The 56,329-nt window shown below is 60.6% G+C and carries 53 protein-coding genes and 1 pseudogene (2 of these 54 running past the window's edge); 28 read left to right on the plus strand and 26 right to left on the minus strand.

Annotated elements, in window-relative coordinates:
• The 4 genes from ACO07N_RS16215 to ACO07N_RS16230 form a co-directional block, all read right to left on the minus strand.
• Window positions 1-249, minus strand: the 5' portion of a protein-coding gene (locus ACO07N_RS16215) for a putative quinol monooxygenase (RefSeq protein ID WP_421982012.1). It extends 42 nt beyond the left edge of the window; only the first 249 of its 291 coding nucleotides appear in the window; the start codon lies at window positions 247-249; its stop codon lies beyond the left edge, outside the window.
• Between the two features lie 13 nt (window positions 250-262).
• The gene (locus tag ACO07N_RS16220; protein ID WP_319386462.1) at window positions 263-1,546 is read right to left on the minus strand and encodes a TRAP transporter large permease; all 1,284 of its coding nucleotides are present in this window, start codon (window positions 1,544-1,546) and stop codon (window positions 263-265) included.
• Window positions 1,543-2,073 (minus strand): TRAP transporter small permease, encoded by a 531-nt coding sequence (locus ACO07N_RS16225; protein ID WP_421982013.1) that lies wholly within the window; start codon window positions 2,071-2,073, stop codon window positions 1,543-1,545. Before ACO07N_RS16225 ends, ACO07N_RS16220 begins: the two co-directional genes overlap by 4 nt.
• Before the next feature lie 116 nt (window positions 2,074-2,189).
• Window positions 2,190-3,203: a TRAP transporter substrate-binding protein gene (locus ACO07N_RS16230; RefSeq protein ID WP_421982014.1), complete on the minus strand. Its 1,014-nt coding sequence runs from the start codon at window positions 3,201-3,203 to the stop codon at window positions 2,190-2,192.
• A gap of 186 nt (window positions 3,204-3,389) precedes the next feature.
• On the opposite strand from ACO07N_RS16230, the gene ACO07N_RS16235 reads away from it, so the two are divergent.
• The 3 genes from ACO07N_RS16235 (at window position 3,390) to ACO07N_RS16245 (ending at window position 7,004) form a co-directional block, all read left to right on the plus strand.
• The gene (locus tag ACO07N_RS16235) at window positions 3,390-4,427 is read left to right on the plus strand and encodes a Gfo/Idh/MocA family protein (RefSeq protein ID WP_421982015.1); all 1,038 of its coding nucleotides are present in this window, start codon (window positions 3,390-3,392) and stop codon (window positions 4,425-4,427) included.
• Window positions 4,420-5,094 carry a GntR family transcriptional regulator gene (locus tag ACO07N_RS16240; RefSeq protein WP_421982016.1) on the plus strand — a complete coding sequence of 225 codons (675 nt, stop codon included), beginning with the start codon at window positions 4,420-4,422 and terminating at the stop codon, window positions 5,092-5,094. The genes ACO07N_RS16235 and ACO07N_RS16240 overlap by 8 nt, the downstream gene beginning before the upstream one ends.
• 344 nt (window positions 5,095-5,438) lie before the next feature.
• Window positions 5,439-7,004 carry a di-heme oxidoredictase family protein gene (locus ACO07N_RS16245; protein WP_421982017.1) on the plus strand — a complete coding sequence of 522 codons (1,566 nt, stop codon included), beginning with the start codon at window positions 5,439-5,441 and terminating at the stop codon, window positions 7,002-7,004.
• Window positions 7,005-7,953: 949 nt separating this feature from the next.
• Here ACO07N_RS16245 and ACO07N_RS16250 read toward each other — a convergent pair.
• Window positions 7,954-8,508, minus strand: coding sequence for a DUF2585 domain-containing protein (locus ACO07N_RS16250; protein WP_421982018.1), 555 nt, complete (start codon window positions 8,506-8,508; stop codon window positions 7,954-7,956).
• Between the two features lie 22 nt (window positions 8,509-8,530).
• Entirely contained in the window at window positions 8,531-9,058 is a 528-nt protein-coding gene (locus ACO07N_RS16255) for a hypothetical protein (RefSeq protein WP_421982019.1), read from the minus strand.
• A gap of 206 nt (window positions 9,059-9,264) precedes the next feature.
• Here ACO07N_RS16255 and ACO07N_RS16260 point away from each other — a divergent pair, with 206 nt between their 5' ends.
• The 4 genes from ACO07N_RS16260 to ACO07N_RS16275 all read left to right on the plus strand — a co-directional run bounded on the left by ACO07N_RS16260 (window position 9,265) and on the right by ACO07N_RS16275 (window position 14,414).
• Complete coding sequence (locus ACO07N_RS16260) at window positions 9,265-10,866, plus strand: peptide chain release factor 3 (RefSeq protein ID WP_421982020.1); 1,602 nt, start codon at window positions 9,265-9,267, stop codon at window positions 10,864-10,866.
• Window positions 10,867-10,882: 16 nt separating this feature from the next.
• Entirely contained in the window at window positions 10,883-11,350 is a 468-nt protein-coding gene (locus tag ACO07N_RS16265) for a GNAT family N-acetyltransferase (RefSeq protein WP_421982021.1), read from the plus strand.
• A gap of 732 nt (window positions 11,351-12,082) precedes the next feature.
• The gene (locus ACO07N_RS16270; protein WP_421982022.1) at window positions 12,083-12,823 is read left to right on the plus strand and encodes a class I SAM-dependent methyltransferase; all 741 of its coding nucleotides are present in this window, start codon (window positions 12,083-12,085) and stop codon (window positions 12,821-12,823) included.
• Between the two features lie 295 nt (window positions 12,824-13,118).
• Entirely contained in the window at window positions 13,119-14,414 is a 1,296-nt protein-coding gene (locus ACO07N_RS16275) for an MFS transporter (RefSeq protein WP_421982023.1), read from the plus strand.
• A 9-nt stretch (window positions 14,415-14,423) separates the two neighbouring features.
• Here the strand turns inward: ACO07N_RS16275 and ACO07N_RS16280 are convergent, their stop codons facing one another.
• Window positions 14,424-14,954, minus strand: a complete 531-nt coding sequence (locus tag ACO07N_RS16280) for a hypothetical protein (RefSeq protein ID WP_421982024.1) — start codon at window positions 14,952-14,954, stop codon at window positions 14,424-14,426.
• Between the two features lie 336 nt (window positions 14,955-15,290).
• Between ACO07N_RS16280 and ACO07N_RS16285 the strand changes: the two genes are divergently transcribed.
• Window positions 15,291-15,548, plus strand: coding sequence for a hypothetical protein (locus ACO07N_RS16285; RefSeq protein ID WP_421982025.1), 258 nt, complete (start codon window positions 15,291-15,293; stop codon window positions 15,546-15,548).
• 75 nt (window positions 15,549-15,623) lie between these two features.
• Here ACO07N_RS16285 and minE read toward each other — a convergent pair whose 3' ends face one another.
• From minE to minC, 3 genes are read right to left on the minus strand one after another with little or no spacing between them, the layout of a single operon-like run.
• Complete coding sequence (gene minE, locus ACO07N_RS16290) at window positions 15,624-15,884, minus strand: cell division topological specificity factor MinE (protein ID WP_305986260.1); 261 nt, start codon at window positions 15,882-15,884, stop codon at window positions 15,624-15,626.
• Entirely contained in the window at window positions 15,881-16,702 is an 822-nt protein-coding gene (minD, locus tag ACO07N_RS16295; RefSeq protein ID WP_421982026.1) for a septum site-determining protein MinD, read from the minus strand. Before minD ends, minE begins: the two co-directional genes overlap by 4 nt.
• Window positions 16,703-16,751: 49 nt before the next feature.
• The gene (minC, locus tag ACO07N_RS16300; protein WP_421982027.1) at window positions 16,752-17,552 is read right to left on the minus strand and encodes a septum site-determining protein MinC; all 801 of its coding nucleotides are present in this window, start codon (window positions 17,550-17,552) and stop codon (window positions 16,752-16,754) included.
• Window positions 17,553-17,930: 378 nt separating this feature from the next.
• Between minC and ACO07N_RS16305 the strand changes: the two genes are divergently transcribed.
• The gene (locus ACO07N_RS16305) at window positions 17,931-18,227 is read left to right on the plus strand and encodes a hypothetical protein (RefSeq protein WP_421982028.1); all 297 of its coding nucleotides are present in this window, start codon (window positions 17,931-17,933) and stop codon (window positions 18,225-18,227) included.
• Between the two features lie 220 nt (window positions 18,228-18,447).
• Window positions 18,448-19,368 carry a DMT family transporter gene (locus ACO07N_RS16310; RefSeq protein WP_421982029.1) on the plus strand — a complete coding sequence of 307 codons (921 nt, stop codon included), beginning with the start codon at window positions 18,448-18,450 and terminating at the stop codon, window positions 19,366-19,368.
• A 456-nt stretch (window positions 19,369-19,824) separates the two neighbouring features.
• On the opposite strand, the gene ACO07N_RS16315 is transcribed toward ACO07N_RS16310, so the two are convergent.
• The 4 genes from ACO07N_RS16315 to ACO07N_RS16330 all read right to left on the minus strand — a co-directional run bounded on the left by ACO07N_RS16315 (window position 19,825) and on the right by ACO07N_RS16330 (window position 23,732).
• Window positions 19,825-20,970 (minus strand): ABC transporter permease, encoded by a 1,146-nt coding sequence (locus ACO07N_RS16315; RefSeq protein WP_421982030.1) that lies wholly within the window; start codon window positions 20,968-20,970, stop codon window positions 19,825-19,827.
• Window positions 20,967-21,905, minus strand: coding sequence for an ABC transporter ATP-binding protein (locus ACO07N_RS16320; protein WP_421982031.1), 939 nt, complete (start codon window positions 21,903-21,905; stop codon window positions 20,967-20,969). The genes ACO07N_RS16315 and ACO07N_RS16320 overlap by 4 nt, the downstream gene beginning before the upstream one ends.
• Entirely contained in the window at window positions 21,902-22,858 is a 957-nt protein-coding gene (locus ACO07N_RS16325; protein ID WP_421982032.1) for an HlyD family secretion protein, read from the minus strand. Before ACO07N_RS16325 ends, ACO07N_RS16320 begins: the two co-directional genes overlap by 4 nt.
• Before the next feature lie 169 nt (window positions 22,859-23,027).
• Entirely contained in the window at window positions 23,028-23,732 is a 705-nt protein-coding gene (locus ACO07N_RS16330; protein WP_319386479.1) for a ParA family protein, read from the minus strand.
• A gap of 462 nt (window positions 23,733-24,194) precedes the next feature.
• Between ACO07N_RS16330 and ACO07N_RS16335 the strand changes: the two genes are divergently transcribed.
• From ACO07N_RS16335 to grxB, 3 genes are all read left to right on the plus strand, one after another.
• Complete coding sequence (locus ACO07N_RS16335) at window positions 24,195-25,094, plus strand: alpha/beta hydrolase (RefSeq protein WP_421982033.1); 900 nt, start codon at window positions 24,195-24,197, stop codon at window positions 25,092-25,094.
• A gap of 47 nt (window positions 25,095-25,141) precedes the next feature.
• The gene (locus ACO07N_RS16340; protein ID WP_421982034.1) at window positions 25,142-25,810 is read left to right on the plus strand and encodes an immunity protein Imm33 domain-containing protein; all 669 of its coding nucleotides are present in this window, start codon (window positions 25,142-25,144) and stop codon (window positions 25,808-25,810) included.
• 72 nt (window positions 25,811-25,882) lie between these two features.
• A complete protein-coding gene (gene grxB / locus ACO07N_RS16345) occupies window positions 25,883-26,521 on the plus strand; it encodes a glutaredoxin 2 (protein WP_421982035.1) in 639 nt (212 codons plus the stop codon).
• Window positions 26,522-26,527: 6 nt separating this feature from the next.
• Here grxB and ACO07N_RS16350 read toward each other — a convergent pair whose 3' ends face one another.
• A complete protein-coding gene (locus tag ACO07N_RS16350) occupies window positions 26,528-27,139 on the minus strand; it encodes a LysR family transcriptional regulator (protein ID WP_421982036.1) in 612 nt (203 codons plus the stop codon).
• A 122-nt stretch (window positions 27,140-27,261) separates the two neighbouring features.
• Between ACO07N_RS16350 and ACO07N_RS16355 the strand changes: the two genes are divergently transcribed.
• Window positions 27,262-27,717 (plus strand): VOC family protein, encoded by a 456-nt coding sequence (locus ACO07N_RS16355; protein ID WP_421982037.1) that lies wholly within the window; start codon window positions 27,262-27,264, stop codon window positions 27,715-27,717.
• 4 nt (window positions 27,718-27,721) lie between these two features.
• On the opposite strand, the gene ACO07N_RS16360 is transcribed toward ACO07N_RS16355, so the two are convergent.
• On the minus strand, window positions 27,722-28,639 hold the full coding sequence (locus tag ACO07N_RS16360) for a LysR family transcriptional regulator (protein ID WP_421982038.1): 918 nt from the start codon (window positions 28,637-28,639) through the stop codon (window positions 27,722-27,724).
• Between the two features lie 84 nt (window positions 28,640-28,723).
• On the opposite strand from ACO07N_RS16360, the gene ACO07N_RS16365 reads away from it, so the two are divergent.
• From ACO07N_RS16365 to ACO07N_RS16375, 3 genes are read left to right on the plus strand one after another with little or no spacing between them, the layout of a single operon-like run.
• Window positions 28,724-28,864: a hypothetical protein gene (locus tag ACO07N_RS16365; protein WP_421982039.1), complete on the plus strand. Its 141-nt coding sequence runs from the start codon at window positions 28,724-28,726 to the stop codon at window positions 28,862-28,864.
• A 2-nt stretch (window positions 28,865-28,866) separates the two neighbouring features.
• The gene (locus ACO07N_RS16370) at window positions 28,867-29,631 is read left to right on the plus strand and encodes a class I SAM-dependent methyltransferase (RefSeq protein WP_421982040.1); all 765 of its coding nucleotides are present in this window, start codon (window positions 28,867-28,869) and stop codon (window positions 29,629-29,631) included.
• Between the two features lie 27 nt (window positions 29,632-29,658).
• Window positions 29,659-30,321 carry a class I SAM-dependent methyltransferase gene (locus tag ACO07N_RS16375; protein WP_421982041.1) on the plus strand — a complete coding sequence of 221 codons (663 nt, stop codon included), beginning with the start codon at window positions 29,659-29,661 and terminating at the stop codon, window positions 30,319-30,321.
• Between the two features lie 258 nt (window positions 30,322-30,579).
• Here ACO07N_RS16375 and ACO07N_RS16380 read toward each other — a convergent pair whose 3' ends face one another.
• Window positions 30,580-31,464: a LysR substrate-binding domain-containing protein gene (locus ACO07N_RS16380; RefSeq protein ID WP_421982042.1), complete on the minus strand. Its 885-nt coding sequence runs from the start codon at window positions 31,462-31,464 to the stop codon at window positions 30,580-30,582.
• Window positions 31,465-31,736: 272 nt separating this feature from the next.
• Here ACO07N_RS16380 and katG point away from each other — a divergent pair, with 272 nt between their 5' ends.
• Window positions 31,737-33,908 (plus strand): catalase/peroxidase HPI, encoded by a 2,172-nt coding sequence (gene katG / locus ACO07N_RS16385; protein WP_421982043.1) that lies wholly within the window; start codon window positions 31,737-31,739, stop codon window positions 33,906-33,908.
• A 60-nt stretch (window positions 33,909-33,968) separates the two neighbouring features.
• Here katG and ACO07N_RS16390 read toward each other — a convergent pair whose 3' ends face one another.
• Both ACO07N_RS16390 and ACO07N_RS16395 read right to left on the minus strand, forming a co-directional pair.
• Entirely contained in the window at window positions 33,969-35,285 is a 1,317-nt protein-coding gene (locus ACO07N_RS16390; protein WP_421982044.1) for a hypothetical protein, read from the minus strand.
• Window positions 35,282-37,324, minus strand: a complete 2,043-nt coding sequence (locus ACO07N_RS16395; protein ID WP_421982045.1) for a hypothetical protein — start codon at window positions 37,322-37,324, stop codon at window positions 35,282-35,284. The genes ACO07N_RS16390 and ACO07N_RS16395 overlap by 4 nt, the downstream gene beginning before the upstream one ends.
• 472 nt (window positions 37,325-37,796) lie before the next feature.
• Here ACO07N_RS16395 and fabI point away from each other — a divergent pair, with 472 nt between their 5' ends.
• Window positions 37,797-38,561 carry an enoyl-ACP reductase FabI gene (gene fabI / locus ACO07N_RS16400; RefSeq protein ID WP_421982046.1) on the plus strand — a complete coding sequence of 255 codons (765 nt, stop codon included), beginning with the start codon at window positions 37,797-37,799 and terminating at the stop codon, window positions 38,559-38,561.
• Window positions 38,562-38,570: 9 nt separating this feature from the next.
• Window positions 38,571-41,186, plus strand: coding sequence for a DUF3141 domain-containing protein (locus tag ACO07N_RS16405; protein ID WP_421982047.1), 2,616 nt, complete (start codon window positions 38,571-38,573; stop codon window positions 41,184-41,186).
• Between the two features lie 102 nt (window positions 41,187-41,288).
• Here ACO07N_RS16405 and ACO07N_RS16410 read toward each other — a convergent pair whose 3' ends face one another.
• From ACO07N_RS16410 to ACO07N_RS16420, 3 genes are all read right to left on the minus strand, one after another.
• Window positions 41,289-42,053, minus strand: a complete 765-nt coding sequence (locus ACO07N_RS16410) for an ABC transporter permease (protein ID WP_421982048.1) — start codon at window positions 42,051-42,053, stop codon at window positions 41,289-41,291.
• Window positions 42,050-42,841 carry an ABC transporter ATP-binding protein gene (locus ACO07N_RS16415; protein WP_421982049.1) on the minus strand — a complete coding sequence of 264 codons (792 nt, stop codon included), beginning with the start codon at window positions 42,839-42,841 and terminating at the stop codon, window positions 42,050-42,052. Before ACO07N_RS16415 ends, ACO07N_RS16410 begins: the two co-directional genes overlap by 4 nt.
• A gap of 76 nt (window positions 42,842-42,917) precedes the next feature.
• Complete coding sequence (locus ACO07N_RS16420) at window positions 42,918-43,928, minus strand: ABC transporter substrate-binding protein (RefSeq protein ID WP_421982050.1); 1,011 nt, start codon at window positions 43,926-43,928, stop codon at window positions 42,918-42,920.
• A 384-nt stretch (window positions 43,929-44,312) separates the two neighbouring features.
• Between ACO07N_RS16420 and ACO07N_RS16425 the strand changes: the two genes are divergently transcribed.
• Genes ACO07N_RS16425 through ACO07N_RS16440 form a run of 4 tightly spaced genes read left to right on the plus strand, consistent with a single transcriptional unit; the run spans window position 44,313 to window position 48,053 of the window.
• On the plus strand, window positions 44,313-45,674 hold the full coding sequence (locus tag ACO07N_RS16425; protein WP_421982051.1) for a DUF2157 domain-containing protein: 1,362 nt from the start codon (window positions 44,313-44,315) through the stop codon (window positions 45,672-45,674).
• A complete protein-coding gene (locus ACO07N_RS16430; RefSeq protein ID WP_421982052.1) occupies window positions 45,671-46,249 on the plus strand; it encodes a GDYXXLXY domain-containing protein in 579 nt (192 codons plus the stop codon). The genes ACO07N_RS16425 and ACO07N_RS16430 overlap by 4 nt, the downstream gene beginning before the upstream one ends.
• 60 nt (window positions 46,250-46,309) lie before the next feature.
• Window positions 46,310-47,353, plus strand: coding sequence for a class I SAM-dependent methyltransferase (locus ACO07N_RS16435; protein ID WP_421982053.1), 1,044 nt, complete (start codon window positions 46,310-46,312; stop codon window positions 47,351-47,353).
• A gap of 1 nt (window position 47,354) precedes the next feature.
• Window positions 47,355-48,053, plus strand: a complete 699-nt coding sequence (locus tag ACO07N_RS16440) for a pseudouridine synthase (protein ID WP_421982054.1) — start codon at window positions 47,355-47,357, stop codon at window positions 48,051-48,053.
• A 447-nt stretch (window positions 48,054-48,500) separates the two neighbouring features.
• Here ACO07N_RS16440 and ACO07N_RS16445 read toward each other — a convergent pair whose 3' ends face one another.
• Both ACO07N_RS16445 and ACO07N_RS16450 read right to left on the minus strand, forming a co-directional pair.
• A complete protein-coding gene (locus ACO07N_RS16445) occupies window positions 48,501-49,619 on the minus strand; it encodes a TauD/TfdA family dioxygenase (protein WP_421982055.1) in 1,119 nt (372 codons plus the stop codon).
• A 255-nt stretch (window positions 49,620-49,874) separates the two neighbouring features.
• Window positions 49,875-50,438, minus strand: coding sequence for an HdeD family acid-resistance protein (locus tag ACO07N_RS16450; RefSeq protein WP_319386506.1), 564 nt, complete (start codon window positions 50,436-50,438; stop codon window positions 49,875-49,877).
• Between the two features lie 138 nt (window positions 50,439-50,576).
• Between ACO07N_RS16450 and ACO07N_RS16455 the strand changes: the two genes are divergently transcribed.
• The 4 genes from ACO07N_RS16455 to ACO07N_RS16470 all read left to right on the plus strand — a co-directional run bounded on the left by ACO07N_RS16455 (window position 50,577) and on the right by ACO07N_RS16470 (window position 54,645).
• Window positions 50,577-50,996: a MarR family winged helix-turn-helix transcriptional regulator gene (locus ACO07N_RS16455; RefSeq protein WP_421982056.1), complete on the plus strand. Its 420-nt coding sequence runs from the start codon at window positions 50,577-50,579 to the stop codon at window positions 50,994-50,996.
• Window positions 50,997-51,092: 96 nt separating this feature from the next.
• Window positions 51,093-52,355, plus strand: coding sequence for a beta-ketoacyl-ACP synthase II (gene fabF / locus ACO07N_RS16460; RefSeq protein ID WP_421982057.1), 1,263 nt, complete (start codon window positions 51,093-51,095; stop codon window positions 52,353-52,355).
• 1,199 nt (window positions 52,356-53,554) lie between these two features.
• Window positions 53,555-54,112, plus strand: a complete 558-nt coding sequence (locus tag ACO07N_RS16465; protein ID WP_421982058.1) for a helix-turn-helix domain-containing protein — start codon at window positions 53,555-53,557, stop codon at window positions 54,110-54,112.
• A complete protein-coding gene (locus ACO07N_RS16470; RefSeq protein WP_421982059.1) occupies window positions 54,109-54,645 on the plus strand; it encodes a GNAT family N-acetyltransferase in 537 nt (178 codons plus the stop codon). Before ACO07N_RS16465 ends, ACO07N_RS16470 begins: the two co-directional genes overlap by 4 nt.
• Window positions 54,646-55,638: 993 nt before the next feature.
• Here ACO07N_RS16470 and ACO07N_RS16475 read toward each other — a convergent pair.
• Complete coding sequence (locus tag ACO07N_RS16475) at window positions 55,639-56,172, minus strand: hypothetical protein (RefSeq protein ID WP_421984440.1); 534 nt, start codon at window positions 56,170-56,172, stop codon at window positions 55,639-55,641.
• Window positions 56,158-56,329 (minus strand): annotated as a pseudogene (locus ACO07N_RS16480) (ATP-binding cassette domain-containing protein) (its annotated part continues 527 nt past the right edge of the window); the annotation flags it as partial. The pseudogene ACO07N_RS16480 and the gene ACO07N_RS16475, both read right to left, overlap by 15 nt.

Below are 56,329 nucleotides of genomic sequence, written 5' to 3' on the forward strand. Positions count from 1 at the left end.
GATCATCGTTGAAACCTGCGCATCGAAGGCAAGAAAATGCGGCGTCTTCAGATGGACCTGAAAGGCTTCGGCGTCATTGTAGATCTCGTAGAGAAAAACCTCGCCGGGCCTGCCCGGGTCGGTGCAGACATCGAACTGGTGGCAACCGGGCTCTTCCTGGAGAGACGCTTTGGCGTTGTCGAGCATCAGGGGCATGAACGTCTCGAACATCCCGTCCCTGATTTCAAATCGGACTGTGACTGCAAACACCTATCTTTCCTCCCTATCGGAACAAGTAGACCATACCCATCGACACGAAGGGAAGGTAGGTGACAGCGAGAAGGGCAGCGATCGCCGCTAGGTAAAGATGCGCCATGTTGCGGGCGATCGACAGGACGCCGACCCCGGAGATCCTCGAGGCGACATAAAGCGTCGCGCCGACAGGCGGGGTAAACAGGCCGACGGCCACGTTGCAGGTCATGATCACACCGAGATGGACCGGATCGACCCCGAACGCCTTGGCTGTCGGCAGGAACAGCGGAGCCGTCAGCAGGATGGCGGGCACCGGATCCAGCACCAGCCCGAGAACCAAGAGGACAATGTTGACCAGGAGCAGGAACATCCACGGGCCGCTTGAAAAGTCCTGAACGAATCCCACCAGGATCTGCGGCATCTGTTCCAGCGTGATCAGCCAGCCGAGGACGGTCGTCGCGCCGATCACGACCATGACGACGGAACTGGTCACGAAGGAATCGACCAGCAGCCTTGGCAAATCCTTCAGCTTGAAGTCCCGGTAGACGACGGTGGTGACAAACAGGCCGTAGACAACGGCCAGGGCCGCGGCCTCGGTCGGTGTCACCCATCCGGTGAAAATGCCGCCGAGGATCAGCACCGGCATGAAAAGGGCCGGGGCCGTGCCGATGAACGAGCTTGTCAGCTCCTGCAAGGTGGTGGTGCGTCCGCCCGGATCGCATTTGCTGGTCTTGCCGACATAGTAGCAGACCGCCATGAACATGGCGCCGAACAGGATGCCGGGGACCATGCCGGCCAGAAACAGGTCCGCGACCGAGACATTTCCGACAAAACCGTAGATCAGCATCGGGATCGAGGGTGGGATAATGATACCGATGGTGCCGGCTGCCGCGACAAGCCCGGCCGCGAATGCGGTGTTGTAGCCTTCCCGCGACATGTTCTTGATCATGACCGATCCGATCGCGGCGCTGTCCGCGATTGCCGATCCTGAAATGCCGCCGAAGATCATCGATGCGCCGACGACGACCATTCCGAGCCCGCCTGCCATGAAGCCGAAGGCGGCACGGGCGAAGCCGATGATGCGCAGTCCGACACCGCCCCGGCTCATCATTTCACCCGCGACGATGAACAGCGGGATGGCGAGGAAGTGGTTGGGTTCGACACCGCCGATGAAGTTCAGGAACAGCGCCTGCAGCGGATAGCCGAGGTCGAACACGATGATGGGAAGAACGGCCGTGATCAGGATGGCCCAGACCAGGGGAATGCCGAGAAAAACCGTCGTCAGGAAAACGGCAACGACAAAAAGCAGGATCATAGCAGTGCCTCGCCACCGTCTGAATGGGTCGCATGGGGAACGACGGGATTGCGAATGTCGAACACCATGTTGAAAAGATGGAAAATCAGCGTGAGGGCCATGCCGACCGGCATGGACGCGTACAGGAGCCCGACCGGCCAATAGAGGACCGTCGTCTTCTGCGCCCAAGTATGAACCGAGATGTTGTATCCGGTGTAGATCAGGCTCATCAGCAGGACGGCGATGATGACGTCGATGGCGATCGAAAGCACGCGTTGGCCGCGATAAGGCATCAACCGTTCGACGATTTCGGTCACGCGCATATGCGCACCTCTTGCGACGGCAGCGGCGCAGCCGATGAACGTGCTCCAGAGCAGCAGGAAGCTGGTGACCTCAAGCGACCAGGCCAGATCGAAGCCGGCAAAACCGCGCAGCGATGCATTGCAGAAAACCAGCGTGACGATGGAAAACCCGCCCAGCATGAGGCAAACGTCCACCAGATGGCTGAGCCAGCGCAGCACAGCCGGATAATGATCTCGGTAATCCAAGGGACTTCTCTTTTTTGAAAAGAGCCGGAACCGATCCGGTTCCGGCCAGTCAATCCGTCAGGTCATGCCTGCACGCCGTTGCAGCCCGGCGTGCAGGGGATGACCTTCCTGCCCGGTCAGTTCTGAGCCGGAAGCGCTTCCCTGATGGCCGCGGCATCGGAAAGGATGTTGTCGACGGCTTCTGCGCCATAGACGTCCTTCGCCTTTGCATAGACCGGCTGAACGGCTTCGCGGAACGGACCGATTTCCGGCACGCTGACCTTGGCGCCTTCCTCGGTCATCTGCGTCAGCTGGCTGTCGACCGAGCTTTTGACGAGGTCACGGCTGAAGGTTGCCGATTCCGCGGCCGCCTTCAGGACGGCTTCCTTGTCTTCATCGGAAAAGGACTGCCAGGTCTTCTCCGCGATGGTCAGCGGCAGCGGGCTGTAGACGTGCCGGGTCAGCGTGATGTGCGGCGCGACTTCGTAGAACCTCAGGGAGTTGATCGTGTCGACCGGGTTTTCCTGACCGTTCACGATGCCCTGCTGGATGGAGAGATAAACGTCGGTGATCGGCATCACCACCGTCTGGAAGCCGATTGCCTCCATGGACCAGCGGATCATGTCATTCGGGAAAACGCGCATTTTCATCGATTCCGCATCGGTCGGCGACGCGAGCGGCTCATTGGTGGTGAAGCTGCGGAAGCCGGCTTCCCAGGTCGACAGGACGCGGAACCCTTTTTCCGGCAGCTTTTCGAATTCGCCCTGCAGCCAGGCCGAGTTGTCATAGAGTTCCCAGCCCTGCTCGTAGGTGTCGACGAGGAACGGCATGGCGGTGAGGTTCAGGGACGGCAGATGCGTTGCATAGCTGCCTGTTGCGGACACAGTGAAGTCGATGCCGCCAAGCTGCAGAAGTTCGATTGCCTTCGGGTCGTTGGCGAGCTGTCCGGACGGGAAGATCTGCACTTCGTAGCGGCCGTCCGTGTACTCGGCGACCTTCTCGGCGAACAGTTCCGCAGCCGCCTGGCGCGAGCCGCCGGGGTTGTCGGTGTGGCTGAACCGAAGCGTTTCAACGGCAAGGGCACTGCCGGCACCTGCGACGACGAGCGCCGCGCTCAAAAACAGGCGGCTCAGGGATTTCTTGTCAAGCATTGGGTCTCCTCCCACGATCGGATTTGAGATCGTATCAATTTACACATTTGTTTGCGTATACGTAATTCAATCCCTTGTCAACTCGGCCCGGCTCCCGTATCACGAAAGGCAACAGGCCGGCGCCGGAACAGCGGGCAAGGGCCCAAAAGAACTGCTAGAAAGACTCGTCTGAAGGGGAGTGAATCGATGGTGGAAGGCAAGGACACCTTGCGCGTCGCCTGCTTGGGAGCCGGCTATTTTGCCCGGTTCCACTACGAAGCCTGGCGGAAACTGCAAAGGGTCAGACTTGTCGGTGCGTGCGACCGCGATCCGGAAAAGGCAAGGGCAACGGGACAATCCGCCTTTGACGACCTGGACACCATGCTCAGGATGACCAGTCCCGACCTGCTGGACATCATCACGCCGCCGCCAACCCACCTGCCTGCAATCACGGCCGCGATTTCAAGGGGTGTCAGGGCGATCATCTGCCAGAAACCGTTTTGCACGTCGCTGACCGAAGCGCGCGAGGCGGCCGATCTTGCGGCAAAGGCGGGCGTCGTGCTGGTGGTCCACGAAAACTTCCGCTTCCAGCCCTGGTATCGTGCCATCAAACAGGCGCTGGACGAAAACCTGATCGGAGATCTTCTCCAGCTCACGTTCCGGCTCCGCACGGGAGACGGGCAGGGGCCGGAGGCTTACCTCGACCGGCAGCCCTATTTTCAGACGATGCCGAAGCTTCTGATCCACGAAACCGGTGTGCACTGGGTCGACACCTTCCGCTACCTCCTCGGGGAGCCCGAAGCCGTATATGCCGACCTTCGCAAACTCAATCCGGTCATCGCCGGAGAGGATGCCGGTTATTTCATCTTCGACTATGCCAATGGCGTGCGGGCGCTTTTCGACGGCAATCGTCTGCTCGACCATGCCGCTGAAAACTGCCGGACAACGCTCGGCGAAGCGCTCGCTGAAGGGACGCGGGGCACCTTGACCCTTGCCGGAGACGGGTCCGTTCATCTGCGCCATTTCGGATCGCTCGAAGACAGCGTCTTGCTTGCCGCAAGGGAATGGGAGGGGTTCGGCGGCGACTGTGTCAGGAACCTCATCAGCCACGTGGTTGACGGGATGCTGGACGGTAAACCATTGGAAAATGAGGCAAGTGACTATCTGAAGGTAATTGCGATAGAACAGGCAATCTATGAGTCCGACCGGTTGGGTCAGAAAATCCGGGAGTTTGCCGTTGCTTGAAGCACCGAAGCCGAAGACGATCACGACACAGGCGATGGAGCAGATCCGTCAGCTGATCTTCGATGGTGAACTTGCGGCCGGATCCGATCACCTGGAAAGCGAGCTTGCCGACCGTCTGGGGATGTCGCGCACACCTGTCAGGGAGGCGACGCTGATGCTCGCCCAGCAGGGGCTCCTTGAAGTCCGTCCGAGAAAGGGCGTTCGCATTTCCTCCCTGTCCCTGACGGACATGGAAGAAATCTATGCCGTCCTGACCGAACTGGAGAGCCTCGCCGCGGAACAGGCGGCGGAAAAGGATTATTCCGAAGACGCTCTGGGTGCGTTGAAGCAGTCGATCGAGGCCATGGAAACCGCGCTGGAGAAACAGGATCGTGAGGCCTGGGCCGTCGCGGACAACGCCTTCCACGAGGAACTTGTGAGGCTGGGCGGCAATTCCAGGGTGGAGACCATCGTGGCGATGATGGCGAACCAGGTCCGGCGTGCGCGCGCCATGACCCTGTTCATCCGCCCCTTGCCGGTCAAGTCGAACGAAGACCACCGCGCTGTCTATGACGCGATCCGGCAGGGCAACCCGGCGCTAGCGCGCGAACGCCACCGCAACCACCGCCGCGATGCGCGCGAGGTTCTGATAGACCTTCTCAAGAAGCACAAGCTGTTTCAGCTCTAGATCCATGGAGCGACATGGCCCGGTTCGTGTCAAAGACCGGCCAGTCAAACGCGGCAGCACGATCCGGTGCAAGAAATCGGCTAGATAAAGTTCCGAAGCGGAAAATATCTAACCTTTGATTTTAAATAAGAAAAATACTCTCTGTTTCGCTACACCTGAAGCCATATTTTATTCCAAAAATTTAATGTAATAATTTTTGAGGGAATACTTTTTTGCGCCTTATTCTCACGCAAACGTGATCGGTGATTGTTGAAAAGCCGAAAATAAGGGCAGTAATCATGGTCGTATCACCTGCACGTCAAACGGGCATTCTCTGGATATTGCTAACGATCGGGACACCCGGCATGAGCCTGGCCGACGCCCCTGAAAAACTCGACCAGGCCGTTCTGAACGAGAAGGTGAAGGAGGATCCCGGCAAGGCCTTCATCGATGCTTTCGATGCGGGAGATGAGCTGACGGAGGCGTCCTTCACGCTGGAGCGTGGTGTCGGCGCCAAGGTCTCTCAGGACGGCCGCCGTTTCACGCGCATGCCCCGGGCGGATCTCGATGCCTTCGGCGAGTGGACCAACCATCTTCCGAAGAGAGAGGCCGGACCGGTCGCCCAGTCCTGCATTTCGTGCCACTCCGCGCCCTATGCCAACGGGGCCGGCCCGAACCCGCTCAACGCCATTGTCGATCCATTACATTCGGGCGACCCTGCAAAGTATCTCCATCGCAACACGCCGCACCTGTTTGCGCTGGGTGCAGTCCAGCGCATTGCGGAGGAAATGACGGCCGAACTGAAAGCCGCCGAGGCGAAGCTTGAAGCGGACGCATGCAAGCTCAACGAGCGGGTGTCAGTGCGGCTTGTCGCCAAGAGCGTTGAATTCGGTACGCTCTCGGCAAAGCCGATGCTCAGTCCGGAAACCGGAACATGTGTTGCGGACTATGATCGCAGCGGCGTCGAGGGCGTTGACGAGGACCTTATCGTCAGGATGTTCGGCTGGAAGGGATCACACGCAACCTTGCGCGCCTTCACGCGCCACGCGGCGCATAACGAACTCGGCATGCAGGCGGAAGAACTCGTGGGAAGTCATGACGGTGATCATGATGGCGTGACCAACGAATTGTCCGTCGGAGACCTCACGGCATTGACCGTCTACATGGCGGCACTGGAACGCCCGGTGTCCAGGCTGGAACTTCATCGCCGCGGAATTCTGCAGCTTGAGCCGGAGGAAAGGGCGCAAATTGAACGGGGCGAGGAAAAGCTCGCCGAAGCGAAATGCACAACTTGCCACATGCCCGTCATGAGCGTGTCCACGCCGATTTTCAGCGAGCCGAGCTTGCAGGAGGGGTTTCAGGAGACCGTGTTCCCGTCCGGCCAGAAAACCGCAGATGCGGGGCTTGCTGCCGACACTGCGATCTGGTTCGACTTGACGAGCGATTCACCGAACAACCACGTTGAGCTTCCTGGCGGCGAGGTCGTCAATCTGGGCGCGTTCCCGAAGGCGGAAGACGGGTCTGCCCTCGTCGCCTGGTATTCCGATTTCAAGCGTCATGACATGGGCGAAAAGCTCGCCGACCCCGTCGACGTGCACGGGTTTGGAGCCTCGGTGTGGCCGACGGCATCACTTGCTGGTGTCGGCTCGACCGGTCCCTGGCTGCACGATGGCAATGCAACGACGCTGGAAGACGCCATCCTGGCCCATGGCGGCGAGGCCGAGGAAAGCCGTCTGGCCTACGAGGCCCTGCCCGAGGAAGACCGTGCGGCTCTGATCGCCTTCCTGGAAAATCTGATCCTGATCGATCTCGACCCGGAAGAAGAAGAGGAAGAACACGCCGCGCGGGACGCTGCACCGGGCGTCGTCCGCAAAGCTGCGCTGGAGGTGAACGCCATTCCGCCCGTCAAACCGGCCGCGCAGTTGCGCTGAGGCGAGAGGTGGCCAAGCCTGAATGCCTGGCCACCATTTTGCGCCGTCATCGATCACAGACACCCTGGGCTGAAAGGGCCAAGTAGCTTCCCGCAACGCCTCCGCATCCTGAGGAAGGCCGCAGGCCTGTCTCGAAGGATGGGCGGCAGTCTCCGAGCAAGTATCCCATCCTTCGAGACGAACCTTTCGGTTCTCCTCAGGATGAGGAGAAGGGAACGGCAAGCTTTAGGGCCAATGTATACGCGCGGCATCAACGAGTTCACGGCAGTCGCGTAGACAAGTCGTCAGGCGATTGGACCCAGAATCTGCGCTCTTGCTTGTCCGGGGTGACGCCCGTACGGCAAACCGGGATGATGAGATAGAAGTGTCTCACTTCGTATCTGTGCGCTGTTCAAGACTTCCACCCTCATCCTGAGGAAGGCCGCAGTCCTGTCTCGAAGGATGGGCGGCAGTCTCCGAGCAAACAGCCCATCCTTCGAGACAGCGCGTTGCGCTTCCTCAGGATGAGGCAGGGGGTCAAATACCCGGACGAGGGAAGTGACACGTCCCTGCATTCATGTCGTTCCATCGTCATCCCGGACGAGCGGAGCAAGATCCGGGACCCACTCCTTTCCGGAGCAGTTCATGGGCTGACAGCAACCGGCTGCAAAAGTCCGTCATTCCGGACAAGTGCAGCGCCAGCTGCATGCAGATCCGGAATCCAGATGTAATTCGCGCCGAAGGCGTGACTGTTTACGGTCATATCGGCATGAGTGTTCGCTTCGCTCACGCAGATTTCTGGATTCCAGATCCGCGTTCAGCATCGCCTCACTTGTCTGGAATGACGGCTAGGGGAACGCTGTACCCCTCATCGTCATCCCGGACGAGCGGAGCGAGGCTGCGCGCTGATCCGGAACAAGTGCCCGGCTTGACACGGTAACCAGACGTCCTTCGCACCGAAAGCGCGGCTTCATCCCCCCTGCCAGGTCCTGATCGCTTCGATGGGATAGACAAGCATGATGACATTGAGGGTCAGGTTGTCGCGGATCACCCAGAGCGCCAGCAGCTCGAAGATGACGGCGACGAGGATCGTCACCCAGACCGGCACGCGCCAGGCGAAGAAGAACCCGGCCAGCATCCAGAGGATGTCGAAGACAGAGTTGAGCACGCTGTCACCTGTGTAGCCGACGGCAATGGTCGCCTCGCGGTACCGGTCGATGATCCAGGGGCTGTTTTCGGCAACTTCCCAGGCTGCTTCGAGGAAGATCGCCCCGAGCGCGCGCTCGCAAACCGTGCTGCGGCGGAACAGGAGCCAGAGCACCCAGTAGAATATGAAGCCGTGAATGATATGGGAGAACGTGTACCAGTCGGCGATATGCTGGGACGAGCCGGCAAGATCGTCCGCCGGTGTCCAGAAGAGAACATAGCCGCAGTCACAGATCGGAATGCGGCCCATCGCCAGCAGGATGACAGCCGTCGCGACGATCATCAGGAGGCCGATGATCAGGCATTTTTTCTGGCTCATAGGATCACTCTTCTTGCTGAAATCACTCTGGAGAAGAGTGTTTTGACGAATGTGGCTGCGCTTTCTCGCTCAAAGATCGAAGATAGATTTCGAGCCTGCCGGCGCATGGGTCGCTGTAAAGTTCGGCTGCATCATAGGGAAGATTGAACATGTATTGGACTGAGGACCGTTCGTCGGGATACGAACCGTAGTCGCAGTAACCTGTTTCCGTTCCAGGCCTGTCCAGCCTGTTTTGTGCCATTGCTTGCGCCAGTGATTTTTTAAAGAACCTTATCTGTTCGAGATCTTGGTCAGGAATAGCCTCATCGAGGCAGTTGTACACTTCGCCATCGGGTCCGGAGAAGAGCACGACATTTTTCCCAGCCGGAAGTTTGCTTCGGACCGAGGCCACTTTTTCTACAATGCTCAGCCACGAGACCGGACAAGTGGAACTATGGATCGTCTGACCGGCAGAAACGCTGGAATCCAAGATACCCAAGATCAGAATGGAACTTCGAAACCAATTGTTCGACGCATACTTTATCAATCTGGAACGCAATGGCTTAGCCAACTTGAACCTTCCTCCGCTTCGGCAAACCAGCAGTCCTTCGCTTGAGGTGTCTTTTCACATTCGCGCTGGATATTGGACCGGTTTCCCTCTATGACCTTGCGCCAACGAAACATCAATCCGTCCGGCCACCAAGAGTGTTGTTGCGCACCGGTTTCAACCGTCGCGATTGCGCAGCCGCTGCCGGCTCAACGGACCAGGAGACCTTCATGTCTGGCCTCAACGGTACAGCGCCGTTTCAAGCACGGCGTACGTTTGCAATCATTTCCCACCCGGATGCCGGCAAGACCACCTTGACCGAAAAGCTGCTTCTGTCGGGTGGCGCGATCCGGGCCGCCGGGCAGGTGCGGGCGCGCGGCGAGCGCCGCCGGGCGCGCTCAGACTGGATGAAGATCGAGCAGGAACGCGGCATCTCCGTCTCGTCCTCGGTCATGACCTTCGAGCGCAAGGGCATCGTCTACAATCTGCTCGATACGCCGGGCCACGAGGACTTTTCCGAAGACACCTACCGCACGCTGACCGCCGTGGACGCGGCGATCATGGTGATCGACGCCGCCAAGGGCATCGAGACGCAGACCCGCAAGCTGTTCGAGGTCTGCCGCCTGCGCGACATTCCGATCATCACCTTCGTCAACAAGATCGACCGGGAAGGCCGCCACGCGCTGGAGATCCTGGACGAGGTGCAGGAAGCGCTCGCGCTTGACGTCTCGCCCCAGACCTGGCCGGTCGGTATGGGCTCCGACTTCTTCGGCGTCTATGACTGGCAGCAGAAGAAGTTCCACACCTCGGAGGGCGAGCGCGGCGGACCATACGCCGAAACAAAAGACGTCACCGGTCTTGAGGACGAGGTGCTGACGTGCACCGTGTTCGACCGGATCATGGAGGAGCTCACCGAGAACGTGGAACTCGGCGCGGAAGGCTATGCCGAATTCGACAAGGAGAGCTTTCTCGAGGGCCACCTGACCCCGGTCTTCTTCGGCTCTGCTCTGCGCGACTACGGCATCGAGGAAGTGCTCGACTTCATCGCCGACAATGCCCCGGCACCGCATTCCCAGCCGGCAACCGGCGGACGCACGATCATGCCGGAAGAGGACAAGGTCACCGGCTTCGTCTTCAAGGTACAGGCCAACATGGATCCGAAGCACCGCGACCGCATCGCCTTCGTGCGCCTGTGTTCGGGCACCTTCAAGCGCGGCATGAAGCTGAAACACGTACGCGCGAACAAGCAGATCGCCGTCTCCGCTCCGATCTTCTTCTTTGCCGAGGAACGCGAAATCGCCGACCTGGCCTATCCGGGCGACGTCATCGGTGTGCCCAACCACGGCCAGCTTCGTGTCGGCGACACGCTGACCGAGGGCGAGAACATCCACGTCACCGGCCTTCCGGCCTTCGCGCCGGAAATCCTGCGCCGCGTGCGCCTGTCCGACACCATGCGTGTCAAGCAGATGCGCCAGGGCCTGCAGGACCTCGCCGAGGAGGGCCTTGTCCAGATCTTCAAGCCGGATCTCGGCTCCAACTGGATCGTCGGCGTGGTCGGTGCCCTGCAGCTCGACGTCGTTGTCGACCGGCTGAAGGCCGAATACGGCACCGAGATCGGTTTTGAAGCGGTGCCCTACAACACCGCCCGCTGGATCGAGACCGATAGCCAGACGCTGCAGAAGATCATCGAGGGTCACCGCATGTCGGTTGCCAACGACCGCGATGACAAGCCGGTGTTCCTGTTCAAGAACGCCTGGGAAGTCGGTCATATCACTGAGAAATTCCCCGATGTGACTTTCCGCGAAACCCGCGAGATCGTCTACGAGGCGTAACACTCCCGATCCGCCAATGACCTGCAACCTCAGACCCCTGACGCCACACGACCTGGACCTGATCTGCCGACAGCGCAACGACATGTTCCGCTCGATGGACCTTGGCGAAGACCTGATTGCCCGGATGGACCCCGCCTTCCGCGCATGGCTTCGGGACCGGCTTGCCGACAGGGTCTATTTCGGGTTTGTCGCCGACCTGGACAATCGTCCCGTTGGCGGCATCGGTTTGATGGAGATCGAGTTTCCGCCGCATCCGGCCCATCCCGAAACCACCAGACGGGGCCGTATTCTGAACCTTTTCGTGGAGCCCGAGGCGCGCGGGCAGGGCGTTGCCCGGCAACTGATGCAGGCTGCCGAGAGCGAATTCAGAAAGCGCGGTCTGACCTATGCCGTTCTCCACGCTACGGACATGTCCCGTCCGCTCTACGAACAGGACGGCTGGCGGAGGACGGCTGAAATGGAAAAGGTTCTGGCGCCGGATTGATGTCTCTCCGGCTCCAGAGCCAAGAGAACCTCCGCCCTGGCGCGAACTGGAATCACGGGTTTCCAGTTTCTTGTCATCCCTGCGAAGGCAGGGATCCAGTAATCACGTGCTCGACCGACTGGTCCGGTTCTTCGCACACGGACGATTGATTCCCGGTCTTCTCGCTTGTGCTGCAATCCGGGACGGCTATTTGGGAATGACAATCTCATTCTGAGGAGGGCCGTAGGGTACATCCCGAAGGATGGGCACTCTGCAGATGCCAAGTGGCTCATCCTTCGAGACAGCGCTGCCGCGCTTCCTCAGGATGAGGTTTTTCACACTCAACTGTCATGCCGATCCGGCGGGGTGTGATTGACGCGTTTTCCAGGTCATGCCATGGCTCGACCATGGCATCCATGCCGATCCGGTGCCGCTCGACGAACTTCCCGATTCGAGCGCAAACGGCATGGATTGCAGCGTCAGGCCCTGCAATGACGATCGGAAGGGCGCGCGATTTTGGCTTCCTATCGCAGGCACTTCCCCCTAAGGACGAGCACGCAGGCGGAACCAGTCGACATGGGTCAGCTGCCGGCGGCATGGCATACCAAGATCGAAATTGATTTCGTGCGCCATTCGCAGGAAACTTACGGGAAGCGTCCAAAAGCCTGTTGAGGTTTGCGGACACGGAACAACAAGAGCCCGTGCCACGATGCGTGACAGGATGGGCCGTGCCGCAATCGACGGGGAGCTTCCATGGCAGATTATGACAAGAATCCCTCGCCGTATCTGCAGCAGTCGGTTGCCGACAACCCCTACCGGTTGCTTGAATGGACGACCTTCCTGAACGTGCTTGGCTCCGTCGACGGCAGGAGGATTCTGGATCTTGCCTGCGGTGATGGCCGTCTGACGCGTGTCCTGGCTCATGGCGGCGCAGCGGAGGTTCTCGGGCTCGACGTCTCGGAAGAAATGCTGGACCGCGCCCGCGCGCAGAACGCGGAAGGGCAGCCTGAAGCCTTCGCCGACAGGGTCACCTACGCCGAAATCAGCGCGGCGGACGAGACGTTTCAGATGACACCGCCGGCGGACATCGTCACGGCGATGTATCTCTTCCATTATGCGCATAGTGGTGAAGAACTCGACCGGATGGCAGACCTGATCGGCCGCAACCTGGCGCCCGGAGGAAGGTTCGTCACCTACACCATCAATCCGGACTATGACTTCACCAGCGCGCCGGACGACATGGAGACCCGCATCGGTTTCCGCTACCGCATCATCGAACCACCGGCGCACGCGCTCGTGATCGGGGACTTCGAAGTGCCGATCTGGCAGTGGAGCCGGGAGCAGCATGAACAGGCCCTGCACCGCGCCGGGCTCAAAAATGTCCGCTGGCATCCCTTGAAATTTCCGCCGGATCAGGAACATCACCTTGTCGGCTGGGCCTGGTATCTCGACAACCCGAGCTGTATCGTGCTCTCGGCGGAAAAGGCCGGTTAGGCATTACCAATTCGCTGCACAAGATCACGGCTTCAAGGCCGCTTTTCGAGTAGTCCGGTTTGCGCCTCGCGTGACGGCAAATTGCCGCGGCGCGTTCGCGGGCGCGGCTTTTTCTCGTTTTCGTATTGATTCAGGAAATGATTCAACTTCGGAACGAAACGCTCTAAACTCCTACAAAGACTCATCTAATCCGGCCGCAGCCGCTCTTCATCCAGAACTTTAACGCCGCCACGATTACCCGCCTGTTGCCGATGCGTGGGTGAAACGCGTTAGGATCCTTGTCCAAAGGGATGCAATGTCCGAACAGAAAACGAAACTGACACCGAGGGCAATCGTCGCCGCATCCAGTGGCAACGTCCTGGAGTGGTATGACTTCACCGTTTACGGCTTTCTCGCCCCGACGCTGGCAACCCTGTTTTTCCCCTCCGAGGACAAGCTGGCCTCGCTCTTGTCCGCATTCGCGGTCCTCGCGGTCGGTTACGCGGCGCGGCCTGTCGGCAGCGTCATATTCGGACATATCGGCGACCGGGTCGGCCGCAAGGCAGCGCTGATGATTTCCGTGCTCCTGATGGGCGGCGGATCGTTTTCGATCGCCGCGCTGCCAACTTATGAGCAGGTCGGACTGACGGCCGCGTTCCTGCTCGTGGCGATCCGGATCGTTCAGGGCATATCCGTCGCCGGGGAATATACGGCGTCCGGCGTGCTGCTGGTCGAACAGGCGGGCGAAGGGCGCAAGGCGATGACCGGCGCCTGGGTTGCCTTTGCCATGATGTGGGGCTGTGTCCTCGGCTCGGCCGTTCCGGCCGGGCTCAGTTCCATCCTGAGTTCGGAACAGATGACAGACTGGGGCTGGCGGATACCGTTTGCGCTTGGCGGCCTGGTCGCGATCTTCAGCGCGATCCTGCGTTTGAACCTGACCGAAAGCGAACGATCAGCAGACGCGGGTGACGGCACGTCTCCGGTCATCCAGAGCCTGCGGGATCATTCGGCACTCATCGGACAGATGGTCCTGTTGCTGATCCCGACGGCGGTCATCTACTTTGTCATCTACGTCTATGCGGTGTCCTATCTGGGCTCCGAAGCCGGGTTTTCCTCTGCGGCAGCGCTGGACATCACCACGATCAACCTCATCGTCATGGCGCTCTTCGTGCCGGTCTGCGGCCTGGCGGCGGACCGGTTCGGCTTGCGCCCTGTCTTCATGGCCGGGGCCGTTGCGACGCTGGTTCTGGCCGGGCCGAGCTGGTGGCTGATGCACCGGACGGACGTGTTTTCCGTGTTTGCGGGCCAGTTGGGCCTGACGCTCAGCAGCACGGCGGGCTGGGCACTGTCGGTAACGGCTCTGACGCTGACGGCCCCGGCACACCTGCGCTGCAGCGTGGTTGCCCTCGGCTACAACATCTGCATGGCCGTCTTCGGCGGAACGACTCCGATGATCGCAACCTATCTGGTCAACAGGACGGGCGACGACTATGCACCGGTCTACTATGCGCTCGCCGCAACGCTTGTTGCCATCCCCGTCATCTGGCGCTTGCCGAAGCTTATAGGCAGGGCAGGGCAGTTTGCGACGCCCGGTACCGCGAACGCGGCATGAATGCGGCCGTCAGTCTTTCAGGACCAGCCTGACGCCCTTGAAATCATATGAGACCGGCGGCCGGACCGTCTTGGTGCTGTCTGGCGCTGCATCGATTGCCAGAAACTCGACCACGGAGGTGCCGCTGATGACATTGGCCACGGGGTCCGCAATCGCCTCGACGGTTACGCGTGCGATGTAGCGATCGGTCTCCGCGTTCGGTGTTGTCGTGAAATCAAAGGTCATGATTTTCAACTTGTCTTTGCCGCCCTCTTTTCCGAGACAGCGCCAGACACCGCTTCCGTTCGAAAAGGGCTGATAGCCTTCAAGCCCTCCCTGGGCGGAGTCCGTCACAAAGGCATGACCTCCGTTCGTCAGGGCAATAAGGCCCCGATCGATCCTCGATTTTCCGTCCAGCTGCGATGTGCGTTCGGTCATGTAGGTTCCGACCGCATCAAGACAGCCACCAATGTTCGGCCCGCTTTCCTGGCTGAAAGAGGGTTCTGGCGCGCCAGCCAGCACAAACAGGCAAACGCAGGCGAGAAATCTGGTTGTGGACATGATCGGTTCCCCAGTCTGAATTGGCTGTCTTGGCGAGTGTAACAACAAAATGCACGCAGTCTGAAATTTGGTTCCGGCGCAAGGTGTTTCTCGTGCTCGCGTAGAAAAGTTGGAGCATTGTTGAAAATCACAGTGTTATTTCTAGTTCTGGTTTTGATAAAGATTGAACATAATCAAGGGTATATTGTTGAATTTATTTACGTGAATGCATGAATTTGCTCTAAAGTCGCTAAGGACGGTTGTATTCGCCACATGAAATCGTGGGGGTTCTGGTGGTTGAGTGTGTCTAGGAATGTCGAATTGGGCCACGACAGGCCTTCGAAAATCCTTCACAGAGTGAAGGCTGACGCGCAGGCGGCGGAGATCCGCCATCTGTCAAAACCCTTTTGGGCAACCCTTCTGATTGGCGCGTTCAGCCTTCTCGCGCTTGTTGTTCTGCTCGCGCGCTCGTTGGACAGCAATGCGATCGCGACCTTCGAACTGCTCAGGCAGGCCGATGTCGCACTTTATTCAGCAAAACGTCAGGGTAGGGGACAGCTTGCCATCTATTCGTCAAAGCTGCTCGATCCGGGCAAGGCGGCGTTGAACCCGTGACAGCCCATTTTAACGAAAGGGCTTGGACCCAAGTTTTCCAAAGGCGAACCGGCCTTGGGGGCCGGTTCGTGGATTTCAGGAGGCCTTTGCCGCCGGCAGCTCGATATCGATGCCGAGCGTGGTGACATCGCCGGACCGGTCCATCTCGAGGCGTACGGAGTCCGGGTCGATTTCGACGCGTTTGGCAACCACCGCCAGGATATCCTCCCGGAGGCTTGAAATCAGGACGGCGTCCGAGCCGTCGTCGGCGCGTTCATGCGCCAGCAGAATTTGAAGCCGGTTCTTGGCGACCGAGGCGCTTTCGCCTCTTTTGCCAAAGAGGCTCAGGATGTTCATGCCGCCCTCCCTCTGAAGAGTTTGCCGAACAGGCTCTTCTTTTCTTCCGGGATCGTTACGGGGATGTTTTCCCCCAGCAGCCGGCGCGTTGCTTCCATGTAGGCCTTTGCCGGTGGCGAGTTCTCGTCCGAAAGCGTCACGGGCAGCCCGACGTTCGAAGCTTTCAGGACATCCTTGCTTTCCGGCACGACACCGATCAGCGGAACGGACAGGATATCGACGACATCGTCGGTTGCCAGCATGTCGCCCGTCTTCGCCCGGTCCGTGTCGTACCGCGTGATCATCAGGTGTTTCGGCATCCGGCCGCCGTCTTCGGCGATTTTCGTCTTGGCATCGAGCAGACCGATGATCCGGTCGCAGTCACGCACCGAAGACACTTCCGGATTGGAGACGATGATGGCTTCGTCCGCATGGCGCATGGCCAGCGTCGCGCCGCGCTCGATCCCGGCCGGGCTGTCGCAGATCACATAGTCGAAATAGCCGCGCAATTCGTTGATGACGGTCTCGACGCCTTCTTCGGTGAGGGCATCCTTGTCGCGGGTCTGCGAGGCGGGCAGCAGGTAGAGATTGCTGAGCTTCTTGTCGCGGACCAGCGCCTGCTTGATGGATGCCTCGCCGCGAACAACATTCACCAGGTCGAAGACGACCCGGCGTTCGGCACCCATGATCAGGTCGAGATTGCGCAGGCCGACGTCGAAATCGATCGCGCAGACCTGGTAGCCTTCCTTGGCAAGCGCCGAGGCAATTGCAGCGGTTGTTGTCGTCTTGCCGACGCCGCCCTTGCCCGACGTGACCACAACGACAGTGGCGTTGCTCATGGTGTCCGTCCTGTGTGTTCCGGGCCGGCTGACCTCCAGCCGGTCCCTGTTAGCTCAGTCCTTCAAAGACCAGCGTTTCGTTCTCGAACCGGATTTGCGCAGGCGAATTGCGCAAGGTTCCGTCGAAGTCGTCCGCGACCTTGTAAAGTCCGTTGATGGAAACAAGCTCGGCGTCGAGCTTGGTGCAGAAGATCCTGGCATTGTCCTTGCCCGCAACGCCCGCCAGCGCGCGGCCGCGCAAGGCGCCGTAGATGTGTATCGAGCCGCCGGCAATGATCTCGGCACCGGAGCTGACGGACCCGATCACGGTAACATCGCCGTCGGGATGAAGAATGCTCTGCCCGGAGCGAACGTGGTCGGAAATGACGATGGACGAATCTCCCTGTCTGGCGCTTTCGCGCTCAAGCTCGTCCAGAGACTTGGCAAAAGAATGGCCGTTCGCCTCGGATGCGCCCGGGGCATCGCCGGAGGGGCCGTTCTTTTCCTTGACCTGTGGATTGTTTCGTTCGGCGGCTTCGTCAGCCTTGCCGGCCTGCGCAGCGGGCTCGGGCACGTCCACGTCCGTGGTCAGCCGCCCGCCGCCAAAACTTGGCGGCATGCCTTCCTTCAGCCGCGTCCCGGAAATCCCGTCAATGCCCATGACACGTATCGACCGCTCTGCGAGACCGGCCAGGACCTGTTCGAGATCTTCGATCGGAATGTTGCTGCCGCGCACATCGAGAATGATCGGCCGGTCAATAAAGAAGCCGGGCGAACGTTCGATGATCCGGTCAAGCTCCGCGAACCAGCTGTCGAACGGCTGCTCCGGGGCGAGCACGATGGCAATAAAGGATTTTCCCTTGAACTTCATTTAAGAGGTCCGGCGGCATTGTCTGGTCAGGTGATTTGGTCGAATAAACCTAGCATTATCCGAAGCTTGCATCCCGGGAGCGGTCTGTTTTCCACCGATATCGATTTTTTCGAACAATTTCAGACAATTGACTGTTCAGCCTATCCTGATCGCGAATTGACGCGGCAAGGGCTCGCCAGATCTACCGAGCCCGGCCGGCAGAATCAGAGCTGAAACCCGGCGCAAAATTCCTTAGCCCGAACAGGACTTAACGAAAATCTGGTAAAGTGCTGGATTTTCGCCATATTGCAGCGCACTATAAGGTCTAAGTATTTTTCCGGCGTGCAGCGCTTGGGGTGAAAAATGAGTAATTTCAGTGATATAGTTCGATATATTGGCTTGACGGCCGACGAGGCTGCAGCGGCCCTCGATGTGTCGAAAGATGAAATTGTTCGCTGGTGCGAAACAAGCGAGGCGCCGCCGCTGCACATCTGGCAGGGGCTCCTGCGCATGCTTGACGAGATCCGTCTGTCCGCGGAAGCAGCGGCAAAGTCCGCCGATCTCGATCATCTGGAAGCTGATGACCTCAACAGTATCCGTCTGACCGTGCCTGGGCAGGCAGCCGCCGAATTCGATGGCCCGAAACGCGCGGCGACCGCGCTTGCCGTGGCAACCCTGGCGCGGGTGTTCGTCTGAGCGGGCAGCGCGGCGACGTCTTTTTCAATGTCTCCGGTGAAAATTCCCGAACGGCCGGCACGCGATCTGTTGCAGGTGCCCATTTTCTGGTATTGATGACTTTCTGAGCGTTTTTCCCGAAGCACCCTGCGGCCTCGATTCACGGCTGCGCAGGCGAATCCCAGTCTCCGGGGCTGCGCAACAAGCAACATGATCAGCACGAACCGACAGGGCTCTGGCAATGACAGCTACGCTCAAGGGACTTTTTGCCGCGCTCGGGGCATTCGCCCTGTTCTCGACGCATGATGCGGTGATCAAGTCGCTCGGCGCGACCTATGAAGTCTTCCAGATCATCTTCTTCTCGATGCTGTTCGCCTTCGTGCCCATGTCGATCATTATGCTGGCCGACAAGGCCATCGACAATTTTCGCCCGCATTATCCTGTTCTGGTCCTGTGCCGCGCCGGCCTTTCGATCGTTGCCATGTCCTGCGCGTTCTACGCCTTCACGGTGTTGCCGCTCGCCGAGGTCTATTCGCTGCTTTTCGCGACGCCGCTCCTGGTCACCGCCTTGTCCGTTCCGCTTCTCGGCGAAACGGTCCGCATGCAGCGCTGGGGCGCGGTCGTCGTCGGCCTCATCGGCGTCCTGATTGTCCTGCGGCCGGGGCTGACCGAGCTGACCGCCGGTCATGCCGCCGGTCTCATTGCCGCTGCGGCGAGCGCGATGTCGTCCATTCTCGCCCGCAAGCTCGGCGGCAAGGAGCGGCCGGCGGTCCTGATCCTGTTTCCGATGCTCCTGTCGATGCTCGTGATGTCGATGACCCTGCCGGTTGTCTATGTGCCCGTGACGCTGCCGGACCTGGGCTTGATGGCAATTGTCGGGTTCCTGTCGGTTCTTGCCCAGCTCTGCATCCTGGGTGCCTACCGGGCCGCGCCCGCCGCCTTCGTGGCCCCCCTGCAATACAGCCAGATCCTGTGGGCGACCCTCTTCGGCGCGCTGTTCTTTGCCGAAACGCCTGACCGCTACGTCGCCATCGGTTCGTCGGTGATCATCCTGTCGGGCATGTTCGTCGTCTGGCGCGAAAGCCGCGAAAACGTCTCGGAAAAGACACCGGTTCTGCGCACCGCCAACCCCCGCGTCGACACCGGCCCGCAACCGAAATAGGCACGCTGCGTCAGTACGGAAGGGCCCGCAGCGGCCAGTTCGGACTGTCTTGGCCTCACCCTTTGTGTCATCTCCGACTAGATCGGGGATCCATGACGTTCCGCTTCACAAACGGCTGGGCCCATCCGCTGCAAGCGAAACGGAATGGATGCCATGGTCGAGCCATGGCATGACCACACTGGGCAGGTTTTTTCTCCGCAACGCGCCACCTTCCCCGGTCATTGCAGGGCTCGACCCTGCAATCCATGCCGTTCCGTTTCACAAACGGCGAAGTCCATCCTGCGGAAACCAACCGGAATGGATGCCGTGGTCAAGCCATGGCATGACCCGGAGAAGGGAAGTCTGCCATAGAGCGGTCAGTCTGCCATGCGTCATCCCGGCCAAGCGCAGCGCAGAGCCGGGACCGGGGAGCCACTGGCCCGGCGGTCCGTACCGCCGCGGTTGGGATGGAAACCCTCAATCCAGCCTTTTCTTGAACCGCAGGGCGGCGATGATCATGCCGAGGACGAAGAAGCCGCACATCCAGAGCACGTCGCGGTGCAGGTCGATCAGGTCGGCGTCTCGCAGAACGAAGCCGCGGATCATGCGCATGAAGTGGGTCGCGGGGAAGGCTTCGGCGATATACTGCGCAATCACCGGCATGCCCTCGTAGGGGAACATGAATCCGGACAGCAGGATCGACGGCAGCAGCACGAAAACGGTCATCTGCGTTGCCTGAAGCTGGCTTTGCGCGATGGTCGACAGGACCAGTCCGAGCGACAGGCTCGCGCCTATGAAGAGCAGCGTTCCGATGAAGAGATCGAAGGTCCTATCGCCGAACGGCACGTTGAAGAGCACATGCCCGAGCCCGAGAATGATCACCGTCTGCAGAAGGCCGATGAAGATATAGGGGATGATCTTTCCGATCATCAGTTCGATCGGGCGCACCGGCGTGTTGATCAGCATTTCCATGTTGCCGCGCTCGCGTTCCCTGACGATCGCGGCGGATGTGAACATGATCATCGTCATGGTGAGAATGATCCCGACAAGGCCCGGAACGATGTTGATGGCCGTTCTCTGTTCCGGGTTGAAGAAGAGGGCGACTTCAAAGGTCGGTGTGGACCGGTTGGGTGCCTGCCGGTTGAGCTCGGAGAGCGGCATTGCCCGGAGCGCCTTGATCGCACCTGCGATCATCGTGTCGGAGCCGTCGACGATCCACTGTGCGACCGGGCGGCTGGTTTCTTCATCCGTTGATGGCGGCGTTCCGAGACCGACGGCAGGGGAGCGCGCGATGCGCTGGGGGAGATCGTCTGGCAGGATGAACGCGGCGCGCACCCGCGCGGCCTTGATCGCCGCCTCCGCCTCTTCCGGCGTTGCCAGCCGCTCGGTCACCTTGACCACCCTGGTCGCCTCGACCATCTGGATCAGGATACGGCTGAGGCCGGTCTGGCTCTGGTCGACAACGGCAACCGGGATGTCGCGGATATTCGTGTTGATGGCATAGCCGAACAGGATCAGCTGGATCAGCGGGATCATGATCACCATGCCGAAAGTCATGCGGTCCCGTCTGAGCTGGGCCAGTTCCTTGAAGAAGATCGCGGAGATGCGGGAAAGCGGTCTCATTGCCGGCCCTCTCCGGTTGCCGTCACGAAGACGTCTTCAAGATTGGGGCGGACACGCTCGATCAGGGTGGCCCCGTCGGTCTCCGGTTTGTCCTTCAGGAACGTTTCGGGCTCGGGTACGTCGTCCCTGACCAGGACACGCAACCGGGCACCCAGCTGGGCCGCGGCCATGATGCCCTCCGATCCGAGCAGCTTTCGCCGGATGTCGCGCAAGTTCGGTCCCTCGATCTCCACGACATTCGCACCCATCGCCGCCATCAGGTCCTTCGGCGCGCCGTCCGCCCGTTTCTGGCCGGCTTCCAGAATGGCGATCTTGTGGCAGCGCTCGGCTTCGTCCATGAAATGGGTCGTCACGATGATCGACGTGCCGCCTTCCACGAGGTCGAACAGCTGTTCCCAGAAATGCCGCCGGGATTCCGGATCGACCGCCGAGGTCGGCTCATCCAAGAACAGGAGCTGCGGCCGGTGCAGCACGGCAGTTGCAAGCGCCAGGCGCTGGCGCTGGCCGCCGGACATCTTTCCGGCGAAGCGCCCCTTGAGATCGGTGAGATCGTAGCGCTCCATGACCTCGTCGACCCGCTGCGTCCGCTGCGCTCCGGTGAGGCCGTAGATCGTCGCCATGAAGTTGAGGTTCTCCTGCACCGTCAGATCGCCGTAGAGCGAGAAGGTCTGGGTCATGTAGCCGATCTTGTATTTCAGCGTTTCGGCGTCCTTCGGCACCGACAGCCCAAGCACTTCAACCGTGCCTTCCGTCGGTGTGAGAAGGCCGGTCAGCATGCGCATCGCCGTCGTCTTGCCGCAGCCGTTCGGGCCCAGAAACCCGTAGATCATGCCACGCTCGATCACCAGGTCGAGCCCGTCGACAGCCCGGAAATCCTTGAACTTCTTCACGAGTCCCGTCGCTCTGACGACGATGTCGCTGTCCGGATCGCTCACGGCAGCACAACCTGCGCCGGAACGCCGTTGGGAAGATCCGACGCACTGTCCGGCAACTGGATTTCGGCGACATACATCAGCCGCGCGCGCTCCGACTGGTTGAGCGCGTAATAGGGCGTGAACGACGGGTCCGAACTGATCCACCGGACTTCACCCTCAATTGAGGTGTCGAGGCCGTCGATCCGGACCTCGAGACTGTCACCTTCCTTGACCTTCACCCGGTAGGGCTCAGGCACATAGACGCGGGCATAGGGGGCAGAACCTGCCAGCATGACGGCGACCGGGCTGCCGACCGTGACCCGTTCGCCAAGGTTCCAGGGAAGACTGTCGAGCACACCATTCCTTGACGCGGTAATGGTCAGGTCGGACAGGATCGTCTCCTGGGTTTCGAGATTGGCCGCCGCGGCGGCAAGCTCGGCCCGTGCAATCTGGATGTCTTCCTCCCGCGAGCCGATCTCGAGCTCCTTGAGATTCTCTCTTGCCCCGTCGAGGCTGGCGGCCGCCGCGTCCCGGCTGGCGCGGGCGCTGTCCAGCTGGGCCTGGCTGGTGGTGCCCCGCGTGGTCAGGTCGTCATAGCGCTCGAACGAGGCTTCCGCGTTCAGAAGGTTCGCCCGCGCGCTGGCGACGCTGGCGCGGGCCTGGGCGATTTCCTCCGGCCGGGATCCGTTGATGAGCTTGTCCAGATTGGCCTTGCTCTTTTGCATTTCGGCCCGCGCCTGATTGACAACGGCCTGCTGCTGGGTCGGGTCCAGCTGGGCAAGGATGGTGCCGGCCTCGACGAATGTTCCCTGCGCGACAGGCAGGTCCACCAATATCTCGTTGGCAGTGGCCGTCAGCGCGACCCTGTCTCTCTCGATGGTCCCGAGTGCAACATTGCCGTCTTCACCGAAGCAGCCGGCAAGCAGGAAGCCGGCGGCGAAGAGGGGAGCGGCACGAAAGGGCAACGGAAACATGAGGTCCTCCAGTTCATTCACCTGCACGCGGTCCGTACCCTAGCGTGGCGTCCGGCCGGGAACCAAGCGAAGAAAATCGCGCGGGTTTTGCAGGGGTGTGAGCGGATGGGTTTCCCAAAAGAAAAAGCCGGGTCAAAACCCGGCCTCTACCCGTCATGATGGCGCAGCGTCAACTGGCGCGCTTGAAGATGTTGTACCACCGTTTCTGGGGAACCTTGATGGCCCGTTCCAGGATCTCGGCGGCATAAAGAGCCGCGTTTTCCCTGGCCTTCGCGACGCCTGAGACGACTTTCGGGTCGAGACCGGCAAGCCCGCCGCCGAATTCGAAGAGATCCCGGAACGCGGCCCGCTCCACGATCGGTGTCATCAGAACGTCGATGTTCTGGGCCGCCAGGAAGTCCTGCACCGCCTTCATGGCGCGGGTGGTCACGGCCGCGTTGGTGCGCGTCAGCACCACGCAATGGTTGATGTCCTGCCGGACGATCTTCTCCAGCTTCTTGATCAGCGTCAGGATCTTGGCGCCGCCGCGCGCATCCATCGAAGACCCCTGGATCGGAACGACAACAAGGTCTGAAACCGACAGGGCGTTGGCCACGATCAGGTTTTCGGTGCCTTCGAGATCGACGATCACGTAGTCGGACGTCTCGCTGGCATGGGTGATCTGTTCGGTGATCGAGGCCGGTGACATTTCACTGACCACCGAGATGCCGGGGCAGTGCTCGGGCAGGTCGTGCCACTTGGAGATCCATTTCTGCGGGTCGGCGTCGAAGATGGTCACGCGCTTGCCCCGCGCCGCGACTTCTGTCGCAAGCAGCAAGGCGGCCGTGGTCTTACCTGCGCCGCCTTTTGCATTTGCAAAGGAAATGACTGGCATCTGGGTTCTCCTGAACTAGTCACCTGGATCTGAAGTTCGACTCATTTTTGCAGCGGGCTTCGAACGAACTTCAAATTCACCGCACTAACCGTGCATTGTCTTGCGGTCGGGCCTCTTGCGGACCTTTGTGTCCTGCAGTCTTGGATTTTTATGGTTACCAATTCCTTAAATTCGCAATTTGCGAGCAAGTTATTCAAAACACGCTCTAAGGTGTGGATAACTTTAAGGAATTCCTCGGTAATAATCGCAGTGACAGATTGTGAAAGCCGGTTTTTCGAGTTGATTTTCGCGTGATTGGATCCGTTCCAGGTTTTCGCGCCGGAGATACCCGCTGCAGGATATTTGACTTCTTCGGCGGGGATGACCGCCCGCTTTTGCATCCTCCGCAATTGCGCTGATCCGGGGCGGCGCGTAGTCTGACCTGCAAATCGAACGAATGCGCGCCCGAATGAAGGACCCAGAATGCTGCACCGGTTGAAGTCAGTCGTCCCGGCCCGATTGGCCGGGGCCATTGTTCTGGGAACGCTCGTCGCCTGGGCGGGGAGCGCACAGGCAGACGCCTTGAAGCCCTACAAGGATCGCCTTTTCAAATACAAGAAGGTCACCGAAACGCTTTACGACGGTGATTTCATCGTCGTTGAATATTCCAAGCAGCGCGACCTGCGCGACCGTGACGAGGTCGACGAGCGCAAGGTGTTCGGCAACTACGTGTCCTACAAGCCCAAGCGGGGCAGGGGTAGCGCGGAGCTCCAGGCCAACGGGCGCACCGTCACCTATATGGGGACCGGCAAGTGGAAGGGCGGCGCACGCATGGTCGTGATCTATATTCACGGCCAGGGCGGCAACCGCTTCCAGGGCATGAACGACGTGTCCTTCGGCGGCAACTTCAACCGGATCCAGAACCTGATGGTGCGCAACGGCGGTGCCTATCTGACCGTGGACATCAAGAATTTCGACAAGCGCGGCACGGCGGATGTCGCGGCGCTGATCCAGTACCAGAAACAGGTATCGCCGGGTGCGAAGGTGGTTGTCGCCTGCGGTTCGATGGGCGGCATCATCTGCTGGAACCTCCTGCGCAATGCCAATTACGCGAAGCTCCTCAGCGGCATCATGCTGCTCGGCTCGCCCAAGGACCCCAACATCTTCGGCTCCGGCGCACTGTCGCGCAACGTCCCCATCTATATGGGCCAGGGCACGCTGGACCGGGTCTACAATTGGGAAACCCAGGCGAACTTCTTCAAGCAGATCAAGTCGCGCGCGCCGAACTATCCCATCAAGTTCACGCTGTTCGACACCGGCACCCACGGCACCCCGATCCGCATGACCGACTGGCGGCTGGTGCTCAACTGGATGCTGCGGTGACGGTGAAACGGGTTTGAAGGCAACGTTTGCAGGCAGCGGACGAAACGATGAGTGATGCCGGTTACGAATTGGACGATCCACGCCCCATCAGGCGGGAAGCGCCCTATACGTTTTATCTGCCCGGAAACGAACAGCTGGAGGAAGTCGCTGCCGGGGTTCTCGTGCAGCTGATCTTCAGGGCTGTTCCGCCGACGGAGACCTATGGTGCCGAACGCATGTGGGTGGAAGTCGACCACCGTGACGGTGAGGTCCTGTCAGGGGTTCTCGACAACGAGCCCGTCGACATCCCTGGCCTCGCACGCGGAGACAGGGTTGCGTTCCGCCTGCATCATATCATCGACATCGATTGGGACGATCCTGCGCAGAAGGAACGCTTCAGGACCGACTTCAACAACTGGTTTGCACGCTGTTTTGTCGACAAGGCGGTTCTTGAGGGGCGTGCGCGCGCCGGTTTCCTGTATCGTGAGCAGCCGGAGCACAAGGAGAGCGATCGTTACCCCGACACGGGCTGGCGCATCCGGGCGGATGTCGACGAACTCAGTGACGAGGAATACAACGAAAACCCAAGCCCGTCCTACGTCGCCATCGGGGCGGTTCTGAACAGGGATGACAGTTTTGTCGATCTGTTGTCAGCACCGGTAGGCAGCGCGTTTCTCCGCGGGGAGGGCAACAACTACGAGCCGACCGATCTGGAGTTGGATGAAGACGAGGGCTGAACCGCTCATTGCACAGCGTTGGCGCAGACCCCACGCGATCTGGGATGGGACGAACCTGCAGACGAGGTAGCCGTGAAACTTCTCATGTTCGAGCACTGTTCGCTCTGCTTTCGCGTGCGCATGATTGCAGCGCTCAAGGGTATTCCGCTGGAAGAGCAGGTGGTGCTTGATGACGACAGCGAGGCGATGATCTCTCTTGTCGGCAGACGCGTTATCCCGATCCTGGTCTTGGACGACGGATCGCCCATGCTGGAGAGCATGGACATGGTCGATCACATCGAGGCAATCGGCGCTCCGCTTCTGACGGGAACGGAGCGTTCCGAAATCGCGGACCTGTGCGATCGCATTCTGAAGATCACCCCCTATCTCACCATGCCCCGTTATCCGCTGCTCGGGCTTCCGGAAATGGCAACGATCGCAGCGCATGACCACTACATGGTCCGCAAGCTCAAGGTCTATGAGGATTTTGTCGCGCTCAGAGCCAGAACGCGGAAGTTTATCGGTGACCTGACCCCCGTGCTGGAGGAGCTGGATGGACAGATCAGAAGTCCGGAGGCCGTGAACGGCACGTTGTCAAGGGACGACATTCGCCTGCTGCCGTTGTTGCGATCCGCCGCCGTGGTCAGGGGATTGGAATTTCCGGCGAACGTGCGCGCTTATTTCGAAACACTGATGGCCCGGACAGGTTTTTCGCCGCTGCCTGCGATTTGAATTGTTTCAGGCGTCCGCAGCCCGGTCCCGCGGCGCGGTCAGGTGCCGGGCCAGATCCTTCAATATGGCCTTCGACTGCGCGCATTCTGCCGTTCCGGGTTTGCAGACAAAATGCAGGTCGGGCCCGCTCTGTGTGTTCGCTATGACCACAAGAGTAAGGTCCCGGTAGGGTCCGCTCTCGGCTCTGATAAGGCAATCGAGCTCGTTGTTCAAAAGCAGATTGATATCCGTGGTTTCGATGCATTCGCGCACGTGGTTGTTCAACGCTTCACCCCGGTGAGGCCAGCTTTCCGGCAGCAGGGACCGGACGGACGGGGAAACACCGATCACGAATTTTCTGCTGTTGATGTCCGGCGCGATCTGTTCGGTCGCGCGGGTCAGGTCGTCGAAAATCCTCGTGATGGCCGGCAAATACGTTTCCCCTGCGTCCGTAAGCAGAAGTCCGTTGGGCAAGCGGCGAAACAGGATGACGCCGAGCGATGCTTCAAGCTTCTTGATCTGCTGGCTGACCGCGCCTGCGGTGACACCCAGTTCACTTGCTGCAGTCTTGAAACTGAGGTGCCGCGCGGCGGCCTCGAAGGCGCGCAGGGTGTTCAAGGACGGAAGTCGGTAGGTCATGTCGTTTGATCCGTGACGGTCTGTGAGACAGAGAAATTCTATCCCTGTGCGTTAGCACATCTGAGTTGAAGGATTGCATCGTCGGCAGCTAATCCAATCCGGGCAACAAAGGAGGTTGGAACATGAATGAACTCAGTGGACTTCGCGCAATCCGAAGCGTTGGTTACGTGATCATCCTGTGTGATGATCTGAACAGAATGAAAGCCTTCTACAAGGATATTTTCAACTTCGAGATCGAAGAACAGGAGGAAGGTCACTGGATCGCGTTCAGGGTGGGAAGCCAGTTCCTGGGGCTCCGGCCGCGCGGTCGATCCTATGACGGTCCGCCGGTTCCGGCTGGGTCCGCCAGCGTGCAGGTCAGTTTCAGGGTGCCGCCGGCGGACGTGGATATTGCCTTTCAGACGTTGCAGGAAAAGGGCGTCGATATCATTGAGCCGCCAACCAATCAGGACTTTCCGCATCGCACCTTGTTCTTCCGGGATCCGGAGAACAACGCGATCGAGATCTTTGCCGACATCCATCCGCGTGAATCAGCAGCTGAATCCTCGGGTGTGCATCGCGTGGTCGCCAGCCACTGAAGTCCTATGGACAATTTGCCTGGCTCTCATGCCGCGCCGCAAGCAGTCCTTCCGCAAGATGGTCGAATACCGTGCGGATCCTGAGGCTGGTGTGCAGCTCGCGATGGGTCACCAGCCAGATCGGGAAACTGACCGCAGGCGCATCTTCAAATGCCGGTACGATTTCCGGGCACCGTGCGGCAATCTCGTCACCGCCGACACCAAGTCCGAACCCGAGACGCACATATTCCCAGGCAACGAGCAGGTTCGGTGAACTGATCTTGATGTTGGCCTGGGTGACGTCTAGCCCAAGCGCGCGCAGGTAGCCGATCAGCTGCTCATTGTCCTCATAGCCCAGGAAATCGAGATCCGGTGCGTCGGCTATCGTCAGCTTGCGCCCGAACCGTTCGAGATAGGAGCGGGCGGCGAAGATCCGCCCGTTCGCATCGCGCAGTTTGCGGGCGTACAGCTCCGGGTGATCCGGCGCGACATGGCGGATGGCAATGTCGGCCTCGCGGCGGCGGAGGTCACTAAGGCTGTTCGTGGATATGACCCTGATCTCGATGCCGGGCGCCTTGCGCCGCAGATCCTTGAAAATGTCCGGCAGGACATAGGCGGCCATGACGTCGGTCGTGGAAATGGTGACCAGCCCCTCGATCTGCTGGGATTGTCCTGACGCGGCTAGGGACACCCGGCTCGCCGCTTCGCCCATGGCACGCACGTGTTCGGCGAGCTCAACTCCCGCTTCCGTCAATATCAGGCTTTTGTTGACCCGCTCGAACAGCGTCACGCCGAGTGTCTCTTCTAGGGCGGCCACCTGCCTACTTAGGGTCGGCTGGGTCAGACCGAGCGCCCGGGCCGCTGCTGAGAGCGAGCCTTCTTCGGCGGTCACGAGAAAAGCGCGCGCCTGGTTCCAGTCAAATGTGATGCTCTGCCAGTTCATGCAAATTTGTATATCACCTAACGAGATTTCGGCAATTTCTATTCAGATGCGTTGGGGGTAACAAGCGCTCGAAAGGAGTTCCCCATGTGTCCGCATTCGTTCGCCGTGGTGCTGTTGAAAATCTGTCTTGCCTGTCTCGACTTCGTGGCCTCGCCCGGCGGTGGCCGCGCGATCGGCCGCGACATTCTCAGTCGGATCGGTCTGCGCGGCGGCCGTGGGGAGTGACCATGACACTTGAACATCACACACCGCAGATCCCGGTTTTCGAGCGCCGGCTCGGTTCCTGGCAGATTGCCGTCAGCCGGGACAGTTTCGGGACCGACCAGTTGCGCGCGGCCTATGACGCCTGTGCGCCGTGCTGGGACCGCAAGATCGGACGGCTCGGCTTTCCCTCCGCATACCGCGACCTGATGGGTCAGGTGGCAGCCGGTTTGAATGAAGGCGACGAGGTACCGGTGAAGGTGCTCGATTGCGGCGTCGGCACCGGCGCCATGTCGCTGGCGCTGGCAAGGGAAATGCCGCGCGCGCTCGACCTGACGGCAGTCGACATTTCGCCGGTCATGCTGCAGGAGGCATCCGCCAACCTCCGGGATGCCGGCATCGGCTGCTGCGCGGATCTCGCCGACATTTCCGCGCTGCCCTACGACAATGACAGCTTTGATTTCGTGATGTGCGCGCACGCGCTTGAACATCTCGCAAAGCCCGAAACGGCGCTTGCGGAAATGTGCCGGGTTCTGAAACCCGGCGGCAGGCTTCTGCTGGTGACAACCCGCAAATCGCTCCTTGGAACCTTCGTCCAGTTGAAGTGGCGGACGCACCGGTTCGACGCGGCGATGGTGCAGCGGCAGCTGCGGCAGCGCGGCCTGGATCAATTGATGACGCTGCAGGTTGGTGCGGGACGCTGGACCCGTTTCTGGAGCACGGCCGTCGTCGGCCGCAAGCCTGCCGATAGAGAAAATAGCGCGCCCGGCATCGCGATGGCCGCAGCCTGACGCCCGACATGATAGGAAAGAAAGACCATGACCATCACCTGGACCAATGACATGACACCCTCGACCCGGTTCTGGGACAAGATCTCCGACAAATATGCAGCCTCGCCGATCAAGGATCAGGGGGCCTACGAAAAGACGCTCGCGCGTACCGTGGAGCATCTGGGGCCAACGGACGACGTTCTCGAACTCGGCTGCGGAACCGGCTCGACGGCGCTTCTTCTGGCCGGCAACGTGTCGTCGTATCTGGCAACGGACTTCGCGCCTGGCATGATCCGCATCGCCGACGACAAGCTTGCCGCGGCAACAGAGGAAAACAAAGTTCCGGCCGGGCTCCGCTTTGCGGTTGCCGACGCCTTCAGTGAAGCGGTCGACAACGGCAAGGGCTATGACGCCATCCTCGGCTTCAACTTTCTGCACCTGGTGGAAAATCCCGAAGACCTGCTTGCCCGCGTCCATGGCCTCCTGAAGCCGGGCGGCCTCTTTATTTCAAAAACCGTCTGCCTCGGCGACAAGGCCTGGCTGTTCGTGCCGATGATCAAGGTGATGCAACTTTTCGGCAAGGCCCCGTTCGTGCGCTCCTATACCTTTGCCGCGGTCGAGGACATGATCGGCAGCGCCGGTTTCGACATCATTGAAACCGGCACCTATCCGGAACCGCGCAGCCGCTTTGTCGTTGCCAGGAAGATCTAGGCGACGGTATCTCGCCCGGATGGCGGCCGCGATGCCTCCAACCACCATCGTCACCCCGGGCGAACAGCGTGAGACGCGGAGCCGGGGAAGCTTCGGCCTGGGGGACGGCACGTTCAATAATCGCTAACGCTTGTGGCTCCCCGATCCCGGCTCGCGCTGCGCTTGGCCGGGATGACGGTGGAGGGGCAGGCGCACATCTGCAGGAAATCGTCCGGTTTCCAAAGATTTGCAACGACGTTGTCGGGCAAATTCACCGCATTAGCAGCAGGTCCGGACGATCTCCGCGATTTCGCCAAGCTGACTCGCCAGCGGGCTGGATTTGCGCCAGACCATGCCGACGGTCCTTGTCGGTTCGGGGTTTTCGAAACGGCACACGGAGACGGATGCCGAACGGGTTTCGACCGGAACGGCCATTTCCGGAATGAGCGTCACCCCCATCCCGGCGCTGACCATCTGGACCAGCGTGGACAGGGAACTGGCATCCAGCACTTCACGCGGCGGGCCGGACGGAAGATTGCAGAAGGACAGGGCCTGGTCGCGAAAGCAATGACCTTCCTCAAGCAGCAGAAGCCGCATTTCCCGCAGCCTGTCGGCGCTGGGCATGGGCGCGTCCGCATCGCTGGCCGAGCGGACCAGCATGAAGGCTTCGCTGAACAGGGGGATCTCCGCGAGAGATCCTTCGGAAACGGGCAGGGCGACGATTGCCGTGTCCAGCTTGCTCTCGCCGAGTTCCTGAATGAGCTTGGGGGTCACGGTTTCACGGACGTGGATCTCAAGCTCGGGATGCTGATCGGACAAGGCCCCGATGACGCGCGGAAGCAGGTAGGGCGCGATCGTCGGGATCACGCCAATGCGCAGCCGCCCGACAAGCCGGTCGCGCGAGGCCCGGGCCAGATCGCCGAGTTCTTCCGCGGCGCGCAGGATGTCGCGGGCGCGCTCGACCGCGACTTCACCGAAATGCGTCAGCCTGACCTGCCGGGGGCCGCGTTCGATCAGGGGCGCACCGAGCGCTTCCTCCATTTCCTTGATCTGCATCGACAGGGCCGGTTGCGAAATCGCGCAGGCATCCGCCGCTTTGCCGAAGTGCCCGTGACGGGCCAGGGCTTCAAAATAACGGAGTTGTTTCAGCGTGATATTTATCATAAGAAAATCCTATCAAAGCGATCAGTAAATTCAACTTCTTCTGATCGATAGGCTCTGCTAGTTTAGAATCACACCAGACTGGAAACGCGTGATCTGCACCTTAAATGTAGTCACACGGAACGGCCTGGTAACAGATCACGGAGTTCTCCGGCCACCTGCAAGCATCTGGATAGTCAGCGCGCTCAAAGAAGCGCGAACTGTCAAAATGCTGTCACCGGATCGGAGTTGTGTAAGCGCGGTGCGTCGCACCGGGACTCGAATTGGAGAGGAATATGGACGCAAAAGTCGACAAAGCGGGTGGATGCCCGGTCATGCACGGCGGTAACACGTCGATGGACAAGCCGGTTACGAAATGGTGGCCGAATGCGCTCAACCTCGACATTCTGCACCAGCACGGTGCCCGGACCAACCCGATGGATCCGGACTTCAACTTCCGCGAAGCCGCGAAGGGCCTGGATCATGAAGCGGTCAAGGCCGACGTCCGCGCCCTGATGACCGACAGTCAGGACTGGTGGCCGGCTGACTGGGGTCACTACGGCGGGCTCATGATTCGCCTGGCATGGCACTCGGCGGGCTCCTACCGGATGCAGGACGGCCGTGGTGGCGCCGGCTCCGGCAACATCCGCTTCGCGCCGCTCAACTCCTGGCCGGACAATGCCAGCCTCGACAAGGCACGCCGTCTGCTCTGGCCGGTGAAGAAGAAATACGGCAACGCCCTGTCCTGGGCCGACCTCATCATCCTGGCCGGCAACATGGCCTACGAGACCATGGGCTTCAAGACCTTCGGCTTCGGTTTCGGCCGCGAGGACATCTGGGGCCCGGAGACAGACGTCTACTGGGGATCCGAGCAGGAATGGCTGGCGCCGTCCGAAAACCGCTATGACGATCTGGACGATGCGTCGACGCTGGAAAACCCGCTCGCAGCCGTTCACATGGGCCTGATCTACGTGAACCCGGAAGGGGTCAACGGCAATCCGGATCCGGTCAAGACCGGCGCGCATATCCGCGAAACCTTCAGGCGCATGGCCATGAACGACGAGGAAACGGCCGCGCTCACCTGCGGCGGCCACACCGTCGGCAAGGCGCATGGCCGCGGTGCCGTCGACAAGATCGGTGTCGAGCCTGAAGCGACCGGCGTTGAAGCACAGGGTCTCGGCTGGTCCAACCCCGGCCAGGACGGCAAGGCGACCAATGCCTTCACCTCCGGTATCGAAGGCGCCTGGACGAAAGAGCCGACCAAGTTCGACATGGGCTATTTCGACTACCTGTTCAACTATGAATGGGAACTGACGAAGTCTCCGGCAGGCGCATGGCAGTGGAAACCGGTCGACATGCCGGAAGGCGAGAAACCGGTCGACGCGACCGACCCGTCCATCCGTCACGACCCGATGATGACCGATGCCGACATGGCCATGAAAATGGACCCGGTCTATAACGAGATCTGCCGCAAGTTCATGGAAGACGAAGCCTACTTCCGTGACACCTTTGCCCGCGCCTGGTTCAAGCTGACCCACCGCGACATGGGGCCGCGCGCCAACTATCTCGGACCGGACGTCCCTGCTGAAGACCTGATCTGGCAGGATCCGATCCCGGCGGGATCGACTTCCTACGACGTCGATGCGGTCAAGGCGAAGATTGCCGCAAGCGGTCTCTCCGCTGCTGACATGATCGCCACCGCCTGGGACAGCGCCCGCACGTTCCGCGGCTCCGACAAGCGCGGTGGTGCCAACGGTGCCCGCATCCGGCTTGCTCCGCAGAAGGACTGGGAAGGCAACGAACCGGCACGGCTCGCCAAGGTGCTCGCTGCCCTTGAGCCGATCGCGGCGGAAAGCGGTGCTTCGCTTGCCGATGTCATCGTTCTGGCCGGCAATGTCGGTGTCGAGCAGGCCATCAAGGCCGCCGGCTTCGACACAGCTGTCCCGTTCAGCGGGGGGCGTGGTGACGCGACCGACGCGCAGACCGACGCGGAAAGCTTCGAGGTCCTGGAACCGCTTGCGGACGGTTTCCGCAACTGGGAAAAGAAAGACTACGCGGTCAGCCCTGAAGAAATGATGCTCGACCGGGCGCAGCTGCTCGGATTGACTGCACAGGAAATGACGGTTCTCGTCGGCGGCCTGCGCGTCATCGGTGCGAACCACGGCGGCTCCAAGCACGGTGTCTTCACCGACCGCGAAGGTGCATTGACGACGGATTTCTTCGTCAACCTGACCGACATGTCCAACAGCTGGCTGCCGGCGTCCAACGGAACCTACGAAATCCGGGACCGCCAGCTGAACACGCTGAAATGGACGGCGACCAGCGCAGACCTCGTCTTCGGCTCCAACTCGATCCTGCGTGCCTATGCAGAGGTTTACGCCCAGGACGACAACCAGGCCAAGTTCGTCAAGGACTTCGTTGCCGCCTGGACCAAGGTCATGAACGCGGACCGTTTCGATCTGGCGTAAGACCCCGCACTGAAATGCATGCGAATGAAGGCCGGCCCCGCGATTGCGGGGCCGGCTTTTTCAGTTCTGAGCTGTCTCGTCTGACTGTTCGTCTTCGGCGCCTTCCACCACGATGGTCCCGGCGGGAATGCTGTTGATCCGGAAGAGCGTGTTGAGAAAGTCGGACATCTGGGTGTCCGGGAAATGGCCGGCGAACAGGCGCTCGATCGTGCCGTCCTGAAACATGCTGTAAAGGGCGAGATCGATTTTTTCCGGCAAGCCCGGATGTTCTCTCGATGAAATGACGAAAGCGTAGGGCTCGTAGCGGCCGGTGCCCGACGGCGCCGGATCCATCGCGCATTCCGTCCGGGTCTGGTTGCGCTGGTCCGCAAGCGAGGCCTGCACGATGTCGAGATCGCCATAGTAGCGGGACAGGTTTCCGTTGCAGAACGCCCGCGCCGCCGCCGTATGCGAGGTGTAGCTGCGCGAACAGACGATCTTGGCTCCGATCCGGTTCCTGGGCGGCTTGCTCAGCAGCGTATTGAGCGCATCGCCGATCGTCGAGCCTTCCACATACCCCCAGATTTCATAGTCCTTGGGCCCTTCGGTCTTGACCTGCTGGGGTGTTGCCGGAACGAACTGAAACTCGATCTTGAACCGGTCCCAGAAACTTGCCTGTTTGGTCTGGGGCTCTCCTTCGGTACCGGTTGCGTCACCGTCCGCGGAAGTGTCGGCCTGTTCTTCTGTCTTCTCCGGCCACCAGGGGGTCTTGCAACTGTGCGCGGGAGACGGTTCGCCGCGTGCCGTAGCGCCGAGATGGTCAATCCAGGGAAGGATGCAGTCGCATGTCGGTTCCGGCCCGTCTTCCGGCAATTTGCCTTCGTTCTTGGTGATGTCCTTGCCCTGCTTGGACTTCACGAAGGAGCTGTTGGCGACAAAGACGATCTGCGAAAAATGAAGGACGGGCGTCTTCTCTTCGATCGGAAAGCTGCGCATGCGCTGAAGCGTGATCGTGGTCGGGTCACACAGAAAATCAATTTCGGTAGACGCGGGCTTCGCTTGGCGGCCAGCGGGCGGTGCGCCTTCCAGAGATGCGACTTTGGCTGGTGCTTTCCGGCCATCGTCCGGACCGGTCCGGCCGGTATTGAGAATGGATATTCGCTCGGCCGAGGTGATTTCGACAGTCTCAACCTGATAGCCTGCACGGTAGATCGCCTCCGTACAGATGTCCCAGTAAAAACCCAGAAATTCGTCCGAGGCAGTGTTCTTCCAAATGAAGGGGCGGGTATCCGTCCGGACGGCCATCTTGATGGGCGCAGCGTGTTCGTCTGCGGATGCTGTCCAGGTGACAGCGAAAGCCTGCACGAAAACCAGGTAAAGACAAATCATCCATTTCATGACGACGCTGCCGATCTGGACTTCGTCGACGTCTGGCCGACAAGCGGCCCTGATTTCGTGCTCACCCCTGATTGCCGCCTGCGCTGGTTCTGGAGTGCCTCGGCGACGCAGAAGACCACCAGGAAACCGAGTATCGCTGAATAAATCGCCGCGTAGGCGATCAGGCCGTGGTCGATCGCGTCGAGTTGCGGTTGCTCTGCCGACCGGTTGAGCGCAGACGCCCAGGATGTGAGGAAGCGGGTGGCGCCGCCGCACAGCCCCATGAGGATTGCTGCCCGGATCGCCCAGCCCCGGCTCCAGGCCATTGTCTTTTGCGACACTTCGGCTCGGGACAGAGTCGCGGCGGCATCCAGCAGGACGACGAGGATCAGGGCAAGGACTGCCCCTCTCAGAGGCGTCGGTGCATTGTATTCGAATGATGCCTGCAGCGTTGCCCAGACGGTGCGCTGGTTTTCTTCCCAGCCGCCCGATTCAATGGCCGAGCGCCAGAGAACCAGGCCAATGATGAAGAGTGTCGCAACAGCCCAGGAAACGAAGACAAGCGCGGCGGCTTGCGGAAGTCGCTTCGTCCAATGCGCCTGTGACATGTTCCGCCAGCGGTGGGTCTGGCGCGCGCCGTCGCGCAACGCCAGGGCGATGATGATCGGAACGCAGAAGCTGTTGAACGAGGTGGTGGCATATCCGAGCGCGCGCCAGTAGGGGCTCCCGGCGGAGCCGCTTTGCAGCGCGGTTTCATAGGGACCGGGAAAGACGCTCCAGGCAAGCGCGAGCGAGACCGTGATGCCAGCGGACCAAAGGATAGTCAGCATCGCATGTGAGCGGGCGTGAACGGGACCCGCATGCTCATTGAACAGATCGCTCAAAAAGGCCTCGAGCTTCTTCTTCGCAAGGATCTGTTGCCTGACCGAACTGGTGGCGTTTTTCTCGAGCCGTTGAGCGCCTGAATCCGGGATGATGATTTCGTGCTCGACATAGAGCGCCAGCAAGATGCAGAGGTCGTCGGCGAGGTGATCGGCTTCTTCGGCCAGCCGTTCCCAGCTGGCGCGTTTCTTCTCGGTGGCCGCCGGGTTTTCTCCTGAACCGTTTCCTTCATGGGGAGCTTCGGCTTCTGCTGTCGCATCGGCCTTCTCCGAGACCACGGCAGTTTCACCTGCCTGGTAGCTCGATTTTTCGTCGAGCTCCAGCAGGAGGACGTCCCGGCGCCGTGTCAGGGCGGCTTCAAGCTTGTCGAATTCCTCGCGCTGGCTGGCATTCGCCAGCTTGAGTTTCCGGTCCAGGATCCACGAGGAAATGGAAAAAATGAGGTCAAGATCCTCGTGAAAATCCTGAGGATCGGCCAGTTGCCCGCCGGCAGCCTGCGAATAGTGCCGGATGCGCTCCCAATGACCGCGCGGGATCAGCAGGCTGTTTTTCGGAATGTCGTTGTCTTCGTCACCTTCATCACGGAGCTGGATCGAGTTGCGCTGAAGATCCTCGCCCGCACCGATGACGCGCGTCGGAATGCCTGCGAGCCGGTGCGCTGCACTGCGCATCCAGTCTTCGAAACGCTGCAGGACCGGGAAGGTCGGTGCGAGGCCGACGATGATGAGAGCGATCGTGAGCGAGATGGACGGGTCTATGCCGATGTCGAGAAAATTCCGTTTTTCGGCTGGGCCTGTCTCGCTCGACAGCGGCTGGGCCCAGAAAACGCTCTCGTTGTTGCTGAGCGGCACGAAACCGACCGTGGAACCGGCCGCTTCCTCGGTCGGTGCGGTCGGCAGCTGGCTGGCGCCGACCGTATCGGCAAGGATGTCCGGTCCCCCGAGATAGGGGATGACCTCTGCGTAGGCGCACAGGAAGAAGTAGATGAGCAGCATTGTCAGCGCGTAGAACGTATACGCGTGAAAAACCGTCTTGCGCGCCCGGAGCTTGTCGGGCGTCAGCAGGTCGACAAGGCGTTCGAGTTGCCTGCGGCTGCCATAAGTCGCCTTGTTGAAACGCTCGTAGGAAAAAACGCCGATGATCAGCGCGCCGAATAGCAGGGCGACGAGGTCGGGCATGTCCGGTGCCAGTCTAGACTTGCCGTGTTACCGGCAATACTGCGTTGCCGGGTTACACGCTGTTTGTGCAAAGCCTGGTGCAGAACTGCCGGACAATAGCAGAAGGACAATCAAAACTTTCTTCATGACGCGGTCCTCAAGATCTAATATATTTTTCTGTTTAATTAACACAGATTGAGTTGAAATCACAACATAACCATAATTTAAGATGAGCCTTTTTTCCAAAATAACAAGGCTTTAATTATTTTCAAATTGAAGTTGTATGCAGGTTGTATTGCTTAAATTGACCTAAAGTAAGTAAATTTCGCGAGGAGATTGCCTGCGCACAATCACCTATTTTGCGGAAAGTCATTGTGTCGTCACAGTGATCATGTTGCAGTGCGAAGAGTTTCAGGTTGCGGCCGAAATGACGGGAGGGCTCGCCCGGCTTCAGGCCGGTTCCAGTCTGTTTTGACGTCAGGAGCTGACAGTCATGTTTGATTTGACGGGGTTCAAGGCCCTTGTGGTTGGCGTCGCCAACGACCAGTCCATCGCGTATGGCTGTGCGAAAGCCTTTCGTGAGCAGGGGGCCGACCTCGCGGTCACCTATCTCAATGAAAAGGCGGAGCCCTATGTTCGCCCGCTCGCAGAAGAGCTTGGCGCGGACATCATCGCACCGCTCGACGTGCGCGATGAAGGCGAAGCGGATGCCCTCTTCGCCGCGATCGATGAGAAATGGGGCAAGCTCGACACACTGCTGCATTCCATCGCCTTTTCGAAGAAGGAAGACCTACATGGCCGTGTCGTGGATTGCTCCGCGGACGGGTTTTCCCTGGCGATGGACATATCCGTCCACTCGTTCCTGCGGCTCATACGCAGGGCCGAGCCCCTGATGCCGCAAGGGGGAACCTGCATGACGGTCTCGTTCATGGGCGCGCAGAAAGTGGTCGAGAACTACGGGGTCATGGGGCCGGTCAAGGCGGCTCTCGAGGCCGCGACCCGCTACGCCGCGGCCGAGATGGGGCCGAGGGGGATTTCGGTGCATGCGCTGTCTCCCGGACCCTTGAGGACACGTGCGGCATCCGGGATCGCGGAGTTCGACGAGCTTCTGAATGACGCCGCCGAGCGTGCGCCTACACATCACCTTGCAACGATCGACGATGTCGGGGCCTATGCCGCGTTTCTTGCGAGCCGTGAAGCCTTCAACGTCACGGGCGGCATTCACTTCATCGACGGCGGCTACAGCATTGTTGGATAGGAGGTCCTGATGAAGGACATTTTCGACGCGCTCGAAAAGGGCCACAACGAGTTTCTGCATTCCCTGGAAGATGCGACGGCCTGGTCACCTTCGCAGCGCATCACCGCATGGCAGGCCCAGGCGGCCGAGATGTCGAACATGGCGGAATTGATGGGACGCGGCCTCACCAAGCATCTGACCCACATCACGGATGTGCACAAGCAGCGCTGGCAGGACAGCCTGACGGCCTATGGCAAGGCGTTCGAAGACCTGACGCAGGCCCAGGCGCAAGGAGCGCTCTACAACGCTTTTGAGAGTTACTGGAAGGATGCGGCTCAGCGAGTCGTGCTCACGATGGACACGTTGCGCCAGCGTGGCGACAATTTCATCGAGCACGAGGAGGCAGGCTGCCCGCCGGTCCTGATCTATGACTATGATCTGGTTTTGGACGGCGCGGATCTGCCGCATCCCTGCTGCTACATGCTGCTGAAGATCAGGCCGCCTGAAAACACGCCCTGCCGCGATCCCAAGCCCTGGAAGCGCCCCTATATCATCATCGATCCGCGCGCCGGACACGGTGCGGGCATCGGCGGTTTCAAGCCGGACAGTCAGGTCGGGGTCGCCCTTCGCGACGGTCACCCCGTCTATTTTGTCGCCTTCAAGCGCATGCCGGAAAAGGGCCAGACGCTGGCCGACGTCACGCGCGCCGAGGCCGCGTTCGTGCGCAAGGTGAAGGAATTGCATCCCGAGGCCCCCAACCCGGTGGTTACCGGAAACTGTCAGGGAGGCTGGGCAACGCTGCTGCTCGCCGCGACCAACCCGGATCTCACCGGCCCGATCATTCTCAACGGCGCGCCGGTTTCGACCTGGGCGGGGCGGGTCGGCGAAAACCCGATGCGCTACAATGGCGGCATTCTGGGCGGAACCTACAACGCCATGTTCTACTCCGACCTTGGGCACGGCGTGTTTGACGGTGCGGACATTGTCCAGAATTTCGAGCTTCTCAATCCGGCGAGAAACTATTTCGGCAAGTATTACGACCTATATGCCAAGGTCGACACGGAGCCGCATCGCTTCCTCGAATTCGAGCGCTGGTGGGGCGGCTATTTCCTGCTGAACGAGGCGGAAATGAAGTGGATCGTCGAACAGCTTTTCGTCGGCAACCGGCTGTCCAAGAACGAAGCGCAGCTCGAGCCGGGCCGGAATGTCGATATCAAGCAGATCCGAGCGCCCATTATCGTTTTTGCCAGCTTCGGCGACAACATCACCCCGCCGCAGCAGGCGCTGAACTGGATCCTCGACACCTACGCGGACGAGCGGGAAATCGCGATCCGCGGCCAGCGGATCATCTACATGGTTCATGACCAGGTCGGTCACCTCGGCATTTTCGTGTCCTCCAAGATTGCCAAGAAGGAGCACACGGAAGTGACCTCGACGCTGAAGACCATCGAGGCGCTGCCGCCGGGTCTCTACGAGATGACGATCGACGACTACGAGGGCGAATTGCTCGACCGCCAGTTCACCGTCAGTTTCCACGAACGGGGCATGGATGACCTGCGCGCGCTCGATGATGGCCGCGAAGACGAGATTCCGTTTGCCGCGGTCGCAAGGGCGTCCGAACAGCAGGCCGAGTTCTACGACGTGTGCGTTCGCCCGTTCGTTCAGGCGGGTGTAACCGAGCAGAGCGCGGATTTGCGGCGGCGCACCCATCCCCTGCGGCTGCAGCGGGAGCTCCTTTCCAGCATGAACCCGTTCTTGAGCGCGCTCCCGGGTTGGGCCGAAAAAGCGAAGGCCGAGCGTGAACCGGTTGCATCCGACAATCCCTTTGTGGAACTGGAACGGGTCAACGCGGCGATGATCGAGCAATCCATGGATCTGTTCCGGGACCTGCGCGACACAATGTATGAGAACCTGTTCTATACCATCTGGGGATCGCCCTACATGCGCTGGTTCGGACGAACGAAGCAGCCGGGCCGTACGCTCAAGCATGCGGACGAACTGCGCAGCCTGCCGCCGGTCCAGGCCGCCCTGATGCATGTCGAGGAGGGCGGCTTCCGCGAGGCGGTTGTCCGGATGCTGATCCTGCTCGCCGAGAGCCGTGGCAATGTGCGCCGGGACAGGCTGGAACGGTCGTCGCGTGTCCTCACCCAGGACGAACCCTTCAGGTCGCTTACACCGGACGAGCGCAGTTTCATGCTCCAGGAGCAGACGCTGATCGTCGAATTTGCGCCGGAGCGCGCCTTGTCGTCGTTGCCGAAGCTTCTGAAGTCGAAGGAGGAGCGCGAGCTTGCGGCGAAGGTCGTGCGTTACATCCCGGGCGATATCGACGAGATGACGCCGCACACGCTCGAAATGCTTCAGAGTTTTCACAAGGTGCTCGGACTGCCGCCTGCGACCGGCAACATCACCGAAGACCCGCTGGCAGATAGCACCGCTCCGGCGAAGGCGGACGCCGGGCAGGCTGTAACTGAGACGCCGGTCAGGAAACCTGCAGCCGCTGCGGCAAAGACGCCGACGGCGCATAAGGCATCACCGCGCAAATCGGCGGCACGAAAAGCTACCTCGCGCAAGGCGGCTGCTTCCAAGCCGGCCGCCGGCCGCAAACGAGGCACGTCTGCGCGCAAGTCCGAAGAACCTGCCGAATAGAAGCGGAAGCCAAAAAAGGGCGTCCGGGCCTCTCGGACGCCCCTCCAGAGCCCCCTTGGCAGTCCCCCGGGAACAGGCTCTGAAATCGATCAGGCTCTAGGGTCAGGACCTGTTGCCGCGGTGCGCCCAGCCGGTCATCCGGAGTTCCAGCCAGGCCATGATCGCATACATCACGATGCCAAGCACCGCGAGCGCGACAAGTCCTGCCCACACGAGCGGAACGTTGAACTGCGATTGTGCCGCGAGCATCATGTGCCCGATGCCGGAGTTTGCGGCCACGGTTTCCGATATCACCGAGCCGACGAAGGCAAGCGTTATCGCCACTTTCAGCGAGCCGAAGAAATAGGGCATCGACCGCGGAATGCCGACTTTCAGCATGATGTCCAGCTTCTTGGCGCCGAGCGCGCGCAGGACGTCTTCCATTTCCGGTTCGATGGTCGCAAGACCCGTGGCGACATTCACAACGATCGGGAAGAACGCGATCAGGAACGCGGTCAGCACGGCCGGAATGGTGCCGATGCCGAACCAGATCACCAGGATCGGAACGACCGCGACCTTCGGAATGGAGTTGAAGCCGATCATCAGCGGGTAGAGACCGGCATAGATCGCACGGCTCCAGCCGATGGCAAGGCCAAGCGCAAGTCCACCGACGACGGCGAGAAGAAAGCCGGCAACGGTGGTGAACAGCGTCTGCACGGAATTCTTCCAGATCGGCGACCAGTATTTCACGATCGCGGCCCAGATGTCCGTCGGCGCCGGAAGAATGAAGACCGGCAGATCGAAAATCTTGACCGCCAGCTCCCAGACCAGGAACAGTCCGATCGTCCAGAGCCAAGGGGCGAGAGCGATCCAGCGCGAAGAGGTCATGCTGCTACCCTCGCTTCCGCGATCAGCGCCCTCAGGTCGTGAACGATATCGTTGAAAGCCGCCTCGTAGATCAGGTCGATCGGCCGGGGCCGGGGGAAGGAGACTTCCCGCCGCTCGATGATCTTGCCCGGTCGCGCACTCATGACGAAAACGGTGTCTGCAAGATAAACGGCTTCTCTGAGATCGTGCGTGACGAGGATGACCGTGAAGCTCTTTTCCGCATGCAGGTCGCGCATGACCTGCCAGAGTTCCTCGCGCGTGAAGGCGTCCAGCGCGCCGAATGGCTCGTCGAGCATCAGCAAGGCCGGATCGTGAATGAGCGCGCGGCAGAGGTTTGCGCGCTGCTGCATTCCACCGGATAGCTGCCAGGGAAATTTCTCTCCGAAGCCGCCGAGGCCGACGAGCTTGAGCAGTTCTTCCGCTTTTGCCGTATAGGCCGCTTTCTCGCGCCTCAGGTTGGCGCGGTGCGGCTGGACGATCTCCAGCGGCAGCATCACGTTGGAAATCGTGCTGCGCCAGGGCAGCATCGACGGGTTCTGGAAGGCCATGCCCGCAATGGAGACCGGTCCCGACACCTCCTGATGGGCAACTTCGACGGTTCCTTCCTGCGGGTTGATCAGCCCGGTAGCGAGTTTCATGAGCGTTGATTTTCCGCAGCCCGACGGGCCGACGACGGCCGCGAACTCACCTTCTTGGATGCTCATGTCCAATCCGTCGAGGGCAAGGGTCGCATCGGCTGCCTGGCCGTAGGACAGGCGCACGTTTCTGAGGTCTACAAATCCGGTCAAGACAAGGTCCGAAACAGGGCTCCTGCGATCATCGTGCTGACCGCAGGAACGATTGATTTAAGGAAAAGCGGTGTGATTACTTGACCATCCGTTCTTCCTTGGGAGGAAGATAGCTGCTGTCGAAAACCTTCTCCGGGCTCGGCGGCGTATCGCTGACACCCATGGATGTCTGAAGGTACTCCATGGATTTCGCCAGTTTTTCCATGTCGACGCCACCGAAGCCGTTTTCCTTGACGGCCGGTGTCGCGATCGAGCCTTCCACGGCCATCGTCAGGCGATCCACTTCGACGGCTTCATCGAGGACTTCGTTTCGCTTCATGACATAGGGAATGGCGGCGGCCGGATCGGCAATCGCATCGAGATAGCCCTTGGTCAGAGCCTTGACGAAGCCCTTGACCGCATCCGGGTTTTCGGCGGCGAAGTCGGTGTTGGCGATGACCACGTTGCCGTAGAGGTCGAGGCCGTTTTCACCCATGAGGATCAGTGAAATATCGTCCTCCGGAACGCCCTGTGCCTTCAGGTTCAGGACGGAGGAAAACGAAAATCCGAAAATCGCGTCCACCTGTCCCTGCGCCAGCATCGGCTCGCGAACCGGGAAACCGACATTCTCGATGGTGATGCCGCTGGTGTCGAGGCCGGCCACGTCGACAAAGGCGGGCCATTGTCCGAAAGCGGCATCAGGCGGCGGGGCGCCCAGTGTCTTGCCTTCAAGCGACTTCGGATCTTCCGTCACGCCCTGGCTCTTGCGGCCGATCACGGCGAACGGCGGTGTCTCGTAGGCCATCATGACGGCCTTGACCTTGAGATCCGGCTGTTCGTCCATCAGCTTGATGAGCGCATTGATGTCGCCGAAGCCCATGTCATAGGTTCCGGTCGCGACCCGCGGCAGCGATTCGCGCGAACCTGCGCCGCTGTCGATGGTCACGTTCAGACCCTCGTCCTTGAAGTATCCCTTGTCGAGGGCGATGAAGAAGGGTGCCGATGGGCCTTCGAATTTCCAGTCCAGTGTGAATTTGATATCGGTCTCGGCATACGCGCTGCCTCCACTGATCATCAATGCGAGCGCGGCGCTTTTCAAAAGACGCATGTTGTTCCCCTGTGTTTTCGATTTTTCCGGCGAAGTGTGAAAGCTGCTTGCACAAAAATCAAGCACGATATTTGTGTGCCTTCAATATAGTCAATCGCCTGTTGCAATTTGCGCCCGGGACAACGGGACGGGAACGTTCGCTGCTGGTCCTGGAACGCTGGAAACGCCTGACGTTTCTGACGGAAACCGGTGCTCCGCGATTCACCGCGCGCGCTTCGGTTCGGCAAGGATCGGCATGAAAATACCTGTTTGCGAACACGCGTGGTGACACCCTATTCTGTCGTGGCCGCACCAACCGCCAACCAGGACCCTGTTGAATCGACCGGGCCTGCTATCACATTCAAGTTTCACCCGATCAACACAAGGCGCTTCCGACGGAAATCGATGTTCGACTGGGCTTACAGGAAAAGACTGAAAGACGACCTGGAAGACTGGGTGGCGAAAGGATGGGTCAGTTCATCCGGCGCTGCCTCGATCCTCCGCGATCAGGAGCGCGAGGACGGACGGTCGCGGCTGCCGATGGCGCTGGCCGGGATCGGCATGATCTGCGTCGCCCTGGCCTTGTTCGCCTTTATCGCGGCCAACTGGGCTGTCATACCGAAAACCGTAAAGCTTGTCGGGATAGCGGGGCTGCTCGTTGCAAGCCATCTGGCGGCGGCGCGGGCCGCCACGAAGGGCCGAAAGGGAATCGCTGACCTTCTCACCGGATTTGCAACGCTTGTTTTTGTCGGCGGCATGGCTCTGATCGGGCAGATGTTCCATTTGCCCGAAGACTGGGCCGGAGGTGCGTTTCTCGTCTGCATAGGCGCTCTGGCGGCGGCATGGTTCACCGGATCGAAGGCGTCGCTGACCGTGGCAGCGGTCGCCGCGCTGACCTGGCAGTTCAGCCGCGCCGATCTGGGGGAGGCGACGGCCGTTCAGGACCTGATCGGCCTTGCGATCCTGACTGCGGTGTTTGCCCACGCGATCTTCGCACCCGCCCGATTGTCGCGCTGGCTTGCCATTTCGTTGCTGTGGGTGACCTTTGGCAGATGGCTGGCCGAAACCGCCGATCTGTACTCCGCCGGTGACGGCTTCGCGCTCGCCATGTCGCTCGCAGGCGCTGGCGGACTGGCGGTGCTCATGGTGCTGATCGATCCGATCGCCGATCTTTGCGTGAAGTGGAACAGTGAGTTGCCGGCGCGTTCGCATGGCCGCTGGCTGATGAGCCGGTCCCTGCAGGATGCCGGGTTTCTGGTGTTGAACGCGCTTGTTGTTGCCGCGCTCATCGTGGTTCCCGAACTCGCATCGGATGTCGACGGTGCCGCGATCTGGACGGTGCCGGCGCTTGTCCCGCTTGCCGCCGCCGTCGCTCTTCTCGTTGCCGGGCTTTTGCTGTCCTACAAGACCGCGAAGGCGCAGGCGCTGTTCGGTGCAACCGGCCTGGCGCTTCTCGCCGTCCTGATGCCGGTGGTCACATCGAACACGCTCGTGCTGGCTGCGGCATCCATGTCGGCGCTGGTCGGATTGTGTGCCCTCGCCACATGGTTCAACAATCGCTACTGGATGCTGTGCTCCTATCTCGGGCTTACGGCGGTCGCACTCTGGCTGCTGCAGGTCACGATCGGGACACTGCTCGGGCAATCCGTGTTTTTCTTGGTGGCGGGTGTCCTCCTGCTCGGCGTTGCGCTGTGGCTTGCACGCGTCTTCAGAACCGGCACACCGTCCGCATCCGCCGGATCGGGTGAACGGGAGGCCCCGTCATGAGCGATGTCCCGGCAGACGCCGGCTTGGCCCGGCGTTCAAATGTCCCGCTCACCTACCTGAAGTGGGGCCTTCTGGCGCTGCTGCAGCTTGCCCTGATCTCCGTTCCGCTTGTGGACCGGCTCGACGTGCAGATGTCGGGCACCGTCGTGCCCCTGGAGCTGGTTCCGGTCGATCCGAGGGATCTCCTCAGGGGAGACTATGTCATCATCAATCTGGCGATCGGACGTCTTCCGAGAACCATGGAAGGGGCGGAGAGCCTCAAGGCCGGTCAAACGGTCTTTGTCACGCTTGAACTGGAGGGCGAGGGCGCTGCGCGTCCGGTTTCCGTTTCACTGGAGCACCCGCAATCCGGCAAACTCGCGATTTCCGGACGTGTCAGGTCCAGCACCGCGGAGACAGTCTGGATCGACTACGGCATCGATGCCTTTTTTCTGCCCGAGGGAGAAGGCCGCGAGATCGAAAGGCTCGATACCAGCCGCGTCCTGCTGGAAGTGGCGATCGCCGGTGACGGCCGCTCCCTGCCGCTGAACCTGCTGGTCGACGGCAAGGTCTTCAAGTCGGACGGTAGTTTTTGACGGCGGGCAAGGCTGGCTGTATGAGCCAGCATTGATCCGAAACAGCTGCGAAAGTGCTTCATGTCCGATCCTGCGTTAGAGACGCTGATGCTGCCGCTTGAAACCGAAGCCGTCGACCTCGACAGGTCGGCATCGGTGCTGTTTCTGCGCGCGCGCGCAGGCCTTGCGCTGGCTTCACTGAAGGATTTGAACCTCACATGCGTGCAGAGCTTCGCCCCCGACCGGGATGCTCTGGAAAAGTCCGGTTTCAAGGTCGCTGCCGAAGCGTCGCACGGACAGTTTGACGCCGTCCTTGTCCTGCCCGTGCGGCAGAGACAGGAGGCGCGGGCGCAGCTCGCCGAGGCCGTTTCGCGGGCAAAGGCGGGCGGGCTCGTCATCGCCTGTGCCCCCAACACGGAGGGAGCAAAGACGGTTGAAAAGGACCTGTCGGATCTGATGGGGGAGGTCGACAAACTCACCAAGAACAAGTGCCGGGCCGTCTGGGGACAGATACATGAGGACCGGGTGGACACGGCGCTCTTGCGGCAGTGGCGTGAGCTTGATGCGCCGAGGAAGGTCCTGGACGGGGCCTATCTCAGCAGGCCCGGCCTCTTTGCCTGGGATCGCATCGATCCGGCGTCCAGTCTCCTGTCCGGCCTGCTTCCCGAGACGCTCAAGGGACGCGGGGCCGACCTCGGCGCCGGGTTCGGCTACCTGGCAAGAACGGTCCTTGAAAAGGCACCCAAGGTGACTTCGATCGATCTTTATGAAGCCGAAAAGCGCGCGCTTGATCTTGCGGAAGACAACCTGTCGGCGTTCAAGGGCAAAAGGGCCATGAACGGTGTCTGGTGCGATGTCACGAAAGGCATCGAGGGACCTTACGATTTCATCGTTTCCAATCCGCCGTTTCACCAGACCGGCAAGGCCGACCGCGCCGATGTCGGGCAGGGTTTCATCAAGGCGGCTGCCGCTGGTCTGCGCCCCGGCGGTGAATTCTACATGGTCGCCAATCGTCATCTGCCTTACGAAAGAACGCTGTCAGCCGTTTTTGCGGATGTCACGCAGCTGGCCGATGAGGGCGGATACAAGGTGATCAGGGCCGTGAAGGCAAAGGGAGGGCGATGACATGCGGCTGGTAAAGCTTCTCGCCAATCTCGGCTACGGCAGCCGCAAGGAAATGCAGCTCGCAATCCGCAATGGCTGGGTGACCGACAAGTACGGCAATCGCCTGAAGGCGGACAGCAGGACCGCCCATGAAGATATCCTGTTCGATGACGAGCCACTCGACCCGGCCCAGGGCGTCGTGATCCTGATGAACAAACCGGTCGGTTACACCTGCTCGGCAAAGAACCAGGGCCGTCTGGTCTATGATCTGCTGCCCGACCGGTTTCGCGTCCGCAAACCCGCGCTCTCCACGATCGGGCGCCTCGACAAGGAAACGTCGGGCCTGCTTCTGTTCACCGATGACGGAACCTTCCTGCACAGGGTGATCTCGCCGAAATCGGAGGTGCCGAAAGTCTACGACGTGTCGCTCGACCGTCCGATGACCGGGACCGAGACCGATCTGTTCGCGTCCGGGGAGATGATGCTGGAAAGCGAGGAGAAGCCCCTGAAGCCGGCCGAACTGGAGGTCATCGAAGAAAGGGCTGCACGCCTGACCCTGCATGAGGGCCGCTATCACCAGGTCCGCCGCATGTTCGCCGCGACCGGCAACCATGTGACAGAGCTGAAGCGCAGCCGGATCGGCTCTCTCGGGCTGGAAGGCGTCGACGAGGGCAGTTGGAAAGTGGTTTCAGAAGAGGAAAAAGCGCTCATCTTCTCGTGATGTTCCGCGCACCTGCTGCCTGACTTCAGCACACACTCATCCGCTCGGCGCAAGCTGACAGGCGAGTGGGCCCCGGATCTGCGCTTTGCTTGTCCGGGGTGACCAGATGGGAGGGCGTAGTGCACCCATCGCGATGGACCTGTTTCGCTGACCTTGCCGATCTTCGGCCTCATCCTGAGGAAAGCCGCAGGCCTGTCTCGAAGGATGGCGACGAACACAGGCGCCAGCCGCCCATCCTTCGAGACAGCGCTGATGCGCTTCCTCAGGATGAGGATTTCCGATTCAATCGTCACCCCGGACAAGCAACGCGCAGATCCGGGGCCTACTCGCTTTTCGGCTCTGAACACCGGTAATTCGGGACAGGGCTCCTCGCTGTATTCCCGGCTGCGCGACAATCAAGCCGCCCGGTCCTCCAACGGAAGCCCGGGCGGTCATGCGCTTTGCCGGCTAGCGCTTGTCTCTGCTCAGAACGCGAATGCGGCTGTCGAATTCTCCCCTGTCAACATAGCAGCCGCGCAGATGGCGAAAGCCCGTGTTGGGGTTGAAGGCCGCACGGCCGTGCATCACGCGCCGGTTGTCGAAGATCACCATTTCTCCACCCCTGAGACGCGTTGTCAGAACATAGGTTTGGGATCGTGTCATCTGCATCACCTTCCGGTAGGCCCGGTAGTAAGGCTCCATGAGTGCGGCCGGCAGATCGAAAATACCGGCAAGATGCGCATTGAAGTGCAATTCCTGCATGTTGCCGAACGGATCCAGATCGATCACCGTGTGATGGCGCCGGATGTCGTAGTCCTGATCGTGGAAGCGGAATGGCACCGGCGTTTCCGACAGGAGCCTGAACGCCTCCGGATCTTCTTCGCGCAGATCGGCGGCAACGGCGAACCCGTCGCAGAAGGTCGAGACGCCGCCTTCGGCTTCATTGGCAAGACAATGCAGGAACTGAAACCCGGGAGGCAGCTCCTGGTTGGCAAGGTCCGTATGCAGTGGCAGGGCGTGCGATGTGTAGGCAAGATTGTTCGGGTTCGGTTTGGACATCACCTCGAATGTCGTGCCGAAATTGGTCTCCCGCAGGAACCCGATCCGCTGCGCCATGGCCATGCCGGCATCCGCGTTGCCGGACATGCCGTCGACAAAGGCAAGGCCGGTCCGTTTGGCCGCGATCAGGAAGCCGAGCAGGGCGGTGTCGTCCGACATCAGCGCTGCGGCATCTGCGCGGGGCAGGTCATCCTGCGGGACATCGCCGCGCCAGTGGATCGGCTCTACCTTTGCCGGGTCTTCAAGGCCGATGCCCGGGCGGTGATTGAAAAGCCACTCCGGATCGAAGCGGCTGGTATGAGCTTCGCCTTCCCAGGTGATGACGATGTTGCCGGCGTCCACGGAAACGCCGCTGGCAACCAGATCCGGCGAGATACTGGTCAGGTCGAACTGACGTTCATGCGTGTCCGGGTGAAAGCCGCTCGGGCAATTGTCGCGAAGCCACAGAAAGGGAAAGTCGACGCTGGTACCGTTCGGCCAGACGACATTGAGCACGCGGTCTTCACCGCGCAGAATTGCAGTTGTCATGAATGAGATCCGTTGATGTGTTTCAGGGAGACTGGAGAATCATCAACGGCGGGCGGGAGGCGGCCACCACCAGTAGGCTTTGTTATGCGGATTGCCGGGACTGCGCCCGAGAATTGACAGCATCCGAAAAGGCCGGTTGGAAGGCATCGCCTTCGAGGAACGACTGCGCCGAAAGATGCCACCGATAAAATCGCCCGGCAACAGGAAATTGCCGGGCGTGGATAAGAATTAAGTCATTGCACTGGACGGGTAAATTCAGCCCTTGGATGCCTTGGCCGCCAGCGCTATGGCGATGTAGCTCCAGCCGTTGACCAGGACGGAAATGCCTGCGATCAGTCCGAGGGCCCAGGCGGCGGAGCCCGGCAGATCCATCCAGATCATGATCCCGGCCAGAAGCGAGACGATCCCGGCGATGAGCACCCAGACCCATCCGTCATGCGGCTTCAGTTTGAACGCCAGCAGGATCTGGCTAACGCCCTGGGCCACGAAGATCGCGGCGATCACGAGGGTCAGTGCGAAGGTCCCCGCGAGCGGGTTAAGGTATATCACGACGCCGCCGATCACCGCGATGATGCCCGTGATCAGGTTCCAGATGAAGCTGGTCGTACCTTGCGTCTTGAAGGCATTGTAGATCTGCACGAGACCGCCGACGAACAGGACCGCAGCGATCAGGATCGTCACGGCAATGGACGTTGCGAGCGGTGCCGCGATCAGGATGATCCCGCCGATGACCAGTGCCACGCCAAGAGCCAGGAACCAGCCCCAGTTCTCCTGGATTTTCGCTTTCATGTCTTCAACAGCCTGAACCGCATCTGCCATTTTGACCTCCTCACGTTCCGGTTGCTCCCGCACCGTAACCGCTTCGCAGGAAATCACAAAATCTTGATGACATTCCGGACGGTTAGTGTTGGGGATTACCGGTCTTGACATTTGATGTGTATATGCACACAACGTGGCATGGAAGAAGATGACTTCTCTCTTTGCGTTCTCGACAATGCGCGCAAGGCGGCGCGGGCCGTCAGCCGGCACTATGACCGTCTGGCCCGCAAGGTCGGCATGACGGCTGGCCAGTTTTCGGTACTTGTCGCGATCAGGCAGGTTCGGGAGCGGACCACTGCAGACCTGGCCGAGCGGCTGTCCATGGATCGGACGACCCTGGTGCGCAATGTCGCGCTTCTGGAGCGTGACGGACTGGTTGTCTCGGCTTTGGCAGGAGACGGTAAGGCCAAGTGTTTCAGTGTCACGGACAAGGGCGAGGCCTTGCTGCAGGAAGCCCTTCCACTGTGGCGGAAAGCGCAAAAGGACGTCGAAGAACTTCTTGGAACGGAAGAGTTCCTCAAGACAATCAATGTGTTGCAAAGACTTTCGCAACTATGAGACCTGCTCTTTGAATCAGTTTCTGAAGAGCCTTGAACAGGGCCTGGGTCCGGAAACGGGCCGGGCGCTGACAGCACCAGACAGAACGAGGTAGTGATGCGCCGGGTAGTCGTAACAGGTATGGGAATCGTTTCGCCGCTCGGGACAGGATTGGACGGCTTCTGGCAACGCGTGACATCAGGCGCGAACGGGATCCGCAGGATCAGCCACTTCAATCCGGGCGAGCTTGCCTGCCAGGTCGCCGGCGAGGTTCCCTCGAAGGACGAGGACGAATTCGGGTTCGATGTCGATGCGGTTCTCGATGCGCGCGAACAAAGACGCTCCGACCGGTTCATCCACTTCGCGATGGGCGCCGCTCAGGAAGCGCTCGCGCAGTCCGGCTGGCAGCCGGAAACGCCGGAAGAAAAGGAGCGGACCGGCACGATCATCGCGACCGGCGTCGGCGGTTTTCCGGCAATGACCGCCGGAACCCGGCTGGTTGATGAAAAGGGACCGCGCCGGGCGTCGCCCTTTCTTGTGCCCTCGTTTCTCGCCAACCTCGCCGCTGGACAGGTGTCGATCCGCTATGGCCTGAAAGGCCCGATCGGCGCGCCGGTCACCGCTTGCGCGGCAAGCCTGCAGGCGCTCGGTGACGCCGCCCGCCTGATCCGTTCCGGGGAAGCGGATGTCATGGTCGCCGGCGGCACCGAGGCCTGCATTGACAAGGTGTCCTACGCCGGGTTCTGCGCCGCCAAGGCGATGTCCTCCAAGCGCAATGACGACCCGGCCCACGCCTCCAGGCCGTTCGATCAGGACAGGGACGGGTTCATCATGGGGGAAGGGGCCGGCATTCTGATCCTGGAAGAATTGGAACACGCGAAAGCGCGGGGTGCCAGCATTCTCGCGGAGCTGAAGGGCTATGGCACCACCGCCGACGCCTTTCATGTCACCGCGTCCTCTCCGGACGGCGAGGGCGGGTTGCGCGCCATGAAGAAGGCGCTCTCGACGGCAGGGCTGACAAGTGCCGACATCGGCTATGTCAACGCCCATTCGACGTCGACCCCGGTCGGCGATGCGGCTGAAATCGCGGCCTTGACGACGCTGTTTGAAGGACGCGGCAAGAACCTTGCGGTGTCCTCGTCCAAGTCCATGTTCGGTCACCTGCTCGGGGCCGCCGGAGCCGTCGAGGCAGTTGCCTGCGTGATGGCGCTGACAACCGCCCAGTTGCCGCCCTCGCGCAATCTGGAAATGCCCGATGAAGCCATGTCCCGTTTCGAAATGGTGCCCGGCAGCGCGATCGGCCGCCAGGTCGATCACGTCCTGACCAACGGGTTCGGCTTCGGCGGCGTAAATGCCAGCGCGGTGTTCTCCAGGATCTGACAAATGGCGGTCTGGCAAGTGTGCCCTGTGCCGGGCATCCGGGTGTCCGGTCCGCTTGTCCGGGGTGACGCAGGAGGGAGTAACCCGGCACAAACCTCTCGCTTTCCAAGTCATGCCATGGCTTGATCCACTGCTGTCCGGTTTAACCCGAAATGGGTCTCGTGCAGCGGTTCGCGGTCGACGAACTTGTCATTCCGGCTGAAGCGAAGCGGAAGGCCAGAACCCAGTACTCACTTGTTTCTCCTTCTTCCTGAAACCGCTGGCCACTTGGAGTACTGGTTCCCGGTCTTGCCGCTTATGCGGCAAACCGGGACGACAAATCGGGGAAAGACGTCCTGAACTGTCACTGGATGTCCGGGGTGACGCAGGAGGGGAGCAGCCCCACACAAACCTCTCGCCTCCAAGTCATGCCATGGCTTGACCATGGCATCCATGCCCTTCCGTTTCCAGTTGCAAGGCCTGTCGCCGTTGAGACGCAACGGTATGGATTGCCAGATCAGGTCTGGCAATGACGTGCTAAGGGGCAATTGCGAATTCGATGGCTCGCTTGTCATCCCGGCCAAGTGCAGCGCGAGCCGGGATCGGGGAGGCAATGTCCTGTCGGATCTTGCGTTTGCTGTCCACACACGCCCGGGCTCCCCGGCCCCGGATCTCGCTGTGCTCGTCCGGGGTGACGCAGGAGGGGAGCAACCCGATATAAACCACTCGCCTCAAAGTCATGCCATGGCTTGACCATGGCATCCATACCGTTCCGTTTCCGGTTGCAAGCCCTGTCACCGTTGAGACGCAACGGTATGGATTGTAGATCAGCTTCACTTCTTTCCGTTTTAACCCGGATTGATCAGGTGAGGCGGTCCTCGGTCAACGAACTTGTCATTCCGGCTGAAGCGAAGCGGAAGGCCAGAACCCAGTACTCACTTGTTTCTCCTTCTTCCTGAAACCGCTGGCCACTTGGAGTACTGGTTCCCGGTCTTGCCGCTTATGCGGCAAACCGGGACGACAAATCGGGGAAAGACGTCCTGAACTGTCACTGGATGTCCGGGGTGATATGCGGAGACATCTGCAATCCTCAACCTCATCCCGAGGAACCGCGCTGGTGGCGTCTCGGAGAACGGGCATTACCAGCGCTGATGAAAAATCAGGCTTGGTTATCAGTAAATTCTCATATATGAGATTTATCTCATTAATGGGAAGGTGGAATGATTGACACGGAACCAGACATCGGTGGGCGGATCGCGGGGTTGCGCAAGGCGCGGGACTGGCGGTTGGAAGAACTCGCGGAACGGTCGGGTGTAAGCCGGGCAACGCTTTCGCGGATCGAGCGCGGCGACACCAGCCCGACCGCCGTCGTGCTCGGACAGCTTGCGCGTGCCTTCGGCATCACGATGGCGGATCTGTTCGGCTTCGGCGCGCCTGCCGACGATGCCAGGATTGCGCGGGCGGATCAGCCCCTCTGGGAAGATCCGGCAACCGGCTTTCGCCGGCGCAGCGTGTCACCGGCCTCAAGCGGTTTCCGCGGCAGCGTGATCGAGGGTGAACTGCCAGCGGGCGCCACGATTTCCTATTCCGTCCCGCCGCTGCCGAACCTGGAACATCACCTTGTGCTCCTCGAAGGCGCTCTCGTGATGACCATCGGCGATGAGCGCCATGACCTCGCACCCGGAGACTGCGTGCGCTTCCGCCTGAATGCCCCCAACGCCTACCACGCGCCGGGTCCGAAGCCCGCCCGCTACCTTCTGACGGTGATCACGCCATGACCGGATTTCGACCCGAACCTCCTGTCTTTCTGTTGTCCGCAACGGAGGTTCAAACATCCGTCGGTGCTCTTGGTGCCTTGCTCAGGGCCTGCGTCGAAGACGGGGCGGGGATCGGTTTCCTCTTGCCGCTCAGCCGGGAAAAGGCCGAGGCCTTCTGGCGGAAACAGGTGGCGGCCCTGGAAGACGGCAGTGCTTTCCTGATGGTCGCCCGTGACGAGGGCGCGATTGCCGGCGTCGTCATGCTGGCGCTGGCCCCGCAAGACAATGGCGGCCACCGGGCCGAGGTTGCCAAGCTGATGGTCCATCCGGACCACCGGCGCAAGGGCTTGGCGCGCCGGCTGATGGCCGCGATCGACGGTCTTGCCCTGTCGCTGGACCGCTGGCTGCTCGTGCTCGACACCGTCACCGGAGACCGCGCGGAAACGCTCTACCCCACATGCGGCTACCGGAAGGTCGGCATCATTCCCGATTACGCCTGTGGCAGCCGCGGAAATCTCGATGCGACAACCGTGTTCTACAAGGACCTGAGGTGAGCGGGGATGATCAGCCTCTGAGACGGCGCATTTCGCTGTTTCTCCATGAGAATACGTCAACGCATGAATTCATGCGGACACCAACGGTATGTCATCCCGGCCAATCGCCGCGCGAGCCGGGATCGGGGAGGTGGAAGCCTGAGAGTTTGTCCGGTTCCATTTCGGCACGCCCGGGCTCCCCGGCCCCGGATCTCACTGCGCTCGTCCGGGTGACGGAAGGGCGGCTCGATGCCAACTTCTCGCCTCAAGGTCATGCCATGGCGCGACCAACTGCTGTCCGGTTTAACCCGGAATGGTTCTCGTGAGGCGGTCCGTCGTCAATGAACTTGTCAATCCGGCTGAATCAAAGCGGAAGGCTGGAACTCAGTACGAACATGTTTCTTCTTTTTCTTACAATCTCGGGCCACTAGCAGGTCAGGTTCCCGGTCTTGCCGGGCGTTGGTAACCTCTCCCATCGGGAGAGGTCGGTGCGAATGCGCCGGGTGAGGGGACAAACCACTGTGACTATTTGCAAGCCTTTGTTCCCTCACCCTAACCCTCTCCCGGCGGGAGAGGGGACTTTTAATTCGGCCCATGTGCAACAGTTCTCCGCACTTCCTCGGAATGTAGCATTTGCCAACTTTCTTTTGTTGTCCGGTTCCATTTCGGCACGCCCGGGCTCCCCGGCCCCGGATCTCACTGCGCTCGTCCGGGGTGACGCAGGGGGCGACGCGGTGCAAACCGCCCGTCAAGGTCATGCCATGGCGTGACCCACTGCCGTCCGGTTTTGGAAACACAATCGAGTTTACGTCATGGAGAAAGCCGAATGATTTCGTGCGGCTCCAAATCGGGATACGGAATTGTTTCCCCGATTTGTCGCGTCAGCGGCAAGACCGGGAACCAGTACTCCACGTGGCCGGAGGGTGTGAGTAGAAGGGGGAACTGGTGGTTACTGGGTTCCGGCCTTCCGCTGCGCTTCAGCCGGAATGACAAGTTCATTGTCTGCGGACCGCCTCACTCGTTCAGCATCTCCAGCTCGAGCCACTGTTCTTCCGCTGCGTCTTTTTCCGCTGCAAGATCAGTGATTTGCTGCGAGAGCCTGGCAAACTTCTCCGGGTTCTTCGCGTAAAGCTGCGGGTCGTTCATTTCGCCCTGAAGCTGTTCGAGCTTCGCTTCAAGTTGCTCGATCGTGTCCGGCAGGGTTTTCAGAAGATGCTGCTGGGTGAAGGTGAGCTTTGACTTTGCTTTAGGTTTTTCCGCCGATCCGTTTGAAGGACTCTGCTTTTCCTTCTTCGCCGGCGCAGATTTTTCGGTCTTCAGGGCCGTGACGCCTTCGCCGCGCTGGGCGAGCATGTCGGTGTAGCCGCCCGCATATTCACGCCAGACGCCGTTTCCTTCCGAAACGATCACGGAGGTCGCGACCCGGTCGAGAAAATCGCGGTCGTGCGACACGATCAGGGCCGTGCCGCTGTAATCCGCCAGCAGTTCCTGCAGGAGGTCGAGCGTCTCAAGGTCGAGATCGTTGGTCGGTTCGTCTAGCACCATCATGTTGGACTTGTTCGCCAGCGCACGCGCCAGCATCGCCCGCGCCCGCTCGCCGCCGGACAGGACACCGACCGGCGTTCGCGCCTGTTCGGGCGAAAACAGGAAATCCTTCATGTAGGACATCACGTGTTTGCTTTCGTCGCCGACGGAAACCATGTCC

This window comes from Roseibium sp. (genome assembly GCF_965229775.1).
In the GTDB taxonomy this organism is placed as follows: Bacteria; Pseudomonadota; Alphaproteobacteria; order Rhizobiales; family Stappiaceae; genus Roseibium.

Excerpts from the sequence above, each read along its gene's own strand:
- ACO07N_RS16220 (WP_319386462.1), bottom strand. The coding sequence starts at position 1,546 with ATGATCCTGCTTTTTGTCGTTGCCGTTTTCCTGACGACGGTTTTTCTC.
- ACO07N_RS16230 (WP_421982014.1), bottom strand. The coding sequence starts at position 3,203 with ATGCTTGACAAGAAATCCCTGAGCCGCCTGTTTTTGAGCGCGGCGCTC.
- ACO07N_RS16235 (WP_421982015.1), top strand. The coding sequence starts at position 3,390 with ATGGTGGAAGGCAAGGACACCTTGCGCGTCGCCTGCTTGGGAGCCGGC.
- ACO07N_RS16245 (WP_421982017.1), top strand. The coding sequence starts at position 5,439 with ATGAGCCTGGCCGACGCCCCTGAAAAACTCGACCAGGCCGTTCTGAAC.
- ACO07N_RS16250 (WP_421982018.1), bottom strand. The coding sequence starts at position 8,508 with ATGAGCCAGAAAAAATGCCTGATCATCGGCCTCCTGATGATCGTCGCG.
- ACO07N_RS16260 (WP_421982020.1), top strand. The coding sequence starts at position 9,265 with ATGTCTGGCCTCAACGGTACAGCGCCGTTTCAAGCACGGCGTACGTTT.
- ACO07N_RS16265 (WP_421982021.1), top strand. The coding sequence starts at position 10,883 with ATGACCTGCAACCTCAGACCCCTGACGCCACACGACCTGGACCTGATC.
- ACO07N_RS16270 (WP_421982022.1), top strand. The coding sequence starts at position 12,083 with ATGGCAGATTATGACAAGAATCCCTCGCCGTATCTGCAGCAGTCGGTT.
- ACO07N_RS16275 (WP_421982023.1), top strand. The coding sequence starts at position 13,119 with ATGTCCGAACAGAAAACGAAACTGACACCGAGGGCAATCGTCGCCGCA.
- ACO07N_RS16280 (WP_421982024.1), bottom strand. The coding sequence starts at position 14,954 with ATGTCCACAACCAGATTTCTCGCCTGCGTTTGCCTGTTTGTGCTGGCT.
- minE (WP_305986260.1), bottom strand. The coding sequence starts at position 15,884 with ATGAACATCCTGAGCCTCTTTGGCAAAAGAGGCGAAAGCGCCTCGGTC.
- minD (WP_421982026.1), bottom strand. The coding sequence starts at position 16,702 with ATGAGCAACGCCACTGTCGTTGTGGTCACGTCGGGCAAGGGCGGCGTC.
- minC (WP_421982027.1), bottom strand. The coding sequence starts at position 17,552 with ATGAAGTTCAAGGGAAAATCCTTTATTGCCATCGTGCTCGCCCCGGAG.
- ACO07N_RS16310 (WP_421982029.1), top strand. The coding sequence starts at position 18,448 with ATGACAGCTACGCTCAAGGGACTTTTTGCCGCGCTCGGGGCATTCGCC.
- ACO07N_RS16315 (WP_421982030.1), bottom strand. The coding sequence starts at position 20,970 with ATGAGACCGCTTTCCCGCATCTCCGCGATCTTCTTCAAGGAACTGGCC.
- ACO07N_RS16325 (WP_421982032.1), bottom strand. The coding sequence starts at position 22,858 with ATGTTTCCGTTGCCCTTTCGTGCCGCTCCCCTCTTCGCCGCCGGCTTC.
- ACO07N_RS16330 (WP_319386479.1), bottom strand. The coding sequence starts at position 23,732 with ATGCCAGTCATTTCCTTTGCAAATGCAAAAGGCGGCGCAGGTAAGACC.
- ACO07N_RS16335 (WP_421982033.1), top strand. The coding sequence starts at position 24,195 with ATGCTGCACCGGTTGAAGTCAGTCGTCCCGGCCCGATTGGCCGGGGCC.
- ACO07N_RS16340 (WP_421982034.1), top strand. The coding sequence starts at position 25,142 with ATGAGTGATGCCGGTTACGAATTGGACGATCCACGCCCCATCAGGCGG.
- ACO07N_RS16350 (WP_421982036.1), bottom strand. The coding sequence starts at position 27,139 with ATGACCTACCGACTTCCGTCCTTGAACACCCTGCGCGCCTTCGAGGCC.
- ACO07N_RS16355 (WP_421982037.1), top strand. The coding sequence starts at position 27,262 with ATGAATGAACTCAGTGGACTTCGCGCAATCCGAAGCGTTGGTTACGTG.
- ACO07N_RS16360 (WP_421982038.1), bottom strand. The coding sequence starts at position 28,639 with ATGAACTGGCAGAGCATCACATTTGACTGGAACCAGGCGCGCGCTTTT.
- ACO07N_RS16365 (WP_421982039.1), top strand. The coding sequence starts at position 28,724 with ATGTGTCCGCATTCGTTCGCCGTGGTGCTGTTGAAAATCTGTCTTGCC.
- ACO07N_RS16370 (WP_421982040.1), top strand. The coding sequence starts at position 28,867 with ATGACACTTGAACATCACACACCGCAGATCCCGGTTTTCGAGCGCCGG.
- ACO07N_RS16375 (WP_421982041.1), top strand. The coding sequence starts at position 29,659 with ATGACCATCACCTGGACCAATGACATGACACCCTCGACCCGGTTCTGG.
- ACO07N_RS16380 (WP_421982042.1), bottom strand. The coding sequence starts at position 31,464 with ATGATAAATATCACGCTGAAACAACTCCGTTATTTTGAAGCCCTGGCC.
- katG (WP_421982043.1), top strand. The coding sequence starts at position 31,737 with ATGGACGCAAAAGTCGACAAAGCGGGTGGATGCCCGGTCATGCACGGC.
- ACO07N_RS16390 (WP_421982044.1), bottom strand. The coding sequence starts at position 35,285 with ATGAAATGGATGATTTGTCTTTACCTGGTTTTCGTGCAGGCTTTCGCT.
- ACO07N_RS16395 (WP_421982045.1), bottom strand. The coding sequence starts at position 37,324 with ATGCCCGACCTCGTCGCCCTGCTATTCGGCGCGCTGATCATCGGCGTT.
- fabI (WP_421982046.1), top strand. The coding sequence starts at position 37,797 with ATGTTTGATTTGACGGGGTTCAAGGCCCTTGTGGTTGGCGTCGCCAAC.
- ACO07N_RS16405 (WP_421982047.1), top strand. The coding sequence starts at position 38,571 with ATGAAGGACATTTTCGACGCGCTCGAAAAGGGCCACAACGAGTTTCTG.
- ACO07N_RS16410 (WP_421982048.1), bottom strand. The coding sequence starts at position 42,053 with ATGACCTCTTCGCGCTGGATCGCTCTCGCCCCTTGGCTCTGGACGATC.
- ACO07N_RS16420 (WP_421982050.1), bottom strand. The coding sequence starts at position 43,928 with ATGCGTCTTTTGAAAAGCGCCGCGCTCGCATTGATGATCAGTGGAGGC.
- ACO07N_RS16425 (WP_421982051.1), top strand. The coding sequence starts at position 44,313 with ATGTTCGACTGGGCTTACAGGAAAAGACTGAAAGACGACCTGGAAGAC.
- ACO07N_RS16430 (WP_421982052.1), top strand. The coding sequence starts at position 45,671 with ATGAGCGATGTCCCGGCAGACGCCGGCTTGGCCCGGCGTTCAAATGTC.
- ACO07N_RS16435 (WP_421982053.1), top strand. The coding sequence starts at position 46,310 with ATGTCCGATCCTGCGTTAGAGACGCTGATGCTGCCGCTTGAAACCGAA.
- ACO07N_RS16440 (WP_421982054.1), top strand. The coding sequence starts at position 47,355 with ATGCGGCTGGTAAAGCTTCTCGCCAATCTCGGCTACGGCAGCCGCAAG.
- ACO07N_RS16445 (WP_421982055.1), bottom strand. The coding sequence starts at position 49,619 with ATGACAACTGCAATTCTGCGCGGTGAAGACCGCGTGCTCAATGTCGTC.
- ACO07N_RS16450 (WP_319386506.1), bottom strand. The coding sequence starts at position 50,438 with ATGGCAGATGCGGTTCAGGCTGTTGAAGACATGAAAGCGAAAATCCAG.
- ACO07N_RS16455 (WP_421982056.1), top strand. The coding sequence starts at position 50,577 with ATGGAAGAAGATGACTTCTCTCTTTGCGTTCTCGACAATGCGCGCAAG.
- fabF (WP_421982057.1), top strand. The coding sequence starts at position 51,093 with ATGCGCCGGGTAGTCGTAACAGGTATGGGAATCGTTTCGCCGCTCGGG.
- ACO07N_RS16465 (WP_421982058.1), top strand. The coding sequence starts at position 53,555 with ATGATTGACACGGAACCAGACATCGGTGGGCGGATCGCGGGGTTGCGC.
- ACO07N_RS16470 (WP_421982059.1), top strand. The coding sequence starts at position 54,109 with ATGACCGGATTTCGACCCGAACCTCCTGTCTTTCTGTTGTCCGCAACG.
- ACO07N_RS16475 (WP_421984440.1), bottom strand. The coding sequence starts at position 56,172 with ATGATGGTGCTAGACGAACCGACCAACGATCTCGACCTTGAGACGCTC.